The following is a 57,209-nucleotide window of genomic DNA, read 5'->3' as shown; positions in this document are numbered from 1 at the left end:
GCACCTCCTCGGTCAGCGCCAGCCGCGTCGCCGCCGTGCCCGGACCCCAGATGCTGTCGTGGTGGGCCCACAGCCCGAACACCAGCGCGTCGACGTCCTCACCGCTCCTGGCGTGGATGGCCAGGTGTACGGCGAGCTCCTGGGTGAGCTGCGAAGGCTCGGGCGGTTCGCCGCCGACGAGGGCGGCGTGCGCCTCGCGGAGCAGGTCGTCGCGCTGGGGCGGGTCCGCGTGGTAGATGCCGTTGATCGACAGGGCGACCCTGGCGAGCAGCATGGGGTCGTCGAGCGACCTCGCGATCGCGATGGCCTCGTCGAAGGCGCGCCACGCGGCGTCCCTGTCGTGCCCGTAGAGCGCCTTGCCCTGGTCGAGCGCGATCGTGGCCCGCCGTTCCTGACCGAGCGTGGCCGATCGTTCGTACGCCCTGCCCAGGTGGAGGCGCGCCTCGTCGTAGGCGAACCGCCGGGCGGCATCGGTCGCGGCGGCCAGCAGGAGGTCGGTCACCTGGGCGGCTTCGAGATGGTCACCGGCGAGGTAGGCGTGCCGGGCCAGCTCGGTGGGGATCAGCTGCGCACCCGCCGGATAGGCGGTACGGATCACCGCGGCGTGCCGTACGGGCAGGTCGTCGATCGAGGCGTAGAGCGTCTCGCGCACCAGGTCGTGGGCGAACGCGAACGAACCCCCGCCCCGCGCCACCACCAGCCGCGCCGCCAGCGCCTCGTCCAGCAGCCGGTCCACGTGCGCCACCGGCAACCCGGCCAGCCCCGCCAGCACGGACCGGTGGAAAACAGCCCCCAGCACCGCCGCGTCGTTGAGCAACCCGGCCACGGACCCGGGCAGCAGCGACAACCGCCGCCGCACCGCGTCCCGCACCCCGGGCGCCACCGCCGTGATCGACCCGCCACTGCGCCACAACCGCGCCGTCTGCTCCACGAAGAACGGATTGCCCCCGGTGCGCCGGTGCACCTCGGCGACCAGGTCGGCGGCCAGCGAGCCGCCCACCGTCCTGTTGACCAGTTCCCCCACCTCGGCAGGCCCGAGCCCGGTGAGCGTGATCATCGTGGCCTTGGCCTCCAGCGGCAGCAGCCGCTCGGCGGACGCCTCCCCGTCGCGGTAGGTGCCGACCAGCAGCAACCGCTCGAACCACGTGTGCTTGGCCACGAACTCCAGCAGCCGCAGCGAAGCCGGGTCGGCCCAGTGCAGGTCGTCGAGCACCACGACCACCGGCCGCAGCTCGGTGAGCGCGACCAGCCCGGTGGTCACCGCGTCGAACAGCTTGAACTCGTCGTCACCCTCCAGCAGCGGCGGCAGCGCCTGCCACTCCTCCCGCGGGATGCCGCGCCTGATGCCGCGCGCGACCTGCGTCCACGGCCAGTAGCCAGGCGCGCTCTCCGAGTCCCAGCAAGCACCGCTGAGCACCAGCGCGCCGAGCTCCCTGGCCTCCTCGGCCGCGCTGCTGACCAGCGTGGTTTTGCCGATGCCTGCCTCGCCGGTGACCAGCACGAGACCGCCGTGGCTGGCGGCAGCCCGGCCGATCTCGGCGCGCAGAAGCGCGGCGGGGTGCTCACGCCCGATCAGATTCATCTTGAGGAGACGGTATCCCGCGGCACCGACAAGATTGCCGCGAGCTGGAACCGGCTGCGCGCGCCGTACCTGTCGAGGAGGCCGCGGACCGTAGAGGTGACCGTACGCTCGCTGATGCCCAGCGTGCGGGCCACGACCGCGTCCGTGCACCCCTCGGCGAGCAGCCCGATCACCGCCAGCTCCCTGGACGTCAGCCCGGAGTCCAAAGGCCGGGCAGCCGCCCACTGCCGCTCGAAGAGCGCGAGCAGCCCGGCCACCAGCGACGGCGCCCACACCTCGAGCTGGTCACCTTCAGGACAGCCAGGGTCGAGCGGGAGCATGGCGACGCGCCGGTCGATGATGTCGAGGCACAGCGGCGGCCGCACGAGCCGCCGGTGATCGCCGTCGAGCGCCGCGAGATCCTCGGGCGAGATGTCCGGTTCTGCCGAGCCGACCGGCGCGATCGTGCGCAGCCGTACCCCTCGCGCCCTGCGCTCGCGCGCATGCGGCAGCGCCCGCTCGACGGCGTCGGGGTCGAAGCTCATCCCCGTGTAGATGGCCAGGTGCTCGCGCCGGCCCCGGCCGATGAGCTCGCGAAAGCGCGGATAGAACTCCCTGTACGGCACGCGGCGCACTCCGGGCATCTCCAGCACGCCGGTCATTGTCACACGCTCCACGCCTCGTGGACAGTCACCACCGCCGAGGAGGCGGGCCGCCCGCCGTCCCAGCTGACCTGCGGACTTCCCGGTACGGCGACGCCGCCCACGCTGACCGTCGCCTTCGAGCACGGCAGGATCTGCATCGACAACCCGTGGCTGACCCCGCGCAGCGGGAAGTCGTCGACGGCGAAGGGCCGCGCGTCGAGGACCCCGTCCAGCGAGATCGTGATGTCCCCCGCGCGCGCCGAGGACCAGCGCACCGACACGGAGGCGCGTTCCACCTTCGCCGTGGGCCACGACGGCAGCGCGCGCGCCTCGGGGAAGTTGCGCACGAACTGCTCCTCGATCCACTCCGCCAGCCGTACGTCGTCGCCGACGATCCTGAGCTGCCCCGGTGTCCACAGGATGACCACGTTGCCCGAGCCGTGCGTCGACCAGTCGACCCGCCATACGGACGCGTACGCGGTCGGCTGGTCGTCCTCGTAGAGGGTCACGAAGGGGTTCGCCCCGGCGAGCAGCGGCATGCGCGTCAGGTAGAGAGACATGGCCCCGATGCTGAACCGCCGGATCCCCGTAGGAGAAGGCGGTTGCGGGTTTCCGCAACATCGTCGGGAAACGCGGATTTCCCACATGAGACCCAAGGGATATGAGGGAATTTGCCCTACGGGGCCCGATACATCACTACGGGGAGAACCATGCCAGTCAACCTGCAGAACGACCGACCCCTCGCCTGGGACTCGGCCGCGCTCGACGCCGACACCAAGGCGATGCTCGACAACCTGCAGCCCAACATCCTGCGCGCCCACGTGCGCGAGCACCTGAGCGTGCTGTTCGTCCGCTTCAACGACGTCGCGGACGGCAAGCGCTACCTGCGCCAGATCGCCACCACGCACATGAAGTCGGCGCGCAAGCACCTGGAGGAGGTGCGCGCGTTCAACGCCCACGGCACGAAGGGCACGCCGTACGTCGGGATCGGGATCAGCAAGGCCGGATACCGCGACCTCGGCCACACCGTCGAGCAGGTGCGCAAGTTCGGCGACAAGGTCTTCCGCGACGGGATGAAGAACCGCATCGCCGAGGTCGACGACCCGGCGGTCACCGAGTGGGAGCGCGTCTACCAGCGTGAGATCCACGCCGTGATCCTCATCGGCGACGCCGTACCGGAAAGCGTCGAGGCTCTGCGCGAGCAGATCGTCGGGGACCTGCCGGAGAGCGCCCGGCTGCTCGGGGAGGAGACCGGGCAGGGCATGCGCAACCCGGCGGGGGACGGGATCGAGCACTTCGGCTACGTGGACGGGCGCAGCCAGCCGCTGTTCCTGGCCGACGAGGTCGAGAAGGAGCCGAAGCGGCACTGGGACCCGGCGTTCCCGCTGGAGAACATCCTGGTGGCCGACCCGTTCTCGCCGAACCCCAGCCGGCACTTCGGCAGCTACTTCGTGTTCAGGAAGCTGGAGCAGAACGTCAGGGCGTTCAAGGAGATCGAGCAGGACCTCGCCGACAGCCTCGACCTCGACGGTTCCGACCGGGACCGGGCGGGGGCGCTGCTGATCGGCCGGTTCAAGGACGGCACGCCGGTCACCAGCAAGGGGGCCGCGGCTGGGGGGCCTGTGTCGAACGACTTCACCTTCGACGGGGACGAGGGGGCGAAGTGCCCGTTCAGCGGGCACATCAGGAAGACCAACCCGCGGTCGTTCGGGCGGGAGGTGCTGATGGCCCGGCGCGGTCAGACGTACGGCACGCGGTCCGACCAGCCGTGGGACGACGCGGCTCCCTCGACTCGGCCTGCTGGGGAGGTGGGGTTGCTGTTCATGGCGTTCAACTCGAGCCTGCTCAGCCAGTTCGAGTTCACGCAGCAGTCGTGGGTGAACAACGAGGGGTTCCAGGTCGAGGGGACGGGGCACGACCCGGTCATCGGGCAGGGGAAGCGGGTCGTCAAGGTGACCTTCCCGAAGGTGTGGGGGAAGCCCGAGCAGTCGGCGCCGCACGCGCAGGTGGCGCAGACGATCACGATGAAGGGCGGGGAGTATTTCTTCATGCCGTCCCTGGCGTACTTGCGTGGGCTCTGACCCTCCCCTCTGAAGGGTGATCGTCCCGTTGGGCGGTCACCCTGTGAGGACGCATCCCTCCTTGAGAAACCAGTTCCCCCACGGGGGGGTTGGGGTACGGCGGGGCGGGGGTGGGTGGCGCTGGGGGGCGACCTATGATCGTCCCCCGTGCGCGCATTCTTCAGGACCGAGGTGGGCAGCACGAGTGTGCTGATCATCGCCACCGTGCTCGCCATGCTGTGGGCCAACTCCCCCTGGGGTGACACCTACGAGCAGTTCTGGCACACCCCCCTCGGCCTGTCCTTCGGCACCGCGGAGTTCTCGCTCGACCTGCGCCACTGGGTGAACGACGGCCTGATGACGATCTTCTTCTTCGTCATCGGCCTGGAGATCTCGCGCGAGGTCACCGTCGGCCAGCTGCGCGACAAGCGGCTCATCGCGGTGCCGACCGTGGCCGCCCTCGGCGGCATGATCGTCCCCGCCGCCATCTACTTCGCGCTCAACGCCGGAGGACCGGGCGCGGGCGGCTGGGGCGTGCCGATCGCCACCGACACCGCCTTCGCCCTCGGCCTCCTCGCCATCGTCGGCGCCCGCTGCCCCGACCCGCTGCGCGCGTTCCTGCTCACCCTGGCGATCGTCGACGACGTCCTCGCCATCCTCATCATCGCGATCTTCTACACCGAGAACCTCTCCGCCACCGCTCTCCTGGTGGCCGCCGTCCTGCTGGCGCTGATCGTCACGCTGCGCTGGCTGAAGATCTGGCGCTCCCCCGCCTACGTGATCCTCGGCATCGCGCTCTGGGTCGCCACCCTGCAGAGCGGCATCCACCCGACCCTCATCGGCATCGTCCTCGGCACCCTGGTCCTGGTCTACGCGCCCAGCGACCACAAGCTCCTGCGCGCCGGCGAAGCCGTACAGGAGTTCACCAGCTCCCCCACCCCCGCCCTGGCCCGCGAGGCGGCGCTCAGCGTGCAGCGGGCCGTGTCGGTCAACGAGCGGCTCCAGCTCCGGCTGCACCCGTGGAGTTCCTACCTGATCGTCCCGATCTTCGCGCTGGCCAACGCGGGGGTACGGCTCGACGCCGCATCTCTCGCCGCCGCCGCCACGTCGCCGGTCGCCATCGGCATCGCGCTCGGGCTGGCGCTCGGCAAGATCCTGGGCATCATGGCCGGCACGTGGCTGCCGTTGCGGCTCAACTGGGGCGTCCTGCCGGGCAACCTGGTCTGGGGGCAGCTCCTCGGCGGCGCCGCCGTGTCGGGCATCGGGTTCACGGTGGCGTTGTTCATCGTCGACCTGGCCTTCGACGACCCGGCGATCCAGTCGCAGGCCAAGATCGGCATTGTGGCCGGGTCGCTGATCTCGGCGCTGCTGGGCTGGCTGATCTTCCGGATGGCGTGGGACAGGGGCGGCGTGTGCGCGCCGCCGGACGCCGAGCCGGAGGAGGAGCTGCCGGTCCTGCTGGCCGTACCCGTGCACGAGGGCGACCACGTCAGGGGGCCGGTGGACGCCGGGGTGACGATCGTGCAGTACGGCGACTTCGAGTGCCCCTATTGCGGGCGGCTGAGCGGGGTGATGGCCGAGCTGCTGGAACGGTATCCGTCGGCGCGGTTCGTGTTCAGGCACTTCCCGCTGCGCGAGATGCACCCGCACGCGGTGGCGGCGGCGCTGGTGTCCGAGGCGGCCGCCGACCGGGGGCGGTTCTGGGAGATGCACGACATCCTCTACGACAACCAGCGGTTCCTGAACGACGCCGACCTGACGCATTACGCGGACGAGTTGCAGGTGGAGGCTTGGGCGGACGTTCCGCGGCACATGCGGCGGATCGCGGCCGACCAGGAGGGCGGGCTGGCGAGCGGGGTGCGCGGGACGCCGACGCTGTTCATCAACGGGGTGCGGCATCAGGGCGGGCTCGACCTGGCCTCCCTCGACCGCGCCGTCCGCGATGCCCTAGCGTGATCGTGCACCCTAGAGCTTGGAGTGACCTTTGTTGGGCAGCATGTTCGGCGTCGTGTTCTACGCCTCCCAGTTGATCCTGGCCATTGTCGGCGTCATCTTCATCGCCAGATCGCGCCGGGGCGGGGCGGCCACGTTGGGGGTGATCGGCTGCATCGTGCTCGCCCTCTACACGGTGCTGGGAGCGCTGAAGACCTTCGTGTTGCCGGACCTCATGGACAGGTTCGGCATGTCCATCAGCACGATGTTCATGATCTCGAACAGCATTTCCATGATCCTCTTCTGCGTGGGGTTCGGCCTGCTGATCGGGAGCGCCGCCACGAAGAACCGCGTTCAGGGGCAGCAGCCCGGCTACCCCCAGCAGCCCGGCTACCCGCAGCAGTGGCAGCAGCCCCCGCAGCCTCCCCAGCAGTACGGTCCCCCGCCCGGTCAGGGTTACTGAACCACCTGCCGGTTTATCGGGATATATTGCCCTCGATGTCAGCGATGCTCAGCGGGGAACGCTCATGAACCCACAACGGCCGGACGAACCCGTACCCGACCAGAGCGCCACCATCCGCCACCGCTGGCCCCAACCCCAGGGCACCGGCCCCCAGCAGCAACCACCACCGCCGCCCCAGGGCTACGTCCCGCAGACCAGGCGCCTCGACTACACGCCCGACCTGCTCCCGCCCGTCCCCGAGTACGAGCCGGTCAAGGCACCCAAGTCGGCCTGGTGGTGGGTGATCCTGGTCGGCGGCATCGCCCTGGTCATCGCGGCACTCGCCGTCGCCGTGATCCTCGGCGTACGGGCAAGCTCGACGACCACCGCCATCAGCACCGGCCAGGACCACGGCCCCCGGGTCACCGACACGGGCGCGCACGTCACCTACGCCCTCCCGCCGGCCTGGGAGCAGCGCAAGGACAACCTGACCAAGCCGTTCACCAGCAGCATCGCCCCCAAGGCGAAACCCGCCAAGGACGAGGGCGCGGTCGTCGTCGCCTTCCCGCACGGCGCCAAGGTGACCGGCAAGGCGTCCCCCGAGCAGCTCCAGGCCCAGGCCAAGTCCGTCGCCTTCAGGAACGCCGAGTTCTTCGCCCCGCAGGAAGGCAGCCGGGAGGCCGTCTCCACCCGCAGCCTGGAGATCGACGGCCGCCCGGCGGCCACGGCATCGTTCCGCATCGTGTTCAAGGACGCGACCCGCTCGCCCACCTACGTCCGCATCGTCCTGCTCTACACCGCAGACGACGCCATCTCCTACGTCTTCGGCATGACCTCCCCCGACGGCAAGGGCGAGCGCGCCCCCGTGGACCAGGTGATGGAGAGCGTCAGGCCCGCGTGAACTCCATCGTCCAGTTGGTCTCCCACGTCTGCTCGCCGTCCACCGAGAAGGCCTGCTCCCACCGCAGGTGGTCGGCGTCGACGACGGTCCAGATGAAGCGGCACCGCACCGGCGTGCCCTCGTGGGAGTCGTCGCAGTAGAAGCGGCCCTCGTTGCCCTCGAACCGGCCGACCACGGGCGGCAGGCTGAGGATGCCGTTCTTGCCGCTGACCCAGTAGATCGACCACAGCTCGGTCTCCGGGTCGAACAGGCGCAGCGTCAGCGCCTTGTAGCCCTCGGTCGGGAAGTGGATCTCGTCGAAGCTGGCGTTGCCGTCGAGCGGCGCCGAGGCCACGGTCCTGCCAGGGAACTCCTGCCAGTCGTCGCTGCCCGCCAGGCGCTTGGCGAGCTTGCGGTTCTGCACGTCCCAGTTGCCGACGAGGAACTCGAAGTTGTTCATGGGGAGAACGTAAGCCTGGGTCACTGACATCTATTGTCAGTGGTATGCGTGCTTCTCGAATCCTCTCCATCCTGCTGCTCCTGCAGACCCGCGGCCGGATGACCGCCAGGGAGCTGGCGGAGAAGCTCGAGGTCTCGGTGCGCACGATCTACCGGGACGTGGAGTCGCTGCACGCCGCGGGCGTCCCGCTGTACGGCGACGCCGGGCCGTCCGGCGGCTACCAGTTGCTGGACTGCTACCGCACGAGGCTCACCGGGCTGACCGGCGACGAGGCCGAGTCGCTGTTCCTGTCCGGCCTGCCCGGCCCAGCCGCAGAGCTGGGCCTGGGCGCGGTCGTCACGGCGGCGCAGCTCAAGCTGATGGCCGCGATGCCCGCCGAGCTGCGCGACCGGGCGGGCCGGATCCAGGAGCGGTTCCACCTCGACGCGCCCGCCTGGTACCGGGACCGCGACCCGCTGCCGCACCTGCAGGCGGTGGCCGACGCGGTGTGGAACCAGCGGGTGCTCGAGGTGCGCTACAAGAGCTGGAAGGGCGAGGTGACCAGGCGGCTCGAGCCGTACGGGCTGGTGCTCAAGGCGGGCAGGTGGTACGTCGTGGCGCAGAGCGGGACGGGCGTGCGCACCTACCGCGTCTGGCAGATCCTGCACCTGCACGCGTTGGACGAGCTTTTCGAGCGCCCCGACGACTTCGACCTGGCCGCCCACTGGCAGCGCTACCTCGCCGACTTCGAGGCGCGCCTGCGCAAGGGCGAGGCGGTCGTACGGCTGTCGCCGCGCGGCCTGGAGCGCCTGCACGACCTGATGACGCCCGGCGTCGTCGCCGCCGCCAGGGACACGGCAGGGCCGCCGGACGCCGAGGGCTGGACCACGGTGACGCTGCCGATCGAGAGCGTCGGCCACGCGCTCGGCGAGTTCCTCAAGCTCGACGTCGACGTCGAGGTGCTGGAGCCCGCCGAGCTCCGCGCGCGCATGGCCGACACCGCCCGCGTCCTGGCCGAGCGCTACCTCAGCAGAACGTCGCCTTGAACACCTTCGCCAGCGGGTCGTAGGCGGGCTTGCCGCTGTAGGGGGTGCCGGACATCACCAGCGTGCGCCCGTCGTCGGACCTGACGGCGTAGGTGACGTAGCCGAACGTGCCACCGCTGTGCCCGTAGACGCTGGTGCCGCACGGCGTCTTGAACTCCTGCAGCCCGAGCCCGTAGCCCTGCTTCCCGGTCTGGCGCATCTCCTTGAGCGCGGCCTGGCTGGTGAGCTTGCCGCCGAGGAGCGCGTCGAAGAACGTCGCCAGGTCGGCGGTCGTGGAGATCATCTCTCCCGCGCCGAACTCCAGGGACGGGTTCATCCGGGTGGCGTCGACCATCCTGCCCTGGTAGGCGGCGTAGCCGTGCGCGTGCGGCCGCGGCATGCCCGTGTTGTGCCCGGGGAACAGCGTGTGGGTCATCCGGAGCGGGCGCAGGACGCGCTCCTTGACAGCTTCGCCGTACGGCCGGCCGGTCAGCTTCTCGACGAGCATCGCGGCGATCACGTAGTTGGTGTTGGAGTAGTGCCAGGCGGTGTACGGCGGCTTGGACAGGCCGACGGCCAGCAGCTCCTGGGGCGTCTGGTCGTAGAGCGTCTCGACCGGCCGGTAGTCGCGCACCGACCAGCCGGGGATGCCCGCTCCCGCGTAGTCGAAGACGCCGCTGGTGTGATCGAGCACCTGGCGCACGGTCACCGGACGGCCGAGCGTGCCGGGCAGATGCTTGTCGATCGGGTCGTCGAGCGCCAGCTTGCCCTCGTCGGCGAGCTGCAGCACCACGGTCGCCACGAAGGTCTTGGTCACCGACCCGATGCGGAAATATCCGGAGGCGTCCGCTGGCTTGCGCGAGACGAGGTCGCGCACCCCCGCGCTCGCCGTCCAGTCACGACCGTCCTCACGAACCAGCATCAAGGTGGACGTCATGGCCTTGGCCTCGACGAGGTCGTTCATCACGGCGGTCAGCTCCTGCTGCGGCACCGGACTGGCGAGGGCGAGCGCGAGAGCAAGTGTCTTGATCATGCGGTCAACGGTAGAAAAGCCGCAGGCGGCGAACCATGCGGGCGCCCGTACACCCTCCTGCGGAAAACCCCAGTTTCATCCTTACGGATAACGCGCATGAAACAAGCGGTTGATCTACTAGCGGCACCCCCCGACCGCAGGAGCACCGCATGACACATCCCGTCGACCAGAGGCTGCCCGCCACCCAGCTCGGCGCGCTCGGCCTGCAACACGTGCTCGCCATGTACGCGGGCGCGGTCGCCGTCCCGCTCATCGTCGGCGGCGCCATGAAGCTCCCGCCCGCCGACCTCGCCTACCTCATCAACGCCGACTTACTCATCTCCGGCATCGCCACGCTCATCCAGTGCGTCGGCGTGTGGCGGTTCGGCGTGCGCCTGCCGATCATGCAGGGCTGCACGTTCGCGGCCGTCACCCCGATGGTCCTCGTCGGCACCACGGGCGGCGGCCTCCCGGCCATCTACGGCGCGGTGATCGTCTCCGGACTGGTCGTGGTGGCCCTCGCGCCGTTCTTCAGCAGGCTGCTGCGCTTCTTCCCGCCGCTGGTCACCGGCACGGTCATCACCATCATCGGCATCTCGCTGCTGCCCGTCGCGGCCAAGTGGGCCGCCGGCGGGGTCGGCTCCCCCTCGTACGGCGAGCCGAGGAACCTCGCGCTCGCCGGATCGGTCCTGCTGCTGATCATCCTCATCTACCGGTTCGTCGGCGGCGCGGTCGGCCGGGTCGCGGTGCTGCTCGGCATCGTGGCGGGGACGCTGGTCGCGATCCCGTTCGGTTTCACCGACTTCTCCCACGTGGGCGACGCGGAGTGGATCGGGGTCAGCACGCCGTTCCACTTCGGCCTGCCCACGTTCGAGGTGGCCGCGGTCAGCTCGATGATCATCGTGATGCTGGTGTCGATGACCGAGACGACCGGCGACTTCATCGCGGTCGCCGAGATCACCGAGTCCGAGCTGCCGCCGCGCAGGCTGGCCGACGGGCTGCGCGCGGACGGGCTGTCCAGCGCGCTCGGCGGCGTCTTCAACACCTTCCCCTACACCGCGTTCGCGCAGAACGTCGGCCTGGTCGGGCTGACCGGCGTGCGCAGCAGATGGGTGGTGGCGACGGCGGGCGGCATCCTGGTGCTGCTCGGCCTGTTCCCGCCGCTGGGCGCGATCGTGGCGGCCGTGCCCGCTCCGGTGCTGGGCGGGGCGGGGATCGCGATGTTCGGGACGGTGGCGGCGAGCGGCATCAGGACGCTCACCAAGGTGCGCTTCGACGGCAACGCCAACCTGCTCATCGTGGCGCTGTCGATCGGGGTCGCGCTGGTGCCGCTGGGGGCCGAGGGCGTCTACGCCAAGTTCCCCGAGTGGGCGCAGATCATCATGAACAGCGGGATCAGCGCGGGCTGCATCACGGTGATCGTGCTGAACCTCCTCTTCAACCACCTCTTCGTCACCGCCGAGGAGGAGGTCGCCTAGGAGCCGCTTCCGCAACCTCCGCCGCCACAACCCGAGGAGCCGCCACAACTGGAGGAGCCACTCCCACAACCGCCGCCGCCACCGGAGTCGGAAGGGCCGACGAGCGCGCCGCAGGAGCCGCTGCCGTAGCCGGGCATCGGGTCGTGGCTGTGGGATCCGCACTCGCCGGGCGCGCAGCAGGTGGCGACGTAGCCCCCGCCGCCCACCCGGCGCGACGAGTTCCGCGCGCGCACCCGGGTGTCCCTGCGCAGCGCCTCGGAAAGCTCCCTGTCCGGCAGCCGCGCCAGCCCGTGCAGCGCCACCGGCGCGGCCGCCCCGGCCGCGACCTCCTCGCCGCCCGTCCCCGGCATCGTCAGCTGCCTGCGCAACCGCGGCCCGAGCACGTACAGGCAGGCCAGCCCCAGTGCAGCGGCCACGGCCGCGACCACCAGCGTGCGCACCTGGATCGACGGCAGCGGCAGCGCGGAGGCCAGGGCCACGACGCCCGCCGCCGCGATGCACACCCGGAGCCAGCGCAGCGGCCTGACCGCCCGCCGTACCTCGCCAGGCCCCTTCAGCAGCCCCGCCTCGCGCAGGCGGCCGGTCAGGTCGGCCATGGCGCGGTGCCTGGCGACCGCGTGCCGTACCTGGGCGGCGCTGCGTCCCTGCCTGTTGCGTCTGACCTGCTGGTAGACGGCGCTTTCCACCGGATCGGAACGGTCACCGTACCCCGTGACCGGCGTGACGGTCCCGTCGCGGGACACGTGCACGCCGCCCTTGTCCACCAGCGAGACGAGCGCGGTGTTGATCACGCGGCGCGGGCCGCCCTTGAGGTAGGCGGTCTCGTACAGGCCCAGGCCGACCGGCAGCGGCACCCTGGCCGCCGCGAGCGCGAACGCCGTCCAGGCCGCTGACGCGACCACGAGGAGCAGGACGGCGAAGGCGCTCAGGGTGAGGACGATGTCCATGCCTGTATGACGATCAATCCACAAAGGAAGGTTCCATTGTCGGATATGTAGGGATATGGCGTTTGTGGAGCTGCGCGAGCGCCTGCTCATCCAGGTGAGCGCCAGGGACGTCTACGACGCCGTCCAGCTGGCCGGTCACCCGGGTTCCGGGCTGCTCTTCACCGGCCAGGCCGCGCACGACGCGATCCGGATGGTGCGCCGCCACGGCTATGACGGGCCGGTGATGGCCGACCGCCGCCGCTACGCGGGCTCGGCGCGGATCAGGGGTACGGCACGCCTGTCGCCGCACTGGATCGCCGACCAGGTGGAGGCGGGCGCGACAGCCGTACTGACCGACTCCGGGTACGTCGGGGACGGCGATCACGAGGCGCTGGCCGCCATCCTCGACCAGGCGACCGGCTGGGACGGCGCGGTCGCCGTGCTGCCCGTGCATCCGCGCTGGGTGACGCGGGACAGGGAGCTGCTGCTCGGCGCGGTGCGCGCCTACGGCGGGCCGGTGGCGCTGGTGGTCGAGGACGGCCCGCCGTATACGCAGTTGAGGAGCTTGCGACGATACGAGCCCTTGAGCCTGCCCCTGATGTCGGCGGGGGTGGCCGCGTTCGGCGCGCTGGCCTGCGGCGCGGAGTGGGCGGCGATCGGCGTGCGCGAGGTGCTGCGTCACCTGTATCCCGAGCCGCACGCGGCCGTCGGCGGCTGGCGCAGGGGCGGCGCGCGCAGCGCCTTCGTCGCCGAGCGGCTGGAGTTCGTGCCGGTGGAACGGCTCAGGCGGGAGACGTGCGCGTGCTCCACCTGCGGGGGGCGGGCGATGAGGTGGATGCGCGACGCGTCCGAGCTGGAGGTCAACACGCACAACAGCAAGGCGCTGCACGCGATGCACGTCCGGCTGCTGCGCTCGCACCGCAGGCAGGCGTGGTGGTCACAGCTGACGCAGGGTACGGGCCAGGCCGTCGGGTGAGTCGCTGCGCTCGACGATCGCGTCGAGCACCTCGCGCAGCGCGCCCACCTTCTCCGCGCCGAGCGAGGCGGCCAGCCGCCGCTCGAACTCCTGGTGGAACTCGTGCCCTGCCGCGAGCAGCGCGTGGGCGCGCGGGGTCAGGACGAGCAGCCTGCTCCTGGCGTCGGCCGGGTCGGGCACCCGCTCCACGAACCCGGCGGCGACCATCTCCTCGACCGTCTTGGCCGCCCCCTGCGGGGTGACGCCGAGCCTCACCGCCAGCCCGCTCGTGGTCATGCTCTCCACGGCGAGCACCTTGAAGGAGAAGCCGAAGGCCGGTTTGAGGTGGGTGAAGCCGAGCTCCCCGAGGTAGTCGTGCAGCTCGCTCACGAACTGGTTGTAGGCGAGGCCGAGCAGGATCCCGAAGTCCACCGCAAACTCCCGTTGACATATATACAACCAAGGTTGTACAACTGTGGTTGTCTACTTCTTCTGGAGGATATCTTGCCAGTCAACAAGGGCACCACCGCCCCCGTCTTCGAACTGCCGCACGTCACCTTCACCGGCCTGGCCTCGCCCAGCAGCGGCGCGAAGGAGACCTCCGTGTGGCGCACCAGCGTCAAGCCGGGCACCAAGCCCGACCCGCACTTCTTCGACCACGAGGAGGTGCTCGTCCTCATCGCGGGCAAGGGTTACGCCCTGCTGGACGGCGAGCGCCACGACGTGGCGGCCGGTGACACGATCATCGTGCCGGCGGGTTGCATGTTCGGACTGGGCAACGAGAGCGATGAGCTTTTCGAAGCGATCGTCTCGCTGCCGGTCGGCGCCGTGGCCACCATGGCCAGCGGCGAGTCCCTCGTTCCCATGATGGCCAGGTGATCACGATGCCCATTGTTTCCGCAGCCGACTCCCCCGTTTTCGAGCTCGACCACGTCACCGCCAAGGGCGGCGCCGCGCCCAGCAGGGGCGCCGACGAGACGTCCATGTGGCGGTTCGCCCTGCACCCCGGCGCTCCGGCGACGCCGCACCAGGTCACCCGCGAGGAGATCTTCGTGGTCGTGACCGGGCGCGGGGTCGCCGAGCTGGAGGGTGAGACGCACGAGCTGGAGGCGGGCGACACGCTGATCGTGCCCCCGCACACCCCGTTCAGCCTCTCGAACCCCTACGACGAGAAGCTCAAGGTGGTCGCGATCCTCCCGGTGGGCGCTCAGGCGATCATGCCGGGGATGGACCCGTTCACCCCGCCGTGGGCTTCGTAGTCCACCTCATGACGTGGAAGCGGCGGGTCACCGAGTAGCCCGCCTTCGTGTAGAGGTGGGCTGCCGGGCTGTCCTCGCCCGTCCAGAGGAACCAGGAGGAGTGCAGTCCCTCGGCGCGCATCCTGGTCATGGTGTGATGGAGCAGGATCTTGCCGAGCCCGGTGCCCCGCTCCCGCGGATCCACCCCGAAGGGCCCGAACCTCTCCGGTATCCCCCGGTAGGCCCCGTAAGCCGCGAACCCCACGATCGCCCCGCGACGCGCGATGACAAGCCGCCCGTTATCCCGAAATTTCCGGATAGCTTCGCCCCAGTCGGGGTTGAAGACATTGGCGGCGAACCTGATGAGTTCCGGCAGCTCCCCATCCAGGGGACTCCGGACCTCATACCCCTCTTCTTCCCGCTTGATTTGCAGTTGACGGACGTCGTCCGGCGTCACATACCCCACCAGACGGCGATCCATCGCCACCGGCGCGTACAACGTCGCGAACCCGAGGTCGCCGAGCACCTTGACGGCCTCGGGATACAGCTCGGGATCCACACCGGGCAGCACGTAGTTGGGCGTGTAGGAGGCGAAGTCCACCCGTGTCCGCCCTTCACCCGTCAGGAAGGCGAGCGCCTCCCGAAGCAGCCGTCGCCCCAGCCCGCCACCACGCTGCGCGGGCTCGACGAAGAAGAACGGGATCCACCCGGCCTCAGGCTCAAGATCGGTGCCCGGCGCGAGCGGTGTCAGCCGCCGTACGGCATAGGCACACCCGACCACCCGCCCACCCACGACGGCCACCCGCAGCCCGTCGGGGTCGAAGTTGGGATCGAGCAGCACGCAGTCACGGAACCACGCGGCCGTCGTGGGATCGCCGGGCATGCTGCGGTTCCACGCCTCGATCAGGGAGAGCTCATCTCCGGGGACGAACCCGCGGACAGCGACCCGAGTCATGAGAGAAAGTTTCTCACAACAACACCTTGTGAAACTTTCCTTCTCCCGCGATACCAAATCAGCCGCCAGCCGTACGGACCACAGGTTGGAGCCCCTAGCGTCCCCACCATGACCGACGACAACGACCCTCTGATCCTCGGCGGCGAGCTGGCGGCCGCAGACCACATCGCCGCAGGCCCCTCTCCACTGGCGGAGGTCAGCTACCCAGCGGCAGCGACGGAGCTCTGGCGCTGGACAGAAACCCCTCAGGACAGCCAGATAGCAAGCTTCCTCAGCGAAAACCGGGGAGAAGCCCGAGATCGCCTGACGATGGATGACTTCTACACCCTCATCACCTTCGCCCGCCGAAGCGCATTGGCCGCATTACGCACCCGGAACCCCGACCACGTGTCCGCCGCCTACGACGCCCTGGCAATGATCGACCTGGACAGGATCGACTGGCGCGACGCCTCCTGGGCCGCGGCGATCGTCACCTACGCCGCCCAACGCCTCAACCTGGACCTCGAAGCAGCCATAGCAGGCCCAGCGTCCAGGGCATCGGAGGACACAGCCGACATGCTGGCCGAGGCGATAGCCGACGAGGTGGACCTGAGCGCCGACTGGGGCTACGCGGAGATCCAGACAGACGAGGGAACCGTCCTCCTGTCCACAGAGGACGAGCCCTACGCCCCCGAGGCCGACCTGGCCTCCCTGGGCCTCGAACTGGCATTGGCCCTGGACGCCGACGCGTACGACGTGGACGGCGTGACCCTGGCCGGCGAGCTCTACCCCACATGGGTGGCCGACCAGGAACACCTGGTGACGAACCTCCCAGGCGTGGTCAGCGTCCACGGCGACCACCGAGCAGCACCCCAGAACACGTTGCTGGCCTTCCTCGGCGAGGCCCGTACCCCGGACCAGGCCCAGGCGATCGCCGACGCGGCCCAGGCACACAACGACGTGGCCTGCACAGCCGCATCGGGGAAGCTCTTCGCCGTCATGATCGCCCGCTCGGTGATCTACGGCGAGCAGGGGATCGAAAGCTCCCTGACCAGATTCACGCCCGCACTCGAGGCCCTTCTCCGTCAGTCGCAGAGCCGGAAGTCCCCATCGGCATAGGCGGACCCATTCCCCTCGGCGTACTGATCCCAGTACTCCTCCGCGATCACGTCGCCCGCTTGGCGGCAGAAGCTCGCGAGCGGATCCCGATCCACCTGCGAGAGGTCCCAGACCCGTGGGCCGCTCCGCGGGCTGCCCATCACCGCGGTGCGTCCGTCGTCGCTGAGAGCCACCGCCTCCACGACGCCCACCCCCGTCCTCAGCGCTGCCAACCTGACAGGTCGCGACGGCTCGGTCAGATCCCACAGGACGGCACGTCCGCGATAGTCGGCGATGAGCGCCAGGTCCCCTTTGCGGGCCAGGGCGACCGCGAAGACGTCATGGAACTCCCCGCCCATCGTCCCCACGCGCGCCAGCCTCGCGTGGTCGCCGAGGTCCCAGACCTCAGCCCCCTTTCTCGTGCCGAACACGGCCCTGCGCCCGTCGGGGCTGAGCGCGACGGACTCCATCTGCCGGTCATTGCCTTGGCGTTCGGCGGGATGTGCCGGATCAGTCAGATCCCACACAAGCCAACCCGCCCCGTCGCCGCGAACCGCCACAGCCGTCTTGCCGTCGGCGCTGAGGGCCAGGTCAGAGAGGTAATCACCCGGAACCTTCAGGGTCGAGCGGAGGGCCGGATGGGACTTTCGCCTGAAGTCCCATATCTCCACGTTCACAACATCCAGGTCATCGTCTATGTCGTCGTAGGAGACCAAGGCAGTCGTTCCGTCGGGCGACAGGACGATTTGCTCGAAGGACCCCACGCTCGGCAGGAAGGCCAGCTTGCGCGGGCGTGATCGCTCGTCGAGATCCCACAGGGTGAAGCCGTCGAAGTCATCGGCGGTCACAACCGTGCGCCCGTCAGCCGACATGGCCATCCGGTCGATCGAGGAGCTCTTGAAGTCAAGCGAGGAGCTCTTGAAGTCAAGCGTCTTCTCCTCCGTGCGCTCCTGGCGCACATCCCATCGACGCACCTTTCCGAGGTAGGGGAGGGCGAGGATGAAGGAGCCATCGGCCGCGATCGCCACCTCGTCGGATCGGCTGACCTGGTGGAAGTCGACGAGTCCGCCGTTCGCGAGGGTGTCGGCCAGGGCGCCCCGCGTCTGGGCGTCGGCGTGCAGGCGTACGGCTGCCGCACCAAGCCATCCGGCTTCGTCCGGATCCACCTCGCGAAGCTCCGCTCCCCTGAGCGCCAGCCTGCGCGCCAGCGCCTCGCGCTCGGCGCCCCGCCTCGCGCCCTCTTCGATCCACCCCGCAACGCCCACGATGAGCAGGCAGGCGAGGAAACACCGCATCAGGTCAGCACGATCGATCTGCACGTGCCGAATCACATCAGGAGTCCGAAAAATGATCAAGGGCAGCCGGATACCGGCCGCCCTTCGACAAACATCTGTGGAGCTAAGGAGATTCGAACTCCTGACCCCCTCCATGCCATGGAGGTGCGCTACCAGCTGCGCTATAGCCCCTGGTCACCGCACCGAGAAACCCTCGTTGCGGCGCTCGGAGAGCATATAGCCCTCCGCACACATTCGCCTAATCGGTCCCAGGCGAGTCGTCGCTGTTGATCGGCTCCGGCAGCGTACCCGCATTGTGCTCGACGAGTCGCCACCCGCGGCGCCCCTCCTCCAGCACCGACCACGAGCAGTTGCCCAGCCCGCCGATGGAGGACCACAGCTCCTCCGGCAGCCCGAGCATCGCGCAGATGCCCAGCCGCAGGGCGGCCCCGTGCGAGGCCACCACCAGCAACCCGCCGTCGTCGAGCGACGAGGCCCACCGCCGCATGGCGGCCGAGACGCGCGCCGCCACGTCGGCGACCGGCTCACCGCCGGGCGCCTCCCACGCGACGTACTCCTCCGGCCACCGGGCGGCGATCTCGTCGCGGGTCAGGCCCTCCCACTCACCGCCGCCCCGCTCGCGCAGGTCCTTGTCGACCGCCACGTCGAGGCCGACGAGCCGCCCGAGCGCGAGCCCGGTCTCGTTGGCCCGCGACAGGTCGGAGGAGACGATGAGGGTGGGGCGCAGCGACGCCAGCAGCGAGGCCGCCCTGGCCGCCTGGGCCAGGCCGGTCTCGTCGAGTGCGATGTCGGTGTGCCCCTGGAAGCGTTGCTCCACGTTCCACAGGGTCTGCCCATGGCGAAGACAGACGATCCGCTTACTCAAGAGCGGGCCCGCTGCGCGTTGGCCTGGGTCACGCTCTCCGGCAGGGGGATGGCCGGGCAGTCCTTCCACAGCCGCTCCAGGGCGTAGAAGGTGCGGTCCTCCTCGTGCTGCACGTGCACGACGATGTCGAGGAAGTCGAGGAGGACCCAGCGACCCTCACGCTCCCCCTCACGGCGGACCGGCTTGGCGTCCGCCTCGATGCGCAGCCGGTCTTCGATCTCGTCGACGATGGCGCGGACCTGGCGGTCGTTGGTGGCGGAGCAGAGCAGGAACGCGTCGGTGATGACGAGCTGCTCGCTCACGTCATAGGCGAGGATGTCATCGGCCAGCTTGTCCGCCGCTGCCTCGGCGGCGATCTTGACGAGCTGGACGGCTCTGTCGGATGCGGTCACGATGCGGGTCTGTCCTCCTGAGTTGGTTACATTAAGAGGTTACCCTTCCTGGGCGTAGGCCCTCGCCTGCAGCGTGTACATCTCGGCGTAGACCCCTTCCAGCCCCATGAGTTCCGCGTGTGTCCCCTGCTCAACGACGCACCCTTCTTCGAGCACGTAAATCCGGTCCGCCCACCGGACGCTGGCCAGCCGGTGCGTGATCATCAAAACCGTCCGTTGTACGGCATGCCGCCTGATGCTCTCGAAGATGGCATATTCCGATCGCGCGTCCAGCGACGCGGTCGGCTCGTCGCAGATGAGCAGCGGCGCGTCCCGGTACAGCCCGCGGGCCACCGCGATGCGCTGCCACTGCCCGCCGGACAGCTCCGTCCCGCCCCGGTAGCTGGGGTCCAGCATGGTGTCCAGCCCGTACGGCAGGCGCGCCACGACCGCGTCGGCCCCCGAGGCGGCCAGCACGTCGTCCAGGTCCTTACCCGAGTCGTGCCGTCCGAGGGCGATGTTCTGCCCTGCGGTGAACGGCCAGTGGGTGAAGTCCTGCGCGATGACCGCGATGTGCTCCCTCAGCGCGTCGGCGTCGATCTGCCGGTGGTCGACGCCGCCCCACGTGATCGTGCCGGACTCTGGTGCGTACAACGCTCCGATGATCTTGGCAAGGGTGCTCTTGCCCGAGCCGTTCTCGCCCACCAGGGCGACGATCTCCCCTGGCCGAATGTGCACGCTCACCCCGCGCAGCGCCGCCTCCTCGGCGGCCGGGTAGGTGAAGGTGACGTCCTTGACCTCGACCAGGTCCAGGTCGACGGGCGGTTTGACGGTGCCGTCCGCCGGGACCCTGGCCTCAGCCTCGGCGCAGAAGGCGAGGAAGTCTTCGTAGTAGAGACCGGCCTCGTAGGCGGAGTTGACCCCGTCCAGCGCGGCCCGCGTCGCGCCTCCGGCCCGCTGGATCGCGAAGACCGCCGTGGCCGCGGCGGCGAGGGGTACGGCTCCCGCCAGCATGAGCAGCCCGAGCGCCACGTAGACCACGCCGGTGAGGACGGCGCTGAGCAGCTGCCCCCAGATGCCCGCGAGCTGCTGCCTCCTGGCGGCGCGCAGCTCGTAGCCGACGACCCAGCGGAAGATCCGGTCGTACTCGGCGAGCAGGTAGGACCGCATCGTGTACGACCTGACCTCGGCCGCCGAGGCACGCTCGGACATGAGCCCCTTGAGCGTCGACTGCCGTCGGTAGGCGGCCGCCAGCCCGGCGCTCATCTGGTAGCCGACGCGGGCCGAACGGACCGACGCCCATGCGGCGGGCACGGTCGCCAGCAGGATCAGCGGGACGAGCGAGGGATGGAGTACGGCGAGCGCCCCGGAGACCGCCAGGAGCCCGATGAGCCCGGTGAGGGTTTCCAGGACTGCCCAGAGCAGCTGGTTGGCGCCGCGGTTGGCTCCGTGCGAGACCCGCTGGAGGTGGTCGTGGAAGTCGGGGTCGTCGAAGGCCACGAGGTCGATGCGCGAGGTGAGCCGGACGAGGCGGGCGTCGACGGTCCTGCCCATGAGCGGCTGGAGCCTGGCCCTGGCCCACTGCGACGCCTCAGCGAACGCCGCCCGCAACACCATGGCACCAACCAGCAGCCCGATGGCAGGCAACGCCGCGAGAACCCGATCAGGCGTAGGAAGAGCCGCGAACAACTGCGACAAGACATCGGTAGTGGCAAGCAACCCGAGCGCGGTGAACACCTCGGAGACCAGCGTCGCCCCGACCATGATCGCGGTGTCGACCTTGCTGGTCTGCCAGGACAGCTTGAGCAGATCCCGGACAAGGAGCGGAAGCCGCCGGAGCATGGTGAAGAACCCCGAGGAGGCCACCTCGGCGTCGTGCGCCCACCACGACTCCTCATTCAACTCAAGACCGTCGAGGGACTCCTCCTCTTCCGCCATGATCGGAACGTTCCCCGCGATCGACACATAAAAGCGACTTCTGCCTGCAAATATCTCCCCACATGACCCCCGGCCACGCTTCGGCACCACACCTCCACCAGTCCGCGAGGGCAAGACGCCAGAGGGCATCGACCGTCCTGGCCCCATCTTCGCGGCCCTCCCCGTGCACCTTCAGCACGCCGACCTCGCCTGGTATGTCGGGTCGAAGGCACACATGCTCAAGGACCCGCTGACGGTCGCCACAGCGGTCGCGACGCTCATCGTCGTCGACGCGATGTCCTCGCCGGGTACGCCGGGCTGATCCTGGCGCTGATGCCGTCCGTCGGGCGGAGGGTCAGGCGCCTTGGTCGCGGTAGAGGCCGCGTTTGTTGATGTACTGGACGATGCCGTCCGGGACCAGGTACCAGATGGGTTCGCCGTCCGCCACCCGCTGCCGGCACTCCGAGGACGAGATCGCCAGTGCCGGGATCTCGATCAACGAGACCTTCCCCGGCGGCAACCCCGGGTCCTGCAAGGTGTGGCCCGGCCGCGTACAACCGACGAAATGTGCGATCTCGAAGAGTTCCTCGGCGTCCTGCCACGTCAGGATCGCCGCCAGCGCGTCGGCGCCGGTGATGAAGTACAGCTCCGCATCCGGCCCGTACACGTCGCAAATGTCCCGCAACGTGTCCACCGTGAACGTCGGCCCAGGCCGGTCCACGTCCACCCGCGACACGGAAAACCGCGGGTTGGACGCCGTCGCGATGACGGTCATCAAATACCGGTCCTCAGGCGCGGAAACGTCCCGCTCAGCCTTCTGATACGGCCGGCCGGTCGGCACGAAGACGACCTCGTCCAGCTCGAAATGGTGAGCGACCTCGCTCGCGGCGACCAGGTGACCGTGGTGGATGGGATCGAACGTGCCGCCCATCACCCCCACGCGTCGCTTCCCCTGGACACTGGGCGCGTTCATCATGCAGAGACCATACGCGCAAGCCGTAAACGACCTGATGTCGCCCCCTTCTTAAAGGAATCGCGCATCACTCTCGCCGCCGACGTAGCATGCCGGGCATGACGACCACCCCGGACCGCAACCGCGTCCAACTGCCCGGCATCTCGTCCCGTGCCTACGAACACCCCGCAGACCGGTCCGCGCTGGTCGCTCTGCGGAAGCTCAGTGGGTTCGACACGGTTCTCAAGCAGATGTCCGGCCTGATCAGCGAGCGCCGCCTGCGCCTGATGTACCTGGCCTCCGCCGTGCGCGTGAGCGAGACCCAGTTCCGCTCGCTCTACGACATGGGCCGCGACGCCGCCTACACCCTCGACCTGCACCGGGTCCCCGAGATCTACGTCCAGCAGGACCCCAGGGTCCAGGCGATGGCCATCGGCTTCGACGACCCGTTCATCGTCGTGACGACCGGCCTGCTCAACCTCATGAACGAGGAGGAGCAGCGCTTCGTCATCGGCCACGAGACCGCGCACATCCTGTCGGGTCACGCGGTCTACCGCACAATGCTCGACATCCTCACCCGCCTGGCCACCCGCGTGGCGTGGATCCCGCTCGGCTACATCGGCCTGCGCGCCATCGTCGCCGGCCTGGAGGAGTGGTACCGCAAGTCCGAGCTCTCCTGTGACCGCGGCGGCCTGCTCACCGGCCAGGACCCGGAGTCGGCCAAGCGCGCGCTGATGAAGCTCGCCGGCGGCGACTACACGCACGAGATGAACATCGAGGCGTTCCTGGCCCAGTACCAGGAGTACGACACGGCGGGCGACCTGCGCGACGGCTTCCTCAAGGTGCTCAACCTGCTCGGCACCACCCACCCGTTCGCCGTGGTGCGCGTGGCCGAGCTGGACAAGTGGCACCGCGGCGGCGAGTACGAGCGCATCATCGGCGGCGACTACCCGCGCCGCGAGGACGACGCCAACGCCCGCGTCACCGACGAGGTCAAGGCGGCGGCCGAGTCCTACCGCCGGTCCTGGTCGGAGTCGCAGGACCCGTTCATCGGGGTGCTGCGCGACGTGGCGGAAGGCGCGGTCAACGCCGGCGAGCGCATCTTCAACCGCTTCTCCCGCCGCGACGGCAGCTGAGACTAACCGAAGACCACGGAGACCCTGTCGAGCGTCGCCCAGCCGGTGCTGCGCTCGGCGTAGTACCAGACCTTGACGAGCTGCCCGGCTGTGGCGGTGAACTTCAGGTTCTGGGCGAGATACCCGATGTTCGGTTCCACCGTACGCTGGCCGGCCTGCGTGCCGGCCACGTCCACCCCCAGCTGTACGCCGGAGGCGTTGGTGGCCGCGAACCCCTTGAGGGTGTAGGTCCCGGTGCGTGGCGCGGTGAACGTCTGATAGACCGCGACATCCTGCGTGGACGTGGGATGCAGCGAAGCGTCGTACGCGCCCTCGTGCGGGTAGCTGGTCTCGATCCACGCCCGTGACGGATTCCACTCCGCCTGCCAGCCGCTCAGGCTGCCCGTCTCGAAACCGGGGTTGGCCAGCAGGTTCGGCCCCGGCGTACCTGGCGGCACCACGAACGTCGTGATCGACTGCGGCGGCAGGCTGGTGGTGAAGACGCCGTTCGCGATCGGCACGTCCGCCTGCCGTACCAGGTCCTCGGAGACGGAGGTCCGGTACGGCTGCGCCGTACCGCCGACCGCCAGGAACCGGGACAGGTCATAGGAGACCGGCCTGGACGAGGTCCCCTGGTTGGCCGTGACGATGACGAGCGTGCCGCTGGCCTGGTGGAAGGCGGCGAGGCCCTGGCTGTCCGCCAGGTCGACGATCTGGTAGCCGGGCTTGATGAACCGGGAGTAGTTCGCCATCGCCCAGTATTGCCGGGTCTTCCATGACTGCTGGGCGCCGGTGAAGTTCGCGTGCATCAGCCCCCAGTTGTTCTGCAGCTGCTCGTTCTCCACCGCCTGCCAGTACACCCACGCGGCCGGCCGCAGGTCGAGCAGGTCGCTGCGGATCTTGGCGGACAGCTCCAGCGCGCTGGAGAAGTCACTGTGGTTGTGCGTCGCCGTACCTCCGACCCCGACCTCGGACATCCACAGCCGCTTGCCGTCCACCTCGGCCTGCCTGCGCAGCGGCGCGGCGCCGCCCGTCTGGTAGGTGTGCGTGTTGATCTGGCCGAGCGCCGCCTTGGCCGTGGCGTCGTAGCCGGTGTAGGAGGCGAGGGAGTCGGCCGGCGTGTACTCCTCGGGGCCCGCGACGCTCGTGCCGGTCAGCCCGCGCGCCTTGAGCTCTGTGTCGAGCAGCTTGACGATCTCGTTCTGGGAGGCGGGCAGGATGCGGTTGCCCTCCTGGTTGTTGGAGCAGTGCCACCAGGTGGCGTTCGGCTCGTTGAACGGCGAGACCGTGCGGAAGGTGATGCCCCACGCGTCGCGGAAGTGCTTGGCCGTCTCGGCGAGATAGGAGGCGTAGGCGCTCTTGAGTCCCGCCTTCAGGTTCTCCTGGTTGCCGTCGTCGTGGCCGCCCGTGCAGTTGCTGACCGTCATCCAGGCGGGCGGGGAGTTGGCGAACCCCTCCCAGAGGGTGACGCCGCGCGCCTTGGCGGCCTGGGCGACCCAGCGCTGGTTGGCGTCGGCGTTCCAGTCCCAGGTCCCCGACGCGGGCATGAACGTCGGTATGTCGGCGCCGACCCGGTATCCGGCCTGCGGCTCCGGGTTGGGTCCGCCGCCGAGGTTGTAGCGGACGATGTTCAGCCCGAGGCCGTTGACCGGGTCGAACAGCGCGTCGGCCACCTGCGACCTGGCCGCGTCGCTCCAGCCGCCGACCACGTTGGCCCACCAGGCCAGCGAGGTGCCCCAGCCCTCGACGGTCTGGTAGCGCACGTTGGGGTCGACGACCATCGCGGCCGGATCGACCAGGGCGACGGGGTTGACGGCGAGAAGGAGGGATAAGAGAGGTTTGATCATCAGGGACCTGCCTTGATCTGGGTGAGCGTGCCGGGCCTTTCCGCGTGTACGGCTTCCGCCAGCAGCGACAGCCGGTTTCCCGCTCCGTCGAACCAGGGCTCCGGCAGCGTGAACCGGTCGGCGTCGCCGCCGGCCATGACGGGCCTGGTGTCGCCGGGCAGCCAGAGGCGGCCGACGAGGCGGCCGTTGAAGAAGGCGGTCAGCTTGAGGTCGGCGCCCGCGCAGAAGACCGTCCAGGTACGGCCGGCCAGCGGGTCGGCCTCGACGTGGATCCAGCGCACCTCGCCCGGCGGCAGCTCGACGGGCAGCTCCAGCGCCGTGGCGTCGCCCTTCAGCGAGGCCGTCCAGAGCTCGGGCTCCTCGGCGAACGCGGCCGTCCATCCGGTGGCCCTGCGCCCTTCGAGCAGCGTGACCTCGCCCGCCTCCGCGCCGTGCCAGCGGGTCAGGGCGAGCTCGATCGTGGCCGTGCCGCCCGGCTCGACGGCCGTGGTGACGTCCACGAACGGGTCGTGCGGGTTGACCAGCCCGAACGGCACGCCGTTGACGGTCACCTCGACCTGCGCCGCCAGCCCGTCGAGGCGCAACACCCAGGAGTCGGCGTCGAGCGCCGCCCGGAATTCCGCGAAATATCGTGCCTTGGCGGGTTGCTGGGCGGTGATCCATCCGCCCCACCCGGTGAGCGGGGCCGGGGCCTGGCCGATGCCCTCGCCGGTGATCGCCCACGGGCCGAGCTCGTGCACGGCGCTGACCGAGGTGACCGCGTCGAAGCCGCGCAACGAGCCCAGGCGCAGGGCGGGCAGGCGGGCGTCGTCGAAGTTCGGATGCCCCCAGATCTCGGCGCGCACCTCGACCCTGGTGCCGGAACGCCCTGGGAGCAGCGCGAACCCGCCGCCGGGGGTGACCGTACCCCGGTATTCGCCGTCCGCGTAGACGGACAGGATGTCGGCGGCGGCGTGCAGCAGGATCGCCTCGCCCGGCGCGCTGTCCGCCGCATACCAGGAGTAGCCGCGATAGGCCCCGAGCCGCTCGGGCCGCGTCGGCACGTCGCCCAGACTGCGCGGCTCACCCGCCAGCGCAGCTCCAGCACCCTCGACGCCCACCTGCCCGACCACCCTGACGACCTCAGCCCGGTCCCCAGGACCGCCGAAACCACGGTCGTCGAAGACCAGCTCACCGTCGTCGCCCAGCCCGCGCAGCGCCATCGAGTCCGCCCGGTCGAGCAGCACCACCCGCAGGTCGCCCACCCGCGTGGTCTCCGTGACGACCGCCCGCTCACCACCGACCCGCACGACGACCTCGCCGCCGCCGGTGAACACGAGCAGCCCAGGCGCCACCAGCCGCAGCTCGGCCGCCGCGCTCTCCACCCCTCCCCCACCCGGGATCGGCCAGTCGAGCAGCACGAACGGGCAGCTCTCAGCAGGCACCCGCACCTCGACGTCCCCCACCCGAGCCACACCGGAGGCGGCGCCGGGGTTGGCCAGCGCCACCAACGTCCCCCCACCGCGCAACGCCAGCGCCCGAGCCCCACCGTCCACCAGCGGGAAGTCGGCCACCACCTTCACCTCAGCGGGAGTCGCGGCCGCCAAAGCAGGTCCCAGCGCATCCACCAGCCCGGCGAGCAGCCTGGCCTCGCCGTACTCCGAACGCCGCACCCCGGACGGCGACAGATATCCGCCGAAGTCGTAGTCACTGGTCAGCAACGCCAGCGGCGACCCCCAGTTGTTCACCGCCCCGGTGAACCCGAAGTCGTTCCCGGACGCCTGCAGATAGGGCCCGATCAACGTCGCCCCCGCCGACAGCAACCGGCGCAACGTCACATGCGCCCGGTTCGTCTCCGTCACCAGCAGCGGGAACCCCCGCTCGGCGAGCCACCCCCGATACACCTCGGCGATCGACTCGATGGCCGGAGAGGAGTCGGAGGGGTAGAAGTTCGCGGCGGGCACGACCCCGTCCACCTCGCCCGTGGCCCGAGCCAGATCCCCCTGACCGGCACAGGCGATGAGCGGTACGGCGATGCCATGCGCGAGCACCATCTCCCGCAATGCCGCGATATATCCGGCAGGATCGGCGCAGTCGAAGAAGTCGAGCTCGTTCTCCAGTTGCACCAGCGCCACCGCGGGAGCGTCACGCAAGATCGGCAGGATCCGGTCGAACCACCCACGCACCGCCTCCAGGAACGGCCCGTTGGCGTCGCGCAGCCGTACCCCCTCGGTCAAAGGCAGCCAGGCGGGCAGCGCGCCCCCGTCCCACTCCGAGCAGATGTACGGCCCGGGCCTGGCCAGCACCAGCAGCCCCTCCTCGTGCGCCATCTCCAGGAAGGCGGCCACGTCCCGCTCCCCGGCGAAGTCCCACACGCCGGGCGCGAGCTCGTGGTGGTTCCACGGGAAGTAGACGTCGACGCAGGTGTAACCAGACTCCCGCACGGCACGCAGCCGCTCGCGCCACTGCCCGCGCGCGATGCGGAAGTAGAACAGGGAGGCACACAGCAGCAGCCGAGGCTCGTCGTCGATGTAGAGGCGGCCGTCGGCGATCCGGACGTTCAGCGGTGGCTCATTTCTGGTCGGAGCTCGCGGAGACGCTGAGCTCGTGCATGTACTTCTGGCCGAAGAAATAGACGATGATCATGGGCACGGTCAGGATCAGCGAGCCGACCATGACCATGTTCCACGGCGGCACCTGCCCGGCCCCGCCCGTGGCGTACAGCACCTGCACGCCCAGGGCCAGCGGCATGTTCTCCGGCGAGTTGAGATAGATCAGGGGGCCCATGAACCAGCCCCAGTTCCAGGAGAAGGTGAAGATCCCGACCGCGATCAGCGCGGGCTTCATCAGCGGCAGCACGATCCGGGTGAAGATCCGGAAATATCCGAGCCCGTCGATCGCGGCCGCCTCGTCCAGGTCGCGCGGGATGCGCGCGATGAACTGCCGCATGAGGAAGATGTTGTAGGCGCCGCCGAAGAAGTTCGGCACCACCAGCGGCAGCAGCGTGTCCACCCAGCCGAGCTCGGAGAACATCGTGAACTGCGGGATCAGCGTGATCTCCGCCGGCAGCATCAGCGTCGACAGCAGCACGATGAACAGGACGTTCTTGCCCGGCGCGCGCAGCCTGGCGAAGGCGTAGGCCACCATGGCGCTGACGAACACCTGCCCGAGTACGGCGAAGCCGGTCAGGATCAGCGAGTTCGTCAGGAACGAGCCCATCGGCAGGTCCGAGGTGAACGCCTTGACGAAGTTGCCGAACTCCCAGTCCTTGGGCCACAGCGAGAACTCGGCGCGGGCTGAGGTGGCGTCGCTGGACAGCGCCATGGACACCATGAACAGCAGGGGCGCGGTGAACAGCGCGGACAGCACGGTCAGCACCGCGTAGTGCAGGGCTCTCACTTGCGCCGCACCTCACTCTCGTAGAAGACCCAGAGGCTGGAGGAGCGGATGACGACCGCGGTCAGGGTGAGCAGGATCGCGAACAACACCCAGGCGATCGCGGAGGCGTAGCCCATGTGGTTGAACTTGAACGCGTGGTTGAAGAGGAAGGGCACCATCATCTGGCTGGCGTTGTCCGGACCGCCGAAATTATTGCCTTTTGAGGTCATGATGTAGATCTGGGCGAACACCTGGAATGCCCCGATGATCCCCATCACCAGGTTGAAGAAGATCACCGGCGTCAGCATGGGGATCGTGATGTGCCTGAACTGCTGCCATGGGGAAGCCCCGTCCAGCGCCGCCGCCTCGTAGAGGTGCTTCGGCACGCTCTGCATGCCCGCCAGCAGCAACAGGACCGACGTGCCGATCTGCCAGACCGACACGAGGATCAGCGCGGGCTTCACCCACGAGGCGTCCAGCAGCCACTCCGGCCCGTCGATGCCGAACAACGCCAGGAAGGTGTTGATCAGCCCGGTGTCCGGCGCGAACATCCACACGAACAGGATCGACGTGGCCACCAGCGGCACCAGCGTGGGCAGGTAGATCGCGGTGCGAAACAATCGACGGAAACGGAGTGGCTTGTTCAGCAGGTAAGCGGCGCCCAGCGAGGCCAGCATGCACAGCGGCACCGACAGGAACGCGTAGAAGAACGTGTTGCCGAGCACCTTCCAGAACACCGGGTCGCCCGTGAACATCTTCACGTAGTTGTCCAGCCCCACCCACTCCGGCGGGTTGAACAGGTCCCAGTCCGTCAGGCTGAGGTACCCCGAGAACACCATGGGCCCCAGCGTCAGAACCACGAAGCCGACGACCCACGGCGACACCATCAGGTAGAACCACAGCGACTCGCGCCGACGCATCAGCCAGTGCCCAGCAACGCCTGCAGCTCCGTCTGCACCCGGTCCAGCGTCGCCTGTGCGTCCGCCTTGTTCTGGAAGAACGGCCCGAGCGCGTCGTCGAAGACCTTCTGCATCTCGTTCCAGTGCGGCCCGATCGGCGGCGAGTAGAGCATCGCGGCGGACTCCTTGAACGCGCCCATGTTCTTGCCTGGCGCCGACTTCAGGAAGGCGTCGTTGCCGAGCAGCGCCAGGTTCGCCGGTGCGTCCTGGTTGTTCTCGACGATCGGCTTCTGCCCCTCCTCGCTGGTCAGGAAGTCGATGACCTTGAAGGCGGCGTCCTTGTTCTTGCTGTTGGCGTTGACCGACAGCCCGTTGCCGAACGCGACGGTGGCGGGCTGCTTGCCCTTCCACAGCGGCGCGATGTCCCAGTCGACGTCAGGTGTCTTCTTCAGCGAGCCGATGTTCCAGAACCCGGTGAGCTGCATCGCCGTCTTGCCCTGCGCGAACAGCGGGTCTGGCCCGATGTCCTTGCCGAGGTTGGCGTAGTCGGTGGGCGACGGCGCGACCTTGTCCACGTAGACGAGGTCGTTGTAGAACTTCAGCGCCTCCACGTTGGCGGGCGAGTTCACGACCGGCTTGCCCGAGGCGTCGACGATGTCGCCGCCGTTCTGCTTCATGAACGTCATCCACCACGGCCACCAGTTGCCCGCGGCGAAGCCGTACGTCTTGATCTTGTCGCCGTCGCGGGCGGTCAGCTTCTGGGCGGCGGCGCGGAAGTCGGTCCAGGTCCACTCGGCGCTCGGGTACTTCACCCCGGCGGCGTCGAACAGCTTCTTGTTGTAGTAGAGGACCATGGCGCCGCTGCGGTCGGGCAGCGCGTAGGTCTTGCCGTCCCGCTGGTACTGCGCGGGCACCTTGTCGCCGAAGCGGGCGGCCACGTCGAGCTTGGCCTTGGCGACGTAGTCGTCGAGCGGCGCGAGCTGGTTCTTGCTGGAGAAGACGTGGATGTTCTCCGCGAACTCCATGATGTCCGGGCCCTTGCGCCCGGCCAGCGCCGTCTGGATCTTCTGGTCGTAGTCGTTGGAGCCCGGCGTGTACTCCAGCTTCACCGTGATGTCAGGATATTTCTGGTGCACGAGGGCGAGCCGCTTCGTATAGGTCGCCTCGTCCTCCTTGCCGCCCCAGACGCTCATGGTGAGCTCGACCTTCTCACCCGGCTTGGCTTCGCCTCCACCGGACGAACACGCGGTGGCCAGGACGGCTAAGGCGAGACAGGCAGCGAACGCTTTCATGAAGACCTTCCAGATTTCGTACGGCTTGCGCCCGCGAGGACCTCGTCGAGGAACCCTTCGAGGGCGAAGGTTGCGGCCCCGAGACTGACCGGATCGCCGGGGATGTCACACAGGTGCAGGCGGGCTGCGGTGTTGGGCCGGTCCAGGGCGTGCCTGGCGACGACCTCGCGCAACTCCTCGAGCAGGTGCGGGCCGAGGGCCAGACCTGCCCAGCTGCCGATGACGATGGCTTCCGGGTTGAGAATGTTGACCAGATTGGCCAGGCCCGCGCCGAGATACCCGGCGGTGCGCCTGATCGCCTCCAGGGCGACGGGGTCGCCGTCGCCCGCCGCACGGGCCAGCGCGGCGATCGTCGCGTCCTGGTCGTCGCCGTGCAGCAGGGGGCTGTCCGCGTCGAGCTCGCGCAGCGTCCGCATGACGCCCGGCGCGCCGACGTAGGCCTCGACGCAGCCGCGGCTGCCGCACCGGCAGGAGCGGCCGTCGTAGACGACCACGCTGTGGCCCCACTCGCCCGCGGCGTTGGTGGTGCCGCGATACAGCGAGCCGTTGATGGCGATGCCCGCGCCGACGCCGGTGCCGACGGTGACGCAGATGACGTTGTCCGCCTCGCGCCCGGCGCCGAACCACAGCTCGGCGACCGTACTGGCCATGAGCGGGTTGTCCAGGTAGACGGGCAGTTCGATGCGTTCCTGGAGGATGGCCAGGAGCGGGACGTCGTGCCAGTCCCAGCCCGGCGCGAACACCGAGACGCCCAGCGCGGGCGCCACCTGGCCGGGGACGCTCACCCCGACGCCGAGCACGTCGCTCTTGCTCGCCCCGAACTCGGCGAGCAGCGCGTCGATGGCCTCGCCGATGTGCGCGGCGATGTCGTCGGGCTGGTTGGTCTCCGGCCCGATCGGGTGCTCGGAGGCGTGCCTGACCTGCAGCGCCAGGTCGAACAGCGCGACGTGCACGTACGTCTCCGCCACGTCCACACCGACCAGCAGCCCGCGCCCGGCGTTGGGCACCAGCACGGCACGCGGCCGCCCGCTGCCCGACCCCTCGAAGTGCCCCTCCACGATGACGCCGCAGCCGAGCAGGTCGTTGACGACGTTGGCGATCGTGGCGAAGCTCAGCTCGCTGTCCCTGGCGATCTCCTGCCGCGTCGCCGAGCCTGCCGCGTAGATGCGGCGCAACACGTCGAGCCGGTTGGCCCGCCTGATGTCACTGGTCGAACGGCGCAGCATGTGATCAAAACCTCACTTCGCGGGCTGGAGTGAGGTTAGGCTAGTACTTCGTCTAAGAGTTGTAAATATTGGAACCGAAGGAAGTTCTCCCGGCGAAGGCGAGGTCAGACGAGCAGCGCGATGGCCCGGACGGCGGCGGCGCAGATGGCGACGAAGCCGCCCAGCACGGCCAGGGCGCGCAGGCCCTCGCGGCGGAGCAGGGGCAGGGCGTTGCCGACGCGCTCGATCTCGCGGCCCGCGATCGCGCCGCACAACACGCCGAAGACGGCGCCCGCCGCGGTGACCGGGGCGGCCTGCTGCCACCAGTCCGGCGGGAACTCGCCGCCCGCCGTCAGCCAGAGGACGCCGGCGGACACGGCGGCGACCGGGATGCCCGGCCAGAGGGCGACGGTCGCCACTCCGGCGATCAGCACGAAGGGGAAGGTCAGGACGCGCAGGGCGATCCGTACCTTGCGTGACTTGCGCTTCCTGGCCAGCCAGTGGCCGGCCCAGAACGTCCTGGTGAGCACGATCAGCCCGCCGGTGACGCCGAACGTCGCCACCGGCCAGATCACCGTCGCCACCACGCAGGGCACGGCGAGCACGGCCAGGAGCAGCAACGCCATGTTCCCCGCGGGCAGCGAGGTGGGCGAACCTTCCGGCTTGCGCTTCACCGGCCGCTTCTTGGCTGCCTTCTCGGCGGTGGCTCCGCGTTTGGCGGTCTCGACCCCGGTCATGGCCAGCTTGCTGTCGGCCCGCTTGCCGTCGCCGCCGCTCGCGGCGCCCGCCACCCGCTTGGCCTCCGGCGCCGGACGGCTGCGCGGCCCGGTGTTCTCCGACCCGGCCGCGGCACGGCTACGCACCGCCGCAGCCTCACCGCCTGCCGGAGTACGGCCACGCCCCGCCGTACCCTCAGCTCCAGCCGCAGGACGCGCCCTGGAGGCCGTACCTTCCGCGCCTGGCGCGGGACGCACCCGGGCAGCCTCGCCGGCGGGACGCCCGCGCGCCGCCGTACCCCCCTCCGCACCTGGGGACGTGCGGCCGCGTGGGGCCGGGACCTCCGCCGGGTCCGCACCGCGCCGGGTGTTCCTCGCACGCGAGGGCGTCTCCTCCGCCTCAACCGGAGCGGGCGCGACGGCCCGAGCCAGCCGCGACAGCCGGTCGGACAGCAGCGCCGCCGTCGGGCGCTTGGCGGGCTCCCGGTTGAGCGCCGCTCTGATCAGCGGCAACAAGCTCGCGGGCACACCCTTGAGATCCGCCTGCCCGTTCATCACCGCGTACATCTGCGCCTCGAGCGTCCCCCGCCCGAACGTCGGCCGCCCGGTCGCCGCGAACGCCACCGTGGCCGCCCACGCGTGCACGTCGGCGGGCGAGTCGACGTGCTCGTCGGCGAACAGCTCGGGCGCCGCGTATCCGGGCGTGCCGAGGAAGGTGCCGGTCATGGTGAGCCGCGTGGCGTCGTGCACCTGCGCGATGCCGAAGTCGATCAGCACCGGCCCGTCGTCGCCCATGAGGATGTTGGCGGGCTTCAGGTCGCGATGGACCACCCCGGCCGCGTGGATGATCGCCAGCGCGGTGGCGATGCCCTGGGCCATCTCGACCAGGTCCACCCCGGCCAGCGGGCCGCTCCGCCGTACCCTGTCCAGCAGGGTGTCGCCGACGATGTGCTCCATGACCAGGTACGGCCTGGCGCACTGCAGGTCGGCGTCGAGCACCTTGGCGACGTACGGCGACTCCACCCGGCGCAGCGCCCGCACTTCGCGTTCGAGCCTGATGCGCGAGGAGTCGTCCTCGATCAGGTCGTGCAGGACCTTGACGGCGACGTGGTCGCCCCGGCGGGTGGTCGCGAGGTAGACCTCGCCCATGCCGCCCCGGCCGACCCGTTCGAGAAGGGTGTATGGCCCGACCTTGCCGAGCTTGGTCACGCTCCCTCCTCGCTCGGCGCGCCCATAGCGGGCACCACCTTAGCGGTGGTGCGCTGGTAAACGTGTGCGGCGCGCCGAGGTTACTTGTGCGTATCGGTCAGCATCGCGTCGAGCCCGGCGCTGGGCTCCTGGGACAGCTTCTTGCGCCCCTTGCGCCGCCAGTTGACGTGGCCGCGCTTCTCCATCCACAGCAGGATCCGGTCGGCGCCGAACAGCACGGCCCCGGCGAAGATCAGGGCTATCACAATCTCCATGGACCCCAGTCAAGCCATCCGCTCAGCCGGATGCCAGCTCCGACACGCGGACCGACCCCTCTGACGTGCGCAAATGCCCCTCGCCCGTGTAAATCCACTTGGTCGAGGTGAGCTCGGCGAGCCCCATCGGCCCGCGCGCGTGCAGCTTCTGGGTGGAGATGCCGATCTCGGCGCCGAACCCGAACTCGCCGCCGTCGGTGAACCGCGTCGAGGCGTTGACCGCCACGGCCGCCGCGTCGACGAGCGAGACGAACGTGCGCGCCGCCTGCTGCGAGCGGGTCACGATGGCCTCGGTGTGGCCGGAACCGTAGGTGCGGATGTGCTTGACCGCGTCCTCCAGCGAGTCGACCACGGCCGCCGCGATGTCGAGGCTCAGGTATTCGGCGAAGAAGTCGTCCTCGGTAGCAGGCACCACATCCGGATATTTCGCGATTTGCGCATCGCCGTGCACGGTCACCCCGGCCTCCTTCAGCGCCTGGAGCGCCCTGGGGACGAAGGCGTCCGCGACGTCCCTGTGCACCAGGAACGTCTCCGCCGCGTTGCACACCGACGGCCGCTGCGCCTTGGCGTTCACCAGGATGCCGAGCGCGACGTCGAGGTCGGCGTCCGCGTCGACGTACACGTGGCAGTTGCCCACGCCCGTCTCGATCACCGGCACGGTCGACTCCTCGACCACCGAGTTGATCAGCGACGCGCCGCCGCGCGGGATGAGCACGTCGACCAGGCCGCGCGCCCGCATGAGGTGCTTGACCGAGTCGCGCGTCAGGCCAGGCACGAGCTGTACGGCTCCCGCCGGCACGTCCGTGCCCTCCAGCGCCTCCTGCATGATCTTCACCAGCGCGGTGTTGGAGGAGTAGGCGCTGGACGAGCCGCGCAGCAGCACCGCGTTGCCGCTCTTGAGGCAGAGCGCGGCGCCGTCGACGGTGACGTTGGGGCGGCCCTCGTAGATGATGCCGATGACGCCGAGCGGCACCCGGAGCTGGCGCAGCTCCAGCCCGTTGGGCAGCGTGCTGCCCCGTACGACCTCACCCACGGGATCGGGCAGGTCCGCCACCGCCCTGACCGCGTCGGCGATGCCCTTGACGCGCTGGACGTCGAGCCTGAGCCGATCGATCATCGCCTCGGACGTGCCCTGCTCGCGCGCCTTCTCGACGTCCTTCTTGTTGGCCTCGACGATCTCGTCCGCATGCGCTTCCAGCGCGTCGGCTATCGCTCTGAGCGCCTTGTCCTTCGGCGTCCTGGGCAGCGGGGCCAGCTCCGCGGCGGCCGCTCGCGCGGCCTGGGCAACTTTCAGGAAGTCAGTGCTCATTGCCTCGCTCCGCTCAGCTGTCGTGGCGCCCAAAGTCCCACTCTTCCCTCGTCACCTCGGTCGCTCCGCTCCCTGCGTTCCTCAGTCCAGAGCGGGACGCGCCACTCCTGCTCATCGCTCTAGTATGACGATGTCGTCGCGGTGGATGAGCTCGCGTTCATATTCTGGACCGAGCTCGCTTCCCAGGTCCTTCGTCGACCGCCCGAGCAGCCCGGGGATCTCTCCTGCGTCGAAGTTGACCAGCCCGCGAGCCACCACCCTGCCCCTGGGCCCGCACAGGTCCACAGGATCTCCGGCGGCGAACTCCCCCTCGACCGACACGACCCCGGCGGGCAGCAACGACTTGCGTCTGGTCACGACCGCCTCGACCGCTCCCGCGTCGAGATGCAGCCTGCCCCGCCCGGTCGTGGCGTGCGCCAGCCACAGCAGCCGGGTGCCCGGGTGGCGTCCCCCAGGGTGGAAGAACGTCCCCACGTCAGCCCCCGCCAGCGCCTGCGCGGCGTGAGCAGCCGCGGTCAGCACGACAGGCACCCCGGCCCCGGTCGCGATCCTGGCCGCCTGGACCTTGGTGATCATCCCGCCCGTGCCGACGGACGCACCGCTCTTGCCCAGCTCCACGCCGACCAGGTCCTCCGGCCCGCGAATCTCCTTGAGCCGCTGCGACCCCGCTCGGGACGGCGGCCCATCGTAGAGCGCGTCAACATCCGACAGCAGGACGAGCGCGTCAGCATGCACGAGGTGCGCGACGAGCGCCGCCAGCCGATCGTTGTCCCCGAACCGGATCTCGTCCGTGGCAACGGTGTCGTTCTCATTGACGATCGGAACGATGCCCAGCTCAAGCAGCCTGCTGAGGGTCCGCTGAGCGTTGGCATGATGCGACCGCCGCATCATGTCATCGGCGGTGAGCAGCACCTGCCCGACCCGCAGCCCGTACCGGGCGAAGGACGAGGTGTAGCGAGCAACCAGCACCCCCTGGCCGACGGACGCGGCGGCCTGCTGGGTAGCCAGATCCCGCGGCCGCGCCGTAAGCCCCAGCGGGCCGAGACCGGCGGCGATGGCACCGGAGGAGACGAGAACGAGCTGGCTCCCGGTCTTGCGCCTGGCCGCCAGGACGTCAACAAGAGCATCGACCCGATCCACGTCGATCATGCCCTGGGGGGTGGTGAGCGAGGAGGAGCCGACCTTGACGACGACCCTTGACGCTGCGCTGATCTGTTCCCGCACGCCCAAACCCTACCGCCCCACCCCAACCCCCACCCCGACCATCCACCCCCTGGACACCCCACCCGGTCCGCCCATGGCGCTGCTCCACGACCGTCCTCGTCAGAGGCCACTCGCGACCACCACCTCATCGCCGCGTCGGGGACCCGACCCCTCGCCCGACCCTCTACGGCACAACCGCACCGAAGCCTCCCCACGAGCAGACGGCCGCGTGGGCCCGTAGCCCGACAAGGCCTTCGCGAAGCGAGACCTCACCACCGGACCGTCACTTACACGGACGGTAACCGCCAGAGGTCACCCGCCGCGATGGCTGCGCGCATGGTCATTGTCGCCTCTGTTGGAGGCGGCGAGCAGGGGCCGAGGTCGTGCGTGTCTACAGGAGGCGAGTGGGCCGAAGGCACCCGCGCCTCCCACGAGCAGGCAGCCGTGCGGGCCTGTAGCCCGATGAGGCCTTCGCGACGCGAGGCCTCACCACCGGACCGCCACTCGCACGGACGGTAACTGCCAGAGGTCGCCCGCCCCTGCAGGACCAAGGGCGGGCGAAGGGTGTGTTACGCGAGGCGGCTGTCGGTGCCTCGGGGGCCGGCGTGGATGGACTCTGCGTTCAGGGTCGGCTGCCAGTCGAAGATGTAGCCATCCTCCATCGAGCCGATCACCACCTCCGCGCCCGCCTTCGCCCCCTTCTTCAACAGCTGGTCCTCGACACCCAACCGCTCCAACCGGTCCGCCAGATACCCCACGGCCTCGTCGTTCGTGAAGTCCGTCTGCCTGATCCACCGCTCCGGCTTCTCCCCGGTGACCTGGAACAGGTTGTCGTTGACCTTCCGTACGGAGAACCCCGTCTCCCCCAGCTGCTTCGGCCTGATGACCAGCCGCGTAGGCTCCTCCACCGGCTTCGCCGCGCGGGCAGCAGCCACCCACTCCCCCATCGCGAACGTGAACTCGCGCAACCCGTCATGCGTAGCCGCCGAGATCGTGAACACCTGCAGCCCCTTGGCCTCGAACTCGGCCGTGACCATCTCGGCCAGTTCCCGGGCGTCAGGCACGTCAGCCTTGTTCAGCACCACCATCCGCGGCCGGTCCCCGAGCTTGCCGTACGCGACCAGCTCCGCCTCGATCGCCTCGTAGTCGCTGAGAGGGTCCCGCCCAGGCTCCATCGTCGCGCAGTCGATCACGTGCACGAGCATGTCGCACCGCTCGACGTGCCGCAGGAACTCGTGCCCGAGCCCCTTCCCCTCGGACGCCCCCGGGATCAACCCGGGCACGTCAGCCACCGTGAAGATCGTCTCCCCGGCCGTGACCACACCGAGGTTGGGGATCAGCGTCGTGAACGGGTAGTCGGCGATCTTCGGACGCGCCGCCGACAGCGCCGCGATCAGCGACGACTTGCCCGCACTGGGGAACCCGACGAGCGCCACGTCCGCGACGCTCTTCATCTCCAGCATCACGTCGAGCGCGTCCCCGGGCTCGCCGAGCAGCGCGAAGCCGGGCGCCTTGCGCTTGGTGGAGGCGAGGGCCGCGTTTCCGAGCCCGCCGTGCCCGCCCTGCGCGATGACGTACCGGGTGCCCGCGCCGATGAGGTCGACCAGCACCTCGCCGGTGCTCGCGTCCTTGACCACGGTCCCGTTGGGTACGGGCAGGATGACGTCGCCGCCGTTGGCCCCGTCGCGGTTCGCGCCGGCGCCCTGCTTGCCCTTGTCCGCGTTGCGGTGCGGGCGGCGGTGGTAGTCGAGCAGCGTCGCGGTGTTGGGATCCACTTCGAGGATCACGTCGCCGCCCCGCCCGCCGTTCCCGCCGTCGGGTCCGCCGAGGGGCTTGAACTTCTCCCGGTGAATGGAGGCGCAGCCGTTCCCGCCATCACCGGCCTTGATGTGGAGGACCACCTGGTCCACAAAGTCCGGCATGCCGAAGTCTCCATCTCTTTACCAACAACGCCGCGATACCAGGCGAGGTAACGGCGGCCGACCAGCGCGGCCGAATGCCATGACAGACACGGCCCGACCACTTACGGCGAGTAGCCATTCCATGGCCCCGCCGTACCAAAACAAAAAAGCTCAAGGGGTGGATCGTAGAGATCCACCCCTTGAGTAACACCTAACGGTCGGAGATTACTCCGCGACCGGGACGATGCTCACGGCGCGACGGCCGCGCTTCACGCCGAACTGCACGTGACCGGCGGCCAGCGCGAACAGCGTGTCGTCGCCGCCGCGGCCGACGTTGTCGCCGGGGTGGAAGTGGGTGCCACGCTGGCGGACGATGATCTCGCCCGCGTTGACCAGCTGGCCGCCGAAGCGCTTAACGCCCAGGCGCTGGGAATTGGAGTCACGGCCGTTCCGGGTGGACGACGCGCCCTTCTTGTGTGCCATCTCTCAAAACTCCTGTGACTCAGGCCTGGTTGATGCCGGTGATCTTCACCTGGGTGTACCGCTGGCGGTGACCCTGGCGCTTCTTGTAACCGGTCTTGTTCTTGTACTTGAGGATGCGGATCTTGGGACCCTTGGTCTCACCGAGAATCTCGGCGCTGACCAGGAACTTGCCCGCCTCCGTGGTCACGTCGCCATCGTTGACGACGAGCACCGTCGGCAGCGAAACCGAAGAACCGACCTCGCCGGCGACCTTGTCCACCTCGAGGACGTCACCGACGGAGACCTTCTGCTGCCTGCCGCCGCAACGAACGATCGCGTACACCGCGGAACCCTTCTGCTGTCTGCTTGTGAGAGCCCCGAAAGGGGCCTCCCGAACGCTGCGCCTGCATCCGGATGCTGTCGGAAACCGACGAAACCGAGGGGCGCGCGAACAAGGCGCGCCACTAGACGCACCGGTTGACCAGGATACCGGCTAAAGGTGCCCTGGTCGAACCGGACGGATCGTCGGCCGTCCGCCTAGTCGGCGGACTTGGCTCGCCGGGAGCGTCGCCGCCCCCGGCCAGAAGTCGTGGTCGCCTGGTCGTCCTCCATTGGGACGTCATCAAGCGCACCGGTCACGGTATCACGCGCCGAGGAGTCGTTGGCCGCGGATACCTTGTCCGCCACCGTCTTCTCGACCGCCATCTTGCCCTGCGTGCCGCGCGGCTCGGGCTTGGCCTCGACCGGCTCGGTCGAAACGATGACCCCGCGGCCGTTGCAGCAGTCACAAGGCGTCGAGAAGGCCTCCAGAAGGCCCTGTCCGACCCGCTTACGCGTCATCTGCACCAGACCAAGGGAGGTGACCTCCGCGACCTGGTGCTTCGTCCTGTCGCGCGCCAGGCACTCCAGCAGCCTGCGCAGGACGAGGTCACGGTTCGACTCCAGCACCATGTCGATGAAGTCGATCACGATGATGCCGCCGATGTCGCGCAGCCTGAGCTGGCGGACGATCTCCTCGGCCGCCTCCAGGTTGTTGCGGGTGACCGTCTCCTCCAGGTTGCCGCCCTGGCCGGTGAACTTGCCGGTGTTGACGTCGACGACCGTCATGGCCTCGGTACGGTCGATCACCAGCGAGCCGCCGCTGGGCAGCCACACCTTGCGCTCCATCGCCTTGGACAGCTGCTCGTCGATGCGGTAGGAGGCGAAGACGTCGCCGTCCTCCTCCCACTTCGACAGGCGGTCGGCCAGGTGCGGCGCGACGTACTTGACGTACTCGTCGACCGTCTCCCAGGCGTCCTCGCCCTGCACGACCAGGCTCGTGAAGTCCTCGTTGAAGACGTCGCGGACCACGCGGACGGTCAGGTCGGGCTCGGCCGACAGCAGCTCGGGCGGGCTGGCGTTCTTGGCCTTCTTCTGGATGGCCTCCCACTGCGCCGACAGCCTGGCCACGTCGCGGCTGAGCTCCTCCTCCGAGGCGCCCTCAGCGGCCGTGCGCACGATCACACCGGCGTTCTCCGGCATGACCTTCTTCAGGATGCTCTTGAGCCGCGTGCGCTCCTTGTCGGGCAGCTTGCGGCTGATGCCGGTCATCGACCCGTCCGGGACGTACACGAGGTAACGGCCGGGCAGGGAGATCTGCGACGTCAGCCGCGCGCCCTTGTGCCCGATCGGGTCCTTGGTGACCTGCACGAGTACGGCCTGGCCGGACTTCAGCGCCACCTCGATCCGCCTGGGCTGACCCTCCAGCCCCGCGGTGTCGAAGTTCACCTCGCCGGCGTACAGGACGGCGTTGCGCCCCTTGCCGATGTCGACGAACGCCGCCTCCATCGACGGCAGCACGTTCTGCACCTTGCCCAGGTACACGTTGCCGACGTAGGACTGGCTGGCCTCGCGGTTGACGTAGTGCTCGACCAGCACGCCGTCCTCGAGGACGGCGATCTGGGTACGGTCACCGATCCTGCGCACGACCATCATGCGGTCGACGGACTCGCGCCTGGCGAGGAACTCCGACTCCGTGATGATCGGCGGGCGCCTGCGGCCCATCTCGCGCCCCTCGCGGCGGCGCTGCTTCTTGGCCTCCAGGCGGGTCGAGCCGCGCACGCTGGTGACGCCGTCCGCCGAGATGTCCATCGAGCTGGACCGGCCGGACCGCGGCGCGCGGATGCGCACGACGGTGTTCGGCGGGTCGTCGCTGGCGACCTCGGGGGCCTCCTCCGTGCCGCGCCTGCGACGGCGGCGGCGCCTGCGCGAGGAGGAGCCCTCCTCGTCGGACTGCGCGTCGTCGGCCGCCGCGTCCTGCGCGTCCTCGTCGTCCTGCTCCTCGGAGTCGGAGTCCGAGTCGTCGTCGCGCTCGCGGGACTTGCCGCGGCCGCGGCCGCCCCTGCGGCGGCGACGGCGGCGGCTGCCGCCCTCGTCCTCCTGGTCGTCGCCGTCCGCCTCGATCTCGTCGTCGCCGTCGTCCTCGTCGGTGTCCGCCTCGATCTCCTCGACGGGCTTGGCCACCTGCTTGGGCGGCGCGACGGGCTCGGGGCGGGCGGGCTGCGCCTGGCTCGGGTCCGGCGCCTGGAACAGCGGCGCGAAGATGGCCGCCGGGCGCTGGAACCTGGTGTCAGGCTGCTCGCTGCCCTGCGCGGAGAAGCCGAAGGGGTCGGCGAGCAGGCCGGGCTTGTCGTCCAGCTCGTCCTCGACGTCGTCGATGAGCAGCTCGGGCTCCTCCTCGACCAGAACGACCTCGACCGGCTCTTCGACCTTCTTGCGCGCGCGGGTCCGCTTGGGCTTCTCGACCGGCGGCTCGGGCTCGGCGCTGACGGTCTCCGGCACGCCCGTCTCCGGGCTCACCTCGACCACCTTGCGCGAACGCCGTGCGCGAGGAGGCGCCGCGACCTCGGCGGCCGGCTCCTCTGCTACGGGCTCTTCTTCCTTCTTCGTGGTACGGCGGCGCGTCGTCGTCGTGGTGGCGCGGCTCCTGGTGCGCTTGGGCGCGGCCTCCTCCACCACCTCGGACACGGCGGTCTCCACCGGGCTCGCCGTCACGACGGCAGGCTCGTCCGGCACCTCGGGCGGCGGTCCCGCCGGCCTGCTGGCACGGCGCTTGGTCACCTTGGGTGGTTCTTCAGTTGTGTCCCCGTTGCTGGGGTCGTTCTCGAGCATGCGGGCGCTCTCCCGTCAGCTCCCGGGCGCGTCGCCGCGCCGCGCAGGAGCTATCGTGTCTCGTTGTCCGCCCACGTCTCCGAAGAGGCGCGGGCGCCAAGTCCTGTCAACGGGACTGCCCCGGGAGGCAGCCCCTAGCCGATGACGTGCTCGCCGTCCGGTCCCGCTTCGCCGCCGCGCGTCATGTCGCGGTCCAGGTCGAACGGGTCGGAAGGCTCACCGGTGCGAACGTCCAGTGGCCCCTGCGCCAGCCTGGTCACCTCGGGGGGAACCGGCGGCGCGAAGTCGGCCACAAGGCGCAGCCCTGTGAGCACATCGTCGGGTCGAACGGCAGGAGTCATGTGCCGAACAACCATGCGCAGTATGACACACGACTGTCCTGGCACCTGAGCTGCGGTTCCGTCTGTCCCCTCGAGTCCTTCTGGCATCGCGAGCGTCAGCACGGCCTCCCGCGCGTCGAAACGCCGGGGACCCTTCTTCGTGAGACGTTCCACCTCGACGGTGCCGGCGGCGAGGAACTTCTCCACTGCCGCCCTGGCCAGGTCTCGGTCCGCACCGGGCAACCGCAGCTCCCAGGCCGAGCACTCCAGGCGCTCGGCGAACCCCCCGGCCCGCGCGTCGACGACATCGAGCACGTCGAGGTCAGGCGGCAGCGAGGCGTCCAGATCGGCACGCAGCCGGTCGGGGTCGCAGACGCTGGTGACACTGATCTCGAGGTATTCGGCCTCGCTGGCGACACCGGTGGGCGCCGCGGACCCCGCGTAGGAGATCTTCGGGTGGGGCGAGAAGCCCGCGCTGAACGCCACCGGAATGCCGGCACGGCGGACCGCTCTCTCGACGGCCCGCGAGATGTCGCGGTGGCTGGTGAAGCGCAGGCGGCCGCGCTTGGCGTAGCGCACGCGAAGGCGCTGCACGGTAAGCGCGGGCGGTGGCCCTTCGGGAACAGGCTTCAGAGCGATGTCTTCCTTCCCTTGTCAGAGTTTCTTCACTCAGGATAAGGCCGCCACCGACCCGTCAGCCTCCCAGGACCTTCAAGATCTTGTCAGACGACGGACAGCGGGAGCAGCTTTCTGCCCGTGGGGCCGATCTGGATCTCGGTGCCCATCGTCGGGCAGACGCCGCAGTCGTAGCACGGCGTCCACCGGCAGTCCTCGACCTCGACGTCGTGCACGGCGTCCTGCCAGTCCTGCCACAACCACGAACGGTCCAGCCCGGCGTCGAGGTGGTCCCAGGGCAGGACCTCGTTCTCCTCGCGCTCGCGGGTGGTGTACCAGTCGACGTCGATGCCGACCTTCTCGGCCTGCGAGAGCCACCTGGTGAACGAGAAGTGCTCGCTCCACCCGTCGAAACGCCCGCCGTCCTCCCAGACCGCCCTGATCACCGCGCCGACCCTGCGGTCGCCGCGCGAGAGCAGCCCTTCCACGATGGACGGCTTGCCGTCGTGGTAGCGGAACCCGATGGCCTTGCCGTACTGCTTGTCGCCGCGCAGCGAGTCGCGCAGCGCCTTGAGCCGCCGGTCCACGGTCTCGTCGTCGCACTGCGCCGCCCACTGGAACGGCGTGTGCGGCTTGGGGACGAACCCGCCGATCGACACCGTGCAGCGGATGTCGCGCGACCCGGTGGCCTCGCGGCCCGCCTTGATGACCTTCTTGGCCAGGTCGGCGATGCCCATCACGTCTTCGTCCTGCTCGGTGGGCAGGCCGCACATGAAGTAGAGCTTCACCTGGCGCCACCCCTGCGTGTAGGCGGTGGTGACGGTGCGGATGAGGTCTTCCTCGGTGACCATCTTGTTGATCACCTTGCGCATGCGCTCCGAGCCGCCCTCGGGGGCGAAGGTGAGCCCCGACCTGCGGCCGTTGCGCGAGAACTCGTTGGCCAGGTCGATGTTGAAGGCGTCGACGCGCGTGGACGGCAGCGACAGCGAGGTGTTGGTGCCCTCGTAGCGGTCGGCCAGGCCCTTGGCGACCTCACCGATCTCGGAGTGGTCGGCCGACGACAGCGACAGCAGGCCGACCTCGTTGAAGCCGGACTCGCGGATGCCGTTCTCGACCATCGCGCCGATCGTGGTGATGGACCGCTCGCGCACCGGCCGGGTGATCATGCCCGCCTGGCAGAACCGGCAGCCGCGGGTGCAACCGCGGAAGATCTCCACGGAGAACCGCTCGTGCACGGTCTCGGCCAGCGGGACCAGCGGCTTCTTCGGGTAGGGCCACTCGTCGAGGTCCATGACGGTGTGCTTGTGGACCCGCCACGGCACGCCGGGCCTGTTGGGCGCGACCCGCGCGATGCGCCCGTCCGGGTGGTAGGTCACATCGTAAAATTTCGGTACGTAGACTCCGCCGGACTCGGCCAGCCGCATGAGCAGCTCGTCGCGCCCGCCGGGCGATCCCTCGCCCTTCCACTCCCTGATCACCTCGGAGATCGCGATCGCGATCTGCTCGCCGTCCCCCAGGACGGCGGCGTCGAGGAAGTCGGCGATCGGCTCGGGGTTGAAGGCGGCGTGCCCGCCGGCCAGCACGATCGGGTCCTCGTCCGTGCGGTCGGCCGCGTTGAGCGGAATCCCGGCCAGGTCGAGCGCGGTCAGCATGTTGGTGTAGCCGAGCTCGGTCGAGAACGACAGGCCGAGCACGTCGAAGGCGCGCACGGGACGGTGACCGTCCACCGTGAACTGCGGCACCCCCTCGGCGCGCATGAGCGCCTCGAGGTCGGGCCACACCGAGTAGGTGCGCTCGGCCAGCGTGCCCGGCAGCTCGTTGAGGATCTCGTAGAGGATCGCGACACCCTGGTTGGGCAGGCCGACCTCGTAGGCGTCGGGGTACATCAGCGCCCAGCGCACGTCGGCGGAGTCCCACTCCTTCACCGTCGAGTTGAGCTCACCCCCGACGTACTGGATGGGCTTCTGCACCTTCGGCAGCAGCGCTTCCAGGCGTGGGAAAATCGACTCGACAGACATACACCAAGCCTAAGACCACTCAGACGGTGGCCGGGCCAGAGATGTCGATGTCACTGCCGGTCATCACCATCGAGACGTGTCCTTCGTAGCAGACCACCTCGACGGCGATCACCCCGTGCGCGAGGTTGTGTACGGCTTTGACGTGAGATACGGGCAGGAGGAACCTCTCCTCGCACTCGTCGCAGTAGGCCAGGAACATAGTTCTATTGTGCGCCCCGAACCCTGATCGACTGCAAGAGCCCGATGGCGATGAGGTTGGCGAACGTCGAGGTCCCGCCGTACGACACGAACGGCAACGGCAGCCCGGTGATCGGCATGATCCCCACGGTCATCCCGATGTTCACGAACGACTGGAACGCCAGCCAGCACACGATCGTCCCGGCCACCAGCGTGCCGAAACGGTCCTCGCACTGCCGGGCGATCTGCAGCCCGCGCAGCAGCACCACGCCGAGCAGGATCACCACCGTCACCGAACCGAGGAACCCGAACTCCTCGCCCGCGACGGTGAAGATGAAGTCGGTGTGCTGCTCGGGCACGAACCGGCCCATCGTCTGCCCGCCGTCCAGCAGCCCCTTGCCGAACAGCTGCCCGGAGCCGATCGCGATGAGCGCCTGCGTACTGTTGTAACCCACCCCGCGCGGGTCGACGCTCGGGTCGAGAAAGGCGGTGAAGCGGGCGATCTGGTACGGCTCGAGCAGATCGAGGAACCACACCGCGGCTGCCCCGGCCACGCCGATCATCACCAGCAGGAAGATCCACCGCTTGCGCACCCCGCCGATGATCAGCGCCCCAGCGGTGATCACCATGAGCACAAGCGTCGTGCCCAGGTCGGGCTGCAGCATCACCAGCCCCATGCTGACGGCCGCCGCGACCAGTCCCAGGAACACGTCGAGCCCGCGCGGCCGGTCGCTGCCCTCCATCGGCTGGGCCAGCAACATCGCCAGCATGAGCACCAGGCCGAGCTTGGCGAACTCCGACGGCTGGAACGCGAACCCGCCGCCCAGCATGATCCACGAGTGCGACCCGTTGACCGTCGTGCCGACCGGCGTCACCACCAGGCCGAGCCCGGCCAGCGTCGCCAGGTACACCACGGGCGCGTACGCGCGCAGCAGCCGGTGGTCGACCATCGCCACCGCGCCGCACAGCGTGGCGCCGATGGCGAGGTTCAGCATGTGCTTCTTGACCAGCCCGGTCGAGCCCGGCGCCCACGTGCGGGTGGACGACCACACGAGCAGCGTGCTGATCACGCACAGCCCGGTGACCGCGACCAGCAGCACCCCGTCGAGCCGCCACACGGCCGACTGCGCCCCGAGCGGCACGAACGACCTGCGCCGCGCCAGGAGCGTCCGATCCATCATGAGCCCTCCTTCGTCGGGCTCACGATGGAACCATGCTGTGTTTCCTTGGGTGCCTCGCTCCGCTCGGTCACCGCGCAACCGTCCCGTCCCGCTTGATCATCGGGAGCTTCTGCACCGGGCTGACCGGCTTGCTGCCCTTGATGCCGTAGATCCCCTCGTAGATCTCCCGTACGGCAGGCGCGGCCGTCTGGCCGCCCATCCCGCCCTGCGAGACCATCACGACCACCACGTAGCGCGGCTTCGACGTCGGGGCGAACGAGGCGAACCAGGAGGTGTCCTCCTTGCCCCACACCTCCGCCGTGCCCGTCTTGCCGCCGACCCTGACCTTGTCCATCGGGAACCCGCTGAACGCCCCGGCGGCCGTACCGTCCGAGGCCACCTCGCTCAGCGCGCCCTTGATGTAGGCGCGCTCCTTCGGCGACAGCGGCAGCTTGCCCTTGACCGGAACGTCGATCTTCTTCACGAGCTGACCGTCCGGCCGCACCCGCGCCCACGCGATCCGCGGGCTGCGCAGCTGGCCGTCCCCGACCAGCGCCGCGTACGCCGAGGCCAGCTGCAGCGGCGTGACCAGCACGTCGCCCTGGCCGATGGAGAAGTTGGCCGCGTCACCCGGGCGCAGCAGGTAGCCCTCGATGCAGTTCTCGTAGGCCAGCCGCTTGAGGAAGGCCGCCCTGCTCGCGCTCCTGACCTCCGGGTAGCCGGTGCGCGAGCGCTTGCAGTTCTCCGCGCTGGTCGTGGCCCACATGTCCTTCTTCCAGGTGCGGTCGGGGATGCGCCCTGCCGACTCGCCGGGCAGGTCGATCCCCGTCGGCCTGCCGAACCCGAACGACCTGGCCATGTTGGCGAACCGTTCCTTCGGCGCCTTCTTCGGCCGCAGGCCGCCGTCGCGCAGCCACTGCTCGTAGGAGGTCTTGTAGAAGATCGTGTCGCACGACTTCACCAGCGCGGTGTGCAGGGTGAGCGTGCCGAGCCCGATGCCGTGGAAGTTGTTGAACGGCCGGTCGCCGACCATGAAGGAGCCGGGGCAGCCGTAATGCCCGTTGAGCGGGTACCCGGCGCGCAACATCGCCGACACCGACGACACCTTGAACGTCGAACCCGGCGCGAACTCGCCCTTGGTCGCCCGCGACACCAGCGGCCTGCCCGCCTTGTCCGACAGCAGCCGCTGGTACTCCTTCTCCGAGATGCCGCCGGTCCAGATCGCCGGGTCGTACCCCGGCGCGCTGGCCAGCGCCACCACGCGCCCGGTCCTGACGTCCAGCACGACGCCCGCTGCGCCGTCCGCCCTGGGCGCCCGCTTCATCGCGCCGTTGACGGCCTTCTCCACGATGGCCTGCACGCGCGAGTCGATGCTGGTGATCAGCGTGTCGCCGGTGGTCGGCGCGACCTGCTGCTCGATGCCGATGACCTTGCCGAGCCTGTCGACCTGCACCCGGCGCAGGCCAGGCTCGCCGCGCAGCGCCTCGTCGTAGATCGATTCGAGCCCGTCGCGCCCTACGAGGTCGACGCCGGAGAACCCGGCCTTGAGCCCGTCGCGCTTCTCCAGCTCCTCCTGGGTGACCGGCTGCAGGTAGCCGAGCACCTGCGCGCCCGCCTTGCCCTGCGGGTACTCGCGCACCGCCTGGACCTCGGCCGTCACCCCGGGGAACTCCTCCTGGCGCTCCAGGATCTGCAGCGCCTCACGGGTGCTGACCTGCTCGTCGATCGGGATCGGCTGGTACGGCGAGCCGGGCCAGCACGGCCGCGTGACCCCTGCGGCGCAGGGCCTGATCCGCTTCTGCAGCTGCTTGACCGGCTTGTCCAGCACGGCTGCCAGCCTCTTGAGTACGGCCAGGCCGCCGTCGTCCATCCTGGTCAGCCGCGTCCTGTCCACCGAGACGACCAGAGCCGTCCTGTTGCGCACCAGCGGCCGCCCGGAGGCGTCCAGGATCTGCCCGCGCACGGCGGGCACCACGACGTCCCGCGTCCTGGTCTCCGCAGCGGCGTGCACGAACTCCGTGCCCCGCATCACCTGCACCTGCCACAGCCGTACGGCCAGCACCGCGAGCAGCGACAACACCACGACATGCAGCAAGATCAGCCGCGTCCTCATCCGGTTCATGAGGCATACCCCAACTGCCTGCCCCTGGTGGCCAGCCAGATCATCGGCGGCGCGATCAGCAGCGTGTAGATCGCGGTGATCGGCAGTTGCGCGGTCAGCGAGGCCACCGTGACCCTGGGGTCGCCGATCAGCCCGCTCACCGCGGCGGCCAGCAGCGGCGCCACCAGCACGCACACGATCACCGTGGTGACCACCCCGCCCACCCCGCGCCCCGCCAGGTACCCGACCACCGCCAGCACGAACGCGTACTGCCCGACGACGTGCGCGCTGGGCGGCATGACGTCCACGACGAGCCCGGCGCAGAACCCGATCACCGCGCCGGCGGCGGGCCCCCGGACGACCGCGGCCCCGATGACGGCGAGCAACACCAGGTCGGGCGCGCCGTCCGCGGGCAGGGAGAGCCGGTTGACGAGCGTGACCTGCAACAACAACGCGCAGACCACCACAACTGCCGCGATCACCGCGCCTCGCCGTTCTTGGGCAGGACGGCGTCGCGCGGATCGTGCTTGGGCGCCTGGACGACCACCCCGACCACATCCAGCGCGGTCATGTCCGCGTACGGCCTGGCATAGGCGATACGGGTGAGCTCACCCGGTGTGGCCTCGACCCGCTCGATGACCCCGATCGGCACCCCGGGCACGTACGGCGCGCCGCGCTGGGAACCGAAGCTCACGATGCGGTGCCCCGGCGTGATCGGCGCCGTGGAATCGAGCAGCCTGAACCGCACCAGCCTGCCGTTCTCGCCCACACCGTGGACGACGCCGATCTCGTTGCCGCCCTCCAGCCGGGCGCCGGCCGCCGAGGCCGGGTCGCTGAGCAGCACCACGGTCGAGGTGGAGGCCGCAGCCTCGACGACCCTGCCGACCAGCCCGTCGCCGTTGATCACGGTCATCTCCGGCCTGATGCCGTCGCCGGTGCCCGCGTCGATCTCGATCGCGTCCTCGAACCCCGGGTGCCCGCGCCTGGCCACGACGTTGGCCGTCACCACCTTGTACCCGCCGAGCCCGGCCAGGCCGAGCAGCCTCTTGAGCTCGGCGCTCCTCGCCTTGTCCAGGCGGCCGGCGGCCAGCTCGGTGCGCAGGCGGGCGTTCTCCGCCTGCAGTCGGTCGATCTGCTCCTTGGCGCTCGGGGCGGACACGACGGCGTCGAAGAAACCCGCCACGGGACGCGCGACGGCGGTTCCCGCCCGCTCCGCCGTACCGAAGAGCCAGGTCCCGGCTCCGCGCAGCGGGCCGAGCACGTCGCCGGTGCGGTGGTCGACGGTCAGGAGCACGAGCGCCGCTGTCAGCAGCAGTCCTAGGATCAGCCGGGCGCGGCGCGAATCTCTCATCAGTGCCGCGGCTCCGGAACGAGGACCTGCTGCAGCGCCTCGAACTCCTCCACACACCGCCCGGAGCCGAGCGCGACGGAGTCGAGGGCGTTCTCGACCAGGTGGACGGGCATGCCCGTCTCGTTCCTGAGCCGCTCGTCCATGCCCTTGAGCAGGGCGCCGCCGCCGGTGAGCGCGATGCCGCGGTCCATGAGGTCGCCGGACAGCTCGGGCGGGCACTTGTCGAGCGTGGTCTTGACCGCGTCGATGATCGCGTTGACCGGCTCCTCCGTGGCCTTCCTGATCTCCTCGGCGGACACCACGATCGTCTTCGGCAGCCCGCTCACGAGGTCGCGGCCACGGATCTCCGCGTGGCACTCGTCATCGGTGACGCACGCGGATCCGATCGCCATCTTGATCTCTTCGGCGGTGCGCTCTCCCAGCATCAGCGAGAACTCCTTCTTGGCGAAGGTGATCACCGCCTGATCGAGCTCGTCACCGCCGACCCTGATCGACTGGGACGTCACGACGCCGCCCATCGAGATGATCGCCACCTCGGTGGTGCCGCCGCCGATGTCGACGACCATGTTGCCGGTCGGCTCGTGCACCGGCAGCCCGGCCCCGATCGCCGCGGCCATGGGCTCTTCCACGATGTAGACCTTCCGAGCCCCGGCCTGGTACCCGGCCTCCTTCACCGCCCGCTGCTCCACCCCGGTGATCCCGCTGGGGACCGCGATGATGATGCGCGGCTTGGCCAGGTGGCGCCGCTTGTGCACCCTTTGAATGAAATATCGCAACATCCGCTCGGTCACGTCGAAGTCGGCGATCACGCCGTCCTTCAGCGGACGGACCGCCACGATGTTGCCGGGCGTACGGCCGATCATGCGCTTGGCCTCGATGCCCACCGCCACGATCTTGCCCGTGGCGGTGTTGATGGCCACGACGGACGGCTCGTTGAGCACGATGCCGCGGCCACGCACGTATACCAACGTGTTGGCGGTGCCGAGGTCGACCGCCATGTCACGGCCGAGAAAGGCGAGCTTGCTGCCCATGGGGAACGAGGCCTTCCGTAACGTCGTTCGCGAATGACTACGGATCGCATTCGAATCGTAACGTGACGTACCCACCAACGCGCACAATGAGCACTAGCGCCCCAGAAAAATCTTCCGCAACTCCCCACCCACCCCCCTCACCCCGGAAAGACGGGCGGGGGGAGGGGTGGACGTGCACATGCGACGTTAGAGGAGGTCTGGCAACGCGACCCCTGACAACCCCGCGCCCACCTTCTCAGAACCGCCGCATCAACGAGGCGACCTTCAACACCGCCCTACCCCGCAAACACCCTTGAACCACCCACCCGCCCAGCCATCCCCTCACTCACCCACGCAACTACACGCCACCCGCACACATCCACGCCCAGTCCACACGCCCACCCCAACACCACGCCCCACCCAGAGGCTCACATCCACCCGCAACACCACCCCACGCCCCGCCCAGACGCCCACGCCCTCTCCAGGCGCCGCGTCGGCGAGACGAGGTACGGCGAAGCCCGGCGCCCCGAGCGGCCCCCAGCTACTCCGCCCCCACAAGCCCCCGAAACAGCAAAACGCCGAACCCCGCCCCTCCCCCACAATGCGGGAAAGCAACAAAGCCCGGCGTCCTGAAAACCCCTCAGATGCCAACCAAAGGCACCCAAGCCCCAACCACCTAGAAGCGGTCCGGGAAGAAGATCTTGATCTCGCGAGCAGCCGACTCAGGCGAGTCGGACCCGTGCACCACGTTCTCGCCGATCTCCAGCGCGTGGTCCCCACGGATCGTCCCCGGCGCCGACTTCACCGGGTCAGTGAGCCCAGCCAGCGCACGGAACGCCTCAACCGCCCGCGGCCCCTCAAGCACCAGCGCGACCAGCGGCGCCGACGTGATGAACTCGACCAGCTCCCCGAAGAACGGCCGCTCGGAGTGCTCGGCGTAGTGGGCCTTGGCGGTGTCGGCGTCGAGGGTGCGCAGGTCCATCGCGACGACCTTGAGGCCCTTGCGCTCCACACGGGCGATCACGTCACCGATGAGGCCGCGCTTCACCCCGTCGGGCTTGATCAGGACAAGAGTGCGCTCGGACACGTGAAGTTCTCCTTTGAACAGTCTGGGTCGCGGCGACGAACGCCGTGGGCGGCAGGATAGCTCCACTGGCCGCGTGCCCCGGTGGACGCGCCCCAGCTTACCGCCCCCACCGCCCTTCTCCCGTTTTCCCGACCATCCACCCCACCCGCAAGACCCCGCAGCAACCCAACACCGCAAGCCCAGCCACGCACAACCCGGCCACCACAACCCAGCCACGCGTAGCCCGGCCACACGCGCCCCAGCCACACGCAACCCAACCACCACAACCCGGCCACACGCGACCCAGCCACGCACAGCCCGGCTACCCGCAGCCCAACCGCGAACAAACCCAGGCACCCGCCGCCCAGCCACGCAGCCCGACCGCGCTCAACCCCAACGGCGCCAAGCCATAGTGACCCGCGCACCCCTCCCAGGCGCCGCGTCGGCGAGACGGCGTACGGCGGAGCCCGGCGCCCCTGAACGGCCGCCAGCCATCCACCTCACACCACCCGGCCACGCAGCCCGACCGCGCACAACCCGACCGCGCTCAACCCCAACGGCGCCAAGCCACAGTGACCCGCGCACCCCTCCCAGGCGCCGCGTCGGCGAGACGACGTACGGCGGAGCCCGGCGCCCCTGAACGGCCACCAGCCATCCACCTCGCACCGCCCAGCCGTACGCCCGGGCACACCGCCGAGGAACCGCTCCTGGGCTCGATGACACATGCGCCCTGTGCCTGGGTCAGCCAGGCACAGGGGTGAAGCCGCCAAGCCATCACAAGAGGCAATTCAGCGGTGAGCCACCCAACAGCCATCAGGGCCCCAGCGAGAGGGGCCCTGATGTGAGATGTGCTCTACGGCCCGACAGTGTCTTCTGGTGACTGGGCAGGTGGCGGCACCACGGGGATCGGCCCTGTGGCCTCGGCTCTGGCTTCCGCCGTGTCCGCGCTCACCCCATTGAGGGGGATGCCCACGTCGATCCGTGGCACCTCCCCCGTCGGCCGGTCCTCCTCCTCAAGCGCCTCTAGGACCTCGGCCGGAACACCATCATCGGCCACGCTGGAGGACTCACCTTCCGAGGAGCCGCCTTCCACTCCCGCGTGAGTGCCCTCCTCAGGGCCCTGGGCACCGCTTCCAGGCTCCTCAGCCACATCACCGTGAGCCGTAACTCCCTGGGCATCGTCGCCGTCGGCAGCATGCTCCTGAGCCGTCCCACTCTGAGCAGCCTCATCCCGAGGGGCGGCGTCGTCTCGCACCGCATCACCTGCAGCGGCGACGACATCGCCTTCAGCGATCTCGACGTCGGTGACGTTGCTCTGAGCAACCGTGGTGGCGTCGCCTTGCGCAGTCTCGCGGCGTGCGACGTCGTCTTCACGGGCCTCGGTGTGGGTGGCGTCTCTCCGAATCTCTGCGTGGGTGGCGTCTACACGGGTCTCTGCGTGGGTGGCGTCCACACGGGTCTCTGCGTGGGTGGTGTTGCTCTCAGCAGCGCGAGCGCTACCTTCCTCGGCGGGCGCGTCAACTCCTGCCGATGCGCTCACCGGCTCGTCATCGTCGCCGCTAGATGAAGCGGTGGCGGCACCTGAAGCGTCCCCATGCGCCGCCTCAGCGCCAAGAACCGCAGCCCCAAAAGCACCCGCAGCCCGGGAGTCCGTGGACCCGGAAGCCTTCAACTCAGGGATCTCAGCCCCGGAGCTCGCAAGCCCCGAAGCACCTGCCCCCGAAGCAACCGGCTCTGAAACGACTACCCCTGAAGCAACCGGCCCAGAGGCAACCGCCCCTGAAGCGACCGCCTCCGAGCCGACCCGCTCCGAAGCGACCGCCTCCGAACCGACCCGCTCCGAAGCGACCGGCTCCGAGCTCTCAGCCCCCGAAGCCAGCGACCCAGAAGCGACGGCTCCCGAAGCAGCCGATTCCGAAGTCATCGATCCCGACGACGCAACAAGGCTCGACGTCGCCGGCTCCGCGGCCGTCTCGACACCCTCAGCGGCCACCGGCGCAGCAGACACCTCCACCGCGGTCTCGGTCACGGCGCCAGCCGTACTCACCCGACGCCTCCCCAGCAACCCCGAGAGGACGATCACCGCCACCACCAGGAACCCACCGATAAGCGCCCAAAGGTGCAAAGCCGCGACGAACCCGTCCACGACTTCCTGCGCCGACGTCACGTCGTGCAGCTTCAGCACCTGCAGCCCGGTCCCCAGCAGGTACCCGGACAGAACCCCAGGGAAGCACAACGACACCGCGAACAGCGCCGCCCCCGCCCCCGTCTGGCGCAGCGCCGCGGTCAGCGCCATCGACGCACCCACGGACAGCAGCGCCAGCGGGATCACCAGCACCAGCCCATTGGCGGCAGGCACCAGCACCCGCACCGTGCACAGCCCGAGCACGATCAGGAACAGCCCGGCGGGCGTCAGCCACTTCGCCGACCCGCCCCATCGGACCACGCCGACCGCCGCGCCGACCCCGGCGAGCGCCGCGAGCACGAACGGCTGCCACAAGCCCTTGAGCCCCGGCCCGCCGAGCCCGCCCATTTCGATGTACGTCAGCTGCGCCACGCTCGGCAGCAGCACGATGCCCACCGCCACCGTGGCGTACGCCAGCGACCGCCCCGCAGGCCCCTCGAACGTGCCGATCGACGCCAGCGCCAGCAGCGCGGCGACGGACAGCAGCGCGACCAGGACGACCAGGCCGGGCGGCCACGAGTCGCTGGCGCTGGTGATCGCGAGTACGGCGATGGCGGCCGCGGGCACCGCGGCGAGCAGCAGCCTGCTGCGCTCCGCCGCGCGCGGCGCCGAGGCGGGGTTCTCCCCGCGCACCAGCCAGACGACCAGGTAGAGGGCCGCGAGGGCCAGCCCGATGCCGCTCAGCATCGGGAACGGCTGCAGCGTGATCTTCCAGTTCTCCGCCCCGTCGAGCGGCCACAGCGCCAGCGCCTGCGCGGACAGGAGGCTGACCGCCAGCATCGACGCCCACACGGCGCGCAGCACCGGGGGACGGTTCCAGGCGGCCACCATCGTGGCGGGGATCACGATGCCCGCGCCCACGCCGTGGAGCACGCGCAGCACGGCGACGAAGAACGTGGATCCGGCGAAACCCCCCGCCGCGTCGGCGAGCGCCAGCAGGGTGAGGCCGCCGACCAGGATGTGCGCCACGTTCATGCGGCGCAGCGCCACGGCAGCCAGCGGCACGGTCAGCATCATCGCAGGCAGCGCGAGCCCGTGGGCGCGCATGAGCCCGATCCTGTCGATGCCGGCGGGCAGCAGGTCGGCGACGACGGAGACGGTATTGGGGATCGCGACGATCGCGAGCGGCAGGGCTGCCACGATGAGCAACCCGAGCAGAACGTCGAGCAGCCACGGGAACCTGACGGCTCGCGTCGGCCCAGCGGCAGCCGCCTTCTGGGACCGCTCAATTGGGGGGACGGCCATGTGAGCCGACTTTAGCGGGAAGTCACGCCCTCGACACGGCGAGCGACGAATATCGCGGTGATCCATAGTGCCGCGAAGATCGCCCCGAGGAAGAACATCGTGGGCACGACGAACCCGGTGCAGATCGCCGCGACCTGCAGGACGCTACCCGCGACGTACGCGAAAGGCCGCTTGAGCAGCCCCGCGACAATCACGCAGAGTACGGCGAGGCCGAGGCCGACGGTGATCGCCAGCCACGGCTCCACCCCGCCCACACTGATCGCCACCGGCGTAACGAGCCCGGCGACGACCGCCTCCGTGCCCAGCACTCCGGCGCACAGCCGGCGCATGCCGGGCGTGACGACAAAGTTCACTGTCCATCAGCTTTCAGCAGGTGACGGGCGTCTCCGGCCGTCACAACGGAACCGGTGATCAGCACGCCCGTGCCGCTGAACTCACCCTGGGAGTCGGCCAGGCCGATGGCCCTGTCGATGGCGTCGTCGAGCCGCTCCACCAGGTGGACGCGGTCCTCACCGAAGAAACCCTCGGCGAGTACGGCCAGCTCCTGCGCGGGCATCGCCCTGGGCGAGGAGTTGGTGGTGACGACGATCTCCTCCAGGACGGGTTCGAGCAGCTCGAGCAGCCCCTCGATGTCCTTGTCGCGCATGACGGAGACGACGCCGATGACCTTGGCGAAGTCGAACGCCTCGTGCACGCCCTCGATGGTCGCCCGCATTCCACCCGGATTGTGCGCTGCGTCGATCACCACGGTCGGGCTCCGCCGTACCACCTCGAGCCTGCCGGGAGAGGAGGCCTGCGTGAACGCCTGCCGGACGAGCTCGACGTCGAGCGGGTCGTCGCCGCCGGTCAGCGCCTCGGTCGCGGCCAGCGCGCATACGGCGTTGCTCGCCTGGTGCGCGCCGTACAGCGGCAGGTAGACCTCGTCGTACACGCCCTTGAGTCCCTTGAGCGTCAGCAGCTGCCCGCCGAGCGCGATCTCGCGGGCGAGCACGCCGAACTCCAGCCCCTCGCGCGCCACGACGGAGCCGACCTCGGCCGCCTTGCGCATGAGCACCTCGGCCGCCTCCAGCTCCTGCTGGGCGAGGATCGTGGTGCCACCGGCCTTGATGATTCCGGCCTTCTCGCCCGCGATGGACGGGATGTCCGGGCCGAGCCGGTCGGTGTGGTCGAGCGAGATGGGCGTGATCACCGACACGGCGCCGTCGACGACGTTGGTCGCGTCCCAGCTCCCGCCCATGCCGGTCTCGATGACGGCGACATCCACCGGCGTGTCGGCGAACGCGGCGAACGCCATGGCGGTGAGCAGCTCGAAGAACTGGATGCGCCGCCCCTGCTTGTCCGCCAGGTCGACGAACGGGATGATCTCCTCGTAGACCTCGACGAACCGCTCCTCGCTCAGCGGCTCCCCATCGACGCAGATGCGCTCGCGCATCGACTCCAGGTGCGGGCTGGTGAACCGGCCCACCCGGAGGTTGCGCTCGCGCAGCAGCGCTTCCGTGAGCCGCGCGGTGCTCGTCTTGCCGTTGGTGCCGGCGATGTGCACCACGGGGTATGCCGTCTGCGGCGAGCCCAGAAGGTCCATGAGCGCCGCGATCCGGTCGAGGGTCGGCTCGAAGTCCCACTCGACGCCGCGGTCCAGGATGGCGCGTTCCACTTCCCGATAGTCCACCCCACAACCCTAGCCCTCATCGGACGTGGTCCTTTCTGGGGTACGGCTCGTCCCTTTTGGGGGTACGGCTCTCGCCGGGGGACGCCCAGTCGCCGTAGACAGCTGAGCGCCTCCAGGGACACGGCAGGGTGGCCGGACAAGCTGGCCACCGCAACGACCGCACGGAATCCGTTCGGGTGATAAACGCAAAAAGGGCTGCCCCGACCGGGGCAGCCCAAAGAAACACGTCAGGGCCCCACCCCGGAAGGGGGAAGCCCTGACGTTGAAAGATTGCGCGGCGGCGACCTACTCTCCCACACCCTCCCGAGTGCAGTACCATCGGCGCTGGAAAGCTTAACTTCCGGGTTCG

General features: G+C 69.5%; 51 protein-coding genes, 1 tRNA gene and 1 rRNA gene (1 of these 53 running past the window's edge). 12 read left to right on the top strand and 41 right to left on the bottom strand.

Annotated features, from left to right (window positions below; translation table 11 throughout):
• The 3 genes in view from ACIBG8_RS29455 to ACIBG8_RS29445 are tightly spaced (each overlapping or abutting the next) and all read right to left on the bottom strand, a layout consistent with a single transcriptional unit that may run on beyond the window.
• On the bottom strand, nt 1–1,582 hold the 5' portion of the coding sequence (locus tag ACIBG8_RS29455) for an ATP-binding protein (protein WP_397346261.1). The gene continues 1,430 nt to the left of window position 1, outside the view; only the first 1,582 of its 3,012 coding nucleotides appear in the window; the start codon lies at nt 1,580–1,582; its stop codon lies beyond the left edge, outside the window.
• Nucleotides 1,579–2,238: a LuxR C-terminal-related transcriptional regulator gene (locus tag ACIBG8_RS29450; protein ID WP_397346260.1), complete on the bottom strand. Its 660-nt coding sequence runs from the start codon at nt 2,236–2,238 to the stop codon at nt 1,579–1,581. The genes ACIBG8_RS29455 and ACIBG8_RS29450 overlap by 4 nt, the downstream gene beginning before the upstream one ends.
• Nucleotides 2,226–2,765, bottom strand: coding sequence for a hypothetical protein (locus ACIBG8_RS29445; protein ID WP_397346259.1), 540 nt, complete (start codon nt 2,763–2,765; stop codon nt 2,226–2,228). Before ACIBG8_RS29445 ends, ACIBG8_RS29450 begins: the two co-directional genes overlap by 13 nt.
• 150 nt (nt 2,766–2,915) lie before the next feature.
• Between ACIBG8_RS29445 and ACIBG8_RS29440 the strand changes: the two genes are divergently transcribed.
• The 4 genes from ACIBG8_RS29440 (at nt 2,916) to ACIBG8_RS29425 (ending at nt 7,540) form a co-directional block, all read left to right on the top strand.
• Complete coding sequence (locus ACIBG8_RS29440) at nt 2,916–4,286, top strand: Dyp-type peroxidase (protein ID WP_397346258.1); 1,371 nt, start codon at nt 2,916–2,918, stop codon at nt 4,284–4,286.
• A 147-nt stretch (nt 4,287–4,433) separates the two neighbouring features.
• The gene (gene nhaA / locus ACIBG8_RS29435) at nt 4,434–6,221 is read left to right on the top strand and encodes a Na+/H+ antiporter NhaA (protein WP_397346257.1); all 1,788 of its coding nucleotides are present in this window, start codon (nt 4,434–4,436) and stop codon (nt 6,219–6,221) included.
• 40 nt (nt 6,222–6,261) lie between these two features.
• The gene (locus ACIBG8_RS29430; RefSeq protein ID WP_397346256.1) at nt 6,262–6,660 is read left to right on the top strand and encodes a hypothetical protein; all 399 of its coding nucleotides are present in this window, start codon (nt 6,262–6,264) and stop codon (nt 6,658–6,660) included.
• Nucleotides 6,661–6,724: 64 nt separating this feature from the next.
• Nucleotides 6,725–7,540, top strand: coding sequence for a hypothetical protein (locus ACIBG8_RS29425; protein ID WP_397346255.1), 816 nt, complete (start codon nt 6,725–6,727; stop codon nt 7,538–7,540).
• Here the strand turns inward: ACIBG8_RS29425 and ACIBG8_RS29420 are convergent.
• Nucleotides 7,527–7,979 (bottom strand): hypothetical protein, encoded by a 453-nt coding sequence (locus ACIBG8_RS29420; RefSeq protein WP_397346254.1) that lies wholly within the window; start codon nt 7,977–7,979, stop codon nt 7,527–7,529. The two genes, ACIBG8_RS29425 and ACIBG8_RS29420, sit on opposite strands and share 14 nt — an antisense overlap.
• A gap of 44 nt (nt 7,980–8,023) precedes the next feature.
• On the opposite strand from ACIBG8_RS29420, the gene ACIBG8_RS29415 reads away from it, so the two are divergent.
• Nucleotides 8,024–9,004: a helix-turn-helix transcriptional regulator gene (locus ACIBG8_RS29415; RefSeq protein ID WP_397346253.1), complete on the top strand. Its 981-nt coding sequence runs from the start codon at nt 8,024–8,026 to the stop codon at nt 9,002–9,004.
• Here the strand turns inward: ACIBG8_RS29415 and ACIBG8_RS29410 are convergent.
• Nucleotides 8,985–10,016 (bottom strand): serine hydrolase domain-containing protein, encoded by a 1,032-nt coding sequence (locus tag ACIBG8_RS29410; RefSeq protein WP_397346252.1) that lies wholly within the window; start codon nt 10,014–10,016, stop codon nt 8,985–8,987. The genes ACIBG8_RS29415 and ACIBG8_RS29410 overlap by 20 nt on opposite strands.
• Nucleotides 10,017–10,165: 149 nt before the next feature.
• Here ACIBG8_RS29410 and ACIBG8_RS29405 point away from each other — a divergent pair, with 149 nt between their 5' ends.
• The gene (locus tag ACIBG8_RS29405; RefSeq protein ID WP_397346251.1) at nt 10,166–11,473 is read left to right on the top strand and encodes a nucleobase:cation symporter-2 family protein; all 1,308 of its coding nucleotides are present in this window, start codon (nt 10,166–10,168) and stop codon (nt 11,471–11,473) included.
• Here ACIBG8_RS29405 and ACIBG8_RS29400 read toward each other — a convergent pair.
• Nucleotides 11,470–12,420, bottom strand: a complete 951-nt coding sequence (locus ACIBG8_RS29400; RefSeq protein ID WP_397346250.1) for a TIGR04222 domain-containing membrane protein — start codon at nt 12,418–12,420, stop codon at nt 11,470–11,472. The two genes, ACIBG8_RS29405 and ACIBG8_RS29400, sit on opposite strands and share 4 nt — an antisense overlap.
• A 55-nt stretch (nt 12,421–12,475) precedes the next feature.
• Between ACIBG8_RS29400 and ACIBG8_RS29395 the strand changes: the two genes are divergently transcribed.
• Nucleotides 12,476–13,375: a hypothetical protein gene (locus ACIBG8_RS29395; RefSeq protein ID WP_397346249.1), complete on the top strand. Its 900-nt coding sequence runs from the start codon at nt 12,476–12,478 to the stop codon at nt 13,373–13,375.
• Here the strand turns inward: ACIBG8_RS29395 and ACIBG8_RS29390 are convergent.
• Nucleotides 13,337–13,786, bottom strand: coding sequence for a MarR family winged helix-turn-helix transcriptional regulator (locus ACIBG8_RS29390; protein ID WP_397346248.1), 450 nt, complete (start codon nt 13,784–13,786; stop codon nt 13,337–13,339). The genes ACIBG8_RS29395 and ACIBG8_RS29390 overlap by 39 nt on opposite strands.
• 72 nt (nt 13,787–13,858) lie before the next feature.
• Between ACIBG8_RS29390 and ACIBG8_RS29385 the strand changes: the two genes are divergently transcribed.
• Both ACIBG8_RS29385 and ACIBG8_RS29380 read left to right on the top strand, forming a co-directional pair.
• Nucleotides 13,859–14,233, top strand: a complete 375-nt coding sequence (locus tag ACIBG8_RS29385; protein WP_397346247.1) for a cupin domain-containing protein — start codon at nt 13,859–13,861, stop codon at nt 14,231–14,233.
• Nucleotides 14,234–14,238: 5 nt separating this feature from the next.
• Complete coding sequence (locus ACIBG8_RS29380; RefSeq protein ID WP_397346246.1) at nt 14,239–14,613, top strand: cupin domain-containing protein; 375 nt, start codon at nt 14,239–14,241, stop codon at nt 14,611–14,613.
• Here the strand turns inward: ACIBG8_RS29380 and ACIBG8_RS29375 are convergent.
• Nucleotides 14,591–15,547, bottom strand: a complete 957-nt coding sequence (locus ACIBG8_RS29375) for a GNAT family N-acetyltransferase (RefSeq protein WP_397346245.1) — start codon at nt 15,545–15,547, stop codon at nt 14,591–14,593. The genes ACIBG8_RS29380 and ACIBG8_RS29375 overlap by 23 nt on opposite strands.
• A 108-nt stretch (nt 15,548–15,655) precedes the next feature.
• Here ACIBG8_RS29375 and ACIBG8_RS29370 point away from each other — a divergent pair, with 108 nt between their 5' ends.
• A complete protein-coding gene (locus ACIBG8_RS29370; RefSeq protein ID WP_397346244.1) occupies nt 15,656–16,645 on the top strand; it encodes a hypothetical protein in 990 nt (329 codons plus the stop codon).
• Here the strand turns inward: ACIBG8_RS29370 and ACIBG8_RS29365 are convergent.
• The 5 genes from ACIBG8_RS29365 to ACIBG8_RS29345 all read right to left on the bottom strand — a co-directional run bounded on the left by ACIBG8_RS29365 (nt 16,612) and on the right by ACIBG8_RS29345 (nt 21,093).
• Complete coding sequence (locus tag ACIBG8_RS29365) at nt 16,612–17,790, bottom strand: WD40 repeat domain-containing protein (RefSeq protein WP_397346243.1); 1,179 nt, start codon at nt 17,788–17,790, stop codon at nt 16,612–16,614. The two genes, ACIBG8_RS29370 and ACIBG8_RS29365, sit on opposite strands and share 34 nt — an antisense overlap.
• Before the next feature lie 227 nt (nt 17,791–18,017).
• A tRNA-Ala gene (locus ACIBG8_RS29360) sits at nt 18,018–18,090 on the bottom strand.
• Nucleotides 18,091–18,157: 67 nt separating this feature from the next.
• Nucleotides 18,158–18,784, bottom strand: a complete 627-nt coding sequence (locus ACIBG8_RS29355; protein ID WP_397346242.1) for a histidine phosphatase family protein — start codon at nt 18,782–18,784, stop codon at nt 18,158–18,160.
• The gene (gene rsfS / locus ACIBG8_RS29350) at nt 18,781–19,176 is read right to left on the bottom strand and encodes a ribosome silencing factor (protein ID WP_397346241.1); all 396 of its coding nucleotides are present in this window, start codon (nt 19,174–19,176) and stop codon (nt 18,781–18,783) included. Before rsfS ends, ACIBG8_RS29355 begins: the two co-directional genes overlap by 4 nt.
• Nucleotides 19,177–19,215: 39 nt before the next feature.
• Nucleotides 19,216–21,093 (bottom strand): ABC transporter ATP-binding protein, encoded by a 1,878-nt coding sequence (locus ACIBG8_RS29345; RefSeq protein WP_397346240.1) that lies wholly within the window; start codon nt 21,091–21,093, stop codon nt 19,216–19,218.
• Between the two features lie 163 nt (nt 21,094–21,256).
• Between ACIBG8_RS29345 and ACIBG8_RS29340 the strand changes: the two genes are divergently transcribed.
• On the top strand, nt 21,257–21,394 hold the full coding sequence (locus ACIBG8_RS29340) for a hypothetical protein (RefSeq protein ID WP_397346239.1): 138 nt from the start codon (nt 21,257–21,259) through the stop codon (nt 21,392–21,394).
• 33 nt (nt 21,395–21,427) lie between these two features.
• Here the strand turns inward: ACIBG8_RS29340 and nadD are convergent, their stop codons facing one another.
• Nucleotides 21,428–22,048: a nicotinate-nucleotide adenylyltransferase gene (gene nadD, locus ACIBG8_RS29335; protein ID WP_397346238.1), complete on the bottom strand. Its 621-nt coding sequence runs from the start codon at nt 22,046–22,048 to the stop codon at nt 21,428–21,430.
• Nucleotides 22,049–22,134: 86 nt separating this feature from the next.
• Between nadD and ACIBG8_RS29330 the strand changes: the two genes are divergently transcribed.
• Entirely contained in the window at nt 22,135–23,160 is a 1,026-nt protein-coding gene (locus ACIBG8_RS29330) for a M48 family metallopeptidase (RefSeq protein ID WP_397346237.1), read from the top strand.
• A gap of 2 nt (nt 23,161–23,162) precedes the next feature.
• On the opposite strand, the gene ACIBG8_RS29325 is transcribed toward ACIBG8_RS29330, so the two are convergent.
• The 27 genes from ACIBG8_RS29325 to rrf form a co-directional block, all read right to left on the bottom strand.
• Nucleotides 23,163–24,986 carry a glycoside hydrolase gene (locus ACIBG8_RS29325; protein ID WP_397346236.1) on the bottom strand — a complete coding sequence of 608 codons (1,824 nt, stop codon included), beginning with the start codon at nt 24,984–24,986 and terminating at the stop codon, nt 23,163–23,165.
• Nucleotides 24,986–27,496: a beta-galactosidase gene (locus tag ACIBG8_RS29320; RefSeq protein ID WP_397347794.1), complete on the bottom strand. Its 2,511-nt coding sequence runs from the start codon at nt 27,494–27,496 to the stop codon at nt 24,986–24,988. Before ACIBG8_RS29320 ends, ACIBG8_RS29325 begins: the two co-directional genes overlap by 1 nt.
• 40 nt (nt 27,497–27,536) lie before the next feature.
• A complete protein-coding gene (locus tag ACIBG8_RS29315) occupies nt 27,537–28,364 on the bottom strand; it encodes a carbohydrate ABC transporter permease (protein ID WP_397346235.1) in 828 nt (275 codons plus the stop codon).
• On the bottom strand, nt 28,361–29,263 hold the full coding sequence (locus ACIBG8_RS29310) for a carbohydrate ABC transporter permease (RefSeq protein WP_397346234.1): 903 nt from the start codon (nt 29,261–29,263) through the stop codon (nt 28,361–28,363). Before ACIBG8_RS29310 ends, ACIBG8_RS29315 begins: the two co-directional genes overlap by 4 nt.
• Nucleotides 29,263–30,534 carry an ABC transporter substrate-binding protein gene (locus tag ACIBG8_RS29305; RefSeq protein WP_397346233.1) on the bottom strand — a complete coding sequence of 424 codons (1,272 nt, stop codon included), beginning with the start codon at nt 30,532–30,534 and terminating at the stop codon, nt 29,263–29,265. The genes ACIBG8_RS29310 and ACIBG8_RS29305 overlap by 1 nt, the downstream gene beginning before the upstream one ends.
• Nucleotides 30,531–31,760, bottom strand: a complete 1,230-nt coding sequence (locus tag ACIBG8_RS29300; RefSeq protein WP_397346232.1) for an ROK family protein — start codon at nt 31,758–31,760, stop codon at nt 30,531–30,533. The genes ACIBG8_RS29305 and ACIBG8_RS29300 overlap by 4 nt, the downstream gene beginning before the upstream one ends.
• A 104-nt stretch (nt 31,761–31,864) precedes the next feature.
• Entirely contained in the window at nt 31,865–33,664 is a 1,800-nt protein-coding gene (locus tag ACIBG8_RS29295) for a protein kinase (protein ID WP_397346230.1), read from the bottom strand.
• 80 nt (nt 33,665–33,744) lie between these two features.
• Complete coding sequence (locus ACIBG8_RS29290) at nt 33,745–33,918, bottom strand: hypothetical protein (RefSeq protein ID WP_397346229.1); 174 nt, start codon at nt 33,916–33,918, stop codon at nt 33,745–33,747.
• 22 nt (nt 33,919–33,940) lie between these two features.
• Nucleotides 33,941–35,260, bottom strand: coding sequence for a glutamate-5-semialdehyde dehydrogenase (locus tag ACIBG8_RS29285; RefSeq protein WP_397346228.1), 1,320 nt, complete (start codon nt 35,258–35,260; stop codon nt 33,941–33,943).
• Nucleotides 35,261–35,338: 78 nt separating this feature from the next.
• Nucleotides 35,339–36,451 (bottom strand): glutamate 5-kinase, encoded by a 1,113-nt coding sequence (gene proB / locus ACIBG8_RS29280; RefSeq protein WP_397346227.1) that lies wholly within the window; start codon nt 36,449–36,451, stop codon nt 35,339–35,341.
• A gap of 548 nt (nt 36,452–36,999) precedes the next feature.
• Entirely contained in the window at nt 37,000–38,352 is a 1,353-nt protein-coding gene (gene obgE / locus ACIBG8_RS29275; protein ID WP_397346226.1) for a GTPase ObgE, read from the bottom strand.
• 204 nt (nt 38,353–38,556) lie between these two features.
• Nucleotides 38,557–38,814, bottom strand: coding sequence for a 50S ribosomal protein L27 (gene rpmA / locus ACIBG8_RS29270; protein WP_397346225.1), 258 nt, complete (start codon nt 38,812–38,814; stop codon nt 38,557–38,559).
• A gap of 19 nt (nt 38,815–38,833) precedes the next feature.
• Nucleotides 38,834–39,136, bottom strand: a complete 303-nt coding sequence (gene rplU / locus ACIBG8_RS29265; protein ID WP_183647442.1) for a 50S ribosomal protein L21 — start codon at nt 39,134–39,136, stop codon at nt 38,834–38,836.
• Nucleotides 39,137–39,330: 194 nt separating this feature from the next.
• Nucleotides 39,331–41,943, bottom strand: a complete 2,613-nt coding sequence (locus tag ACIBG8_RS29260; protein ID WP_397346224.1) for a ribonuclease E/G — start codon at nt 41,941–41,943, stop codon at nt 39,331–39,333.
• A 134-nt stretch (nt 41,944–42,077) separates the two neighbouring features.
• Nucleotides 42,078–42,842, bottom strand: coding sequence for a TIGR03936 family radical SAM-associated protein (locus ACIBG8_RS29255; RefSeq protein WP_397346223.1), 765 nt, complete (start codon nt 42,840–42,842; stop codon nt 42,078–42,080).
• A 143-nt stretch (nt 42,843–42,985) separates the two neighbouring features.
• Entirely contained in the window at nt 42,986–44,896 is a 1,911-nt protein-coding gene (locus ACIBG8_RS29250; RefSeq protein WP_397346222.1) for a TIGR03960 family B12-binding radical SAM protein, read from the bottom strand.
• 19 nt (nt 44,897–44,915) lie between these two features.
• Nucleotides 44,916–45,095 (bottom strand): hypothetical protein, encoded by a 180-nt coding sequence (locus ACIBG8_RS29245; RefSeq protein ID WP_397346221.1) that lies wholly within the window; start codon nt 45,093–45,095, stop codon nt 44,916–44,918.
• Between the two features lie 4 nt (nt 45,096–45,099).
• Nucleotides 45,100–46,254, bottom strand: coding sequence for a rod shape-determining protein RodA (gene rodA / locus ACIBG8_RS29240; protein ID WP_397346220.1), 1,155 nt, complete (start codon nt 46,252–46,254; stop codon nt 45,100–45,102).
• Nucleotides 46,255–46,321: 67 nt separating this feature from the next.
• Nucleotides 46,322–48,355: a penicillin-binding protein 2 gene (gene mrdA, locus ACIBG8_RS29235; RefSeq protein ID WP_397346219.1), complete on the bottom strand. Its 2,034-nt coding sequence runs from the start codon at nt 48,353–48,355 to the stop codon at nt 46,322–46,324.
• Entirely contained in the window at nt 48,352–48,816 is a 465-nt protein-coding gene (gene mreD, locus ACIBG8_RS29230; protein ID WP_397346218.1) for a rod shape-determining protein MreD, read from the bottom strand. Before mreD ends, mrdA begins: the two co-directional genes overlap by 4 nt.
• On the bottom strand, nt 48,813–49,685 hold the full coding sequence (gene mreC / locus ACIBG8_RS29225) for a rod shape-determining protein MreC (protein WP_397346217.1): 873 nt from the start codon (nt 49,683–49,685) through the stop codon (nt 48,813–48,815). The genes mreD and mreC overlap by 4 nt, the downstream gene beginning before the upstream one ends.
• Entirely contained in the window at nt 49,685–50,716 is a 1,032-nt protein-coding gene (locus ACIBG8_RS29220) for a rod shape-determining protein (RefSeq protein ID WP_397346216.1), read from the bottom strand. Before ACIBG8_RS29220 ends, mreC begins: the two co-directional genes overlap by 1 nt.
• A gap of 655 nt (nt 50,717–51,371) precedes the next feature.
• Nucleotides 51,372–51,782 (bottom strand): nucleoside-diphosphate kinase, encoded by a 411-nt coding sequence (gene ndk / locus ACIBG8_RS29215; RefSeq protein ID WP_397346215.1) that lies wholly within the window; start codon nt 51,780–51,782, stop codon nt 51,372–51,374.
• An 832-nt stretch (nt 51,783–52,614) separates the two neighbouring features.
• The gene (locus ACIBG8_RS29210) at nt 52,615–55,191 is read right to left on the bottom strand and encodes a hypothetical protein (protein ID WP_397346214.1); all 2,577 of its coding nucleotides are present in this window, start codon (nt 55,189–55,191) and stop codon (nt 52,615–52,617) included.
• Between the two features lie 11 nt (nt 55,192–55,202).
• Entirely contained in the window at nt 55,203–55,544 is a 342-nt protein-coding gene (locus ACIBG8_RS29205; protein ID WP_397346213.1) for a DUF4233 domain-containing protein, read from the bottom strand.
• On the bottom strand, nt 55,541–56,860 hold the full coding sequence (locus ACIBG8_RS29200) for a bifunctional folylpolyglutamate synthase/dihydrofolate synthase (protein WP_397346212.1): 1,320 nt from the start codon (nt 56,858–56,860) through the stop codon (nt 55,541–55,543). Before ACIBG8_RS29200 ends, ACIBG8_RS29205 begins: the two co-directional genes overlap by 4 nt.
• Before the next feature lie 272 nt (nt 56,861–57,132).
• Nucleotides 57,133–57,209, bottom strand: a 5S ribosomal RNA gene (gene rrf / locus ACIBG8_RS29195); the annotation flags it as partial.

The organism is Nonomuraea sp. NPDC050556 (genome assembly GCF_044457355.1).
Taxonomy (GTDB): domain Bacteria; phylum Actinomycetota; class Actinomycetes; order Streptosporangiales; family Streptosporangiaceae; genus Nonomuraea.
Note: the sequence above shows the minus strand (reverse complement) of the source record. Positions and strands in the feature narration are given on the sequence as shown.

What these genes read in the sequence shown, in the direction of transcription:
- ACIBG8_RS29445 (WP_397346259.1), bottom strand. Translation starts at nt 2,765, where the DNA reads ATGTCTCTCTACCTGACGCGCATGCCGCTGCTCGCCGGGGCGAACCCC.
- ACIBG8_RS29440 (WP_397346258.1), top strand. Translation starts at nt 2,916, where the DNA reads ATGCCAGTCAACCTGCAGAACGACCGACCCCTCGCCTGGGACTCGGCC.
- ACIBG8_RS29430 (WP_397346256.1), top strand. Translation starts at nt 6,262, where the DNA reads ATGTTCGGCGTCGTGTTCTACGCCTCCCAGTTGATCCTGGCCATTGTC.
- ACIBG8_RS29425 (WP_397346255.1), top strand. Translation starts at nt 6,725, where the DNA reads ATGAACCCACAACGGCCGGACGAACCCGTACCCGACCAGAGCGCCACC.
- ACIBG8_RS29420 (WP_397346254.1), bottom strand. Translation starts at nt 7,979, where the DNA reads ATGAACAACTTCGAGTTCCTCGTCGGCAACTGGGACGTGCAGAACCGC.
- ACIBG8_RS29415 (WP_397346253.1), top strand. Translation starts at nt 8,024, where the DNA reads ATGCGTGCTTCTCGAATCCTCTCCATCCTGCTGCTCCTGCAGACCCGC.
- ACIBG8_RS29410 (WP_397346252.1), bottom strand. Translation starts at nt 10,016, where the DNA reads ATGATCAAGACACTTGCTCTCGCGCTCGCCCTCGCCAGTCCGGTGCCG.
- ACIBG8_RS29405 (WP_397346251.1), top strand. Translation starts at nt 10,166, where the DNA reads ATGACACATCCCGTCGACCAGAGGCTGCCCGCCACCCAGCTCGGCGCG.
- ACIBG8_RS29400 (WP_397346250.1), bottom strand. Translation starts at nt 12,420, where the DNA reads ATGGACATCGTCCTCACCCTGAGCGCCTTCGCCGTCCTGCTCCTCGTG.
- ACIBG8_RS29395 (WP_397346249.1), top strand. Translation starts at nt 12,476, where the DNA reads ATGGCGTTTGTGGAGCTGCGCGAGCGCCTGCTCATCCAGGTGAGCGCC.
- ACIBG8_RS29380 (WP_397346246.1), top strand. Translation starts at nt 14,239, where the DNA reads ATGCCCATTGTTTCCGCAGCCGACTCCCCCGTTTTCGAGCTCGACCAC.
- ACIBG8_RS29375 (WP_397346245.1), bottom strand. Translation starts at nt 15,547, where the DNA reads ATGACTCGGGTCGCTGTCCGCGGGTTCGTCCCCGGAGATGAGCTCTCC.
- ACIBG8_RS29370 (WP_397346244.1), top strand. Translation starts at nt 15,656, where the DNA reads ATGACCGACGACAACGACCCTCTGATCCTCGGCGGCGAGCTGGCGGCC.
- ACIBG8_RS29345 (WP_397346240.1), bottom strand. Translation starts at nt 21,093, where the DNA reads ATGGCGGAAGAGGAGGAGTCCCTCGACGGTCTTGAGTTGAATGAGGAG.
- nadD (WP_397346238.1), bottom strand. Translation starts at nt 22,048, where the DNA reads ATGATGAACGCGCCCAGTGTCCAGGGGAAGCGACGCGTGGGGGTGATG.
- ACIBG8_RS29330 (WP_397346237.1), top strand. Translation starts at nt 22,135, where the DNA reads ATGCCGGGCATGACGACCACCCCGGACCGCAACCGCGTCCAACTGCCC.
- ACIBG8_RS29325 (WP_397346236.1), bottom strand. Translation starts at nt 24,986, where the DNA reads ATGATCAAACCTCTCTTATCCCTCCTTCTCGCCGTCAACCCCGTCGCC.
- ACIBG8_RS29310 (WP_397346234.1), bottom strand. Translation starts at nt 29,263, where the DNA reads ATGCGTCGGCGCGAGTCGCTGTGGTTCTACCTGATGGTGTCGCCGTGG.
- ACIBG8_RS29305 (WP_397346233.1), bottom strand. Translation starts at nt 30,534, where the DNA reads ATGAAAGCGTTCGCTGCCTGTCTCGCCTTAGCCGTCCTGGCCACCGCG.
- ACIBG8_RS29300 (WP_397346232.1), bottom strand. Translation starts at nt 31,760, where the DNA reads ATGCTGCGCCGTTCGACCAGTGACATCAGGCGGGCCAACCGGCTCGAC.
- ACIBG8_RS29290 (WP_397346229.1), bottom strand. Translation starts at nt 33,918, where the DNA reads ATGGAGATTGTGATAGCCCTGATCTTCGCCGGGGCCGTGCTGTTCGGC.
- obgE (WP_397346226.1), bottom strand. Translation starts at nt 38,352, where the DNA reads ATGCCGGACTTTGTGGACCAGGTGGTCCTCCACATCAAGGCCGGTGAT.
- rpmA (WP_397346225.1), bottom strand. Translation starts at nt 38,814, where the DNA reads ATGGCACACAAGAAGGGCGCGTCGTCCACCCGGAACGGCCGTGACTCC.
- ACIBG8_RS29260 (WP_397346224.1), bottom strand. Translation starts at nt 41,943, where the DNA reads ATGCTCGAGAACGACCCCAGCAACGGGGACACAACTGAAGAACCACCC.
- ACIBG8_RS29250 (WP_397346222.1), bottom strand. Translation starts at nt 44,896, where the DNA reads ATGTCTGTCGAGTCGATTTTCCCACGCCTGGAAGCGCTGCTGCCGAAG.
- ACIBG8_RS29245 (WP_397346221.1), bottom strand. Translation starts at nt 45,095, where the DNA reads ATGTTCCTGGCCTACTGCGACGAGTGCGAGGAGAGGTTCCTCCTGCCC.
- rodA (WP_397346220.1), bottom strand. Translation starts at nt 46,254, where the DNA reads ATGATGGATCGGACGCTCCTGGCGCGGCGCAGGTCGTTCGTGCCGCTC.
- mrdA (WP_397346219.1), bottom strand. Translation starts at nt 48,355, where the DNA reads ATGAACCGGATGAGGACGCGGCTGATCTTGCTGCATGTCGTGGTGTTG.
- mreC (WP_397346217.1), bottom strand. Translation starts at nt 49,685, where the DNA reads ATGAGAGATTCGCGCCGCGCCCGGCTGATCCTAGGACTGCTGCTGACA.
- ACIBG8_RS29220 (WP_397346216.1), bottom strand. Translation starts at nt 50,716, where the DNA reads ATGGGCAGCAAGCTCGCCTTTCTCGGCCGTGACATGGCGGTCGACCTC.
- ACIBG8_RS29210 (WP_397346214.1), bottom strand. Translation starts at nt 55,191, where the DNA reads ATGGCCGTCCCCCCAATTGAGCGGTCCCAGAAGGCGGCTGCCGCTGGG.